At 38.4% G+C, this 57,671-nt stretch carries 46 protein-coding genes and 1 pseudogene (2 of these 47 running past the window's edge); 15 read left to right on the top strand and 32 right to left on the bottom strand.

Annotation, left to right across the window (positions count from 1 at the left end):
* From AC52J8_RS04720 to AC52J8_RS04710, 3 genes are all read right to left on the bottom strand, one after another.
* Positions 1-1,926, bottom strand: partial view of a DNA internalization-related competence protein ComEC/Rec2 gene (locus AC52J8_RS04720; RefSeq protein WP_086611516.1) — the 5' portion only. The gene continues 507 nt to the left of window position 1, outside the view; only the first 1,926 of its 2,433 coding nucleotides appear in the window; the start codon lies at positions 1,924-1,926; its stop codon lies off the left edge, out of view.
* A gap of 83 nt (positions 1,927-2,009) precedes the next feature.
* On the bottom strand, positions 2,010-2,696 hold the full coding sequence (lolD, locus tag AC52J8_RS04715) for a lipoprotein-releasing ABC transporter ATP-binding protein LolD (RefSeq protein WP_002118798.1): 687 nt from the start codon (positions 2,694-2,696) through the stop codon (positions 2,010-2,012).
* Entirely contained in the window at positions 2,689-3,924 is a 1,236-nt protein-coding gene (locus AC52J8_RS04710; RefSeq protein ID WP_004790618.1) for a lipoprotein-releasing ABC transporter permease subunit, read from the bottom strand. The genes lolD and AC52J8_RS04710 overlap by 8 nt, the downstream gene beginning before the upstream one ends.
* Before the next feature lie 128 nt (positions 3,925-4,052).
* On the opposite strand from AC52J8_RS04710, the pseudogene AC52J8_RS04705 reads away from it, so the two are divergent.
* A pseudogene (locus tag AC52J8_RS04705) lies at positions 4,053-4,154 on the top strand (PilZ domain-containing protein); the annotation flags it as partial.
* 29 nt (positions 4,155-4,183) lie between these two features.
* On the opposite strand, the gene AC52J8_RS04700 reads toward AC52J8_RS04705, so the two are convergent.
* Together AC52J8_RS04700 and AC52J8_RS04695 are read right to left on the bottom strand one after the other, a co-directional pair.
* Entirely contained in the window at positions 4,184-5,092 is a 909-nt protein-coding gene (locus AC52J8_RS04700; RefSeq protein ID WP_005067734.1) for a DMT family transporter, read from the bottom strand.
* Positions 5,093-5,099: 7 nt separating this feature from the next.
* A complete protein-coding gene (locus AC52J8_RS04695; protein WP_078210287.1) occupies positions 5,100-5,588 on the bottom strand; it encodes a YaiI/YqxD family protein in 489 nt (162 codons plus the stop codon).
* A gap of 246 nt (positions 5,589-5,834) precedes the next feature.
* Here AC52J8_RS04695 and AC52J8_RS04690 point away from each other — a divergent pair, with 246 nt between their 5' ends.
* The gene (locus AC52J8_RS04690) at positions 5,835-6,776 is read left to right on the top strand and encodes a hypothetical protein (RefSeq protein WP_086399766.1); all 942 of its coding nucleotides are present in this window, start codon (positions 5,835-5,837) and stop codon (positions 6,774-6,776) included.
* 238 nt (positions 6,777-7,014) lie between these two features.
* Here the strand turns inward: AC52J8_RS04690 and serC are convergent, their stop codons facing one another.
* Entirely contained in the window at positions 7,015-8,094 is a 1,080-nt protein-coding gene (serC, locus tag AC52J8_RS04685) for a 3-phosphoserine/phosphohydroxythreonine transaminase (protein ID WP_086399765.1), read from the bottom strand.
* 385 nt (positions 8,095-8,479) lie between these two features.
* On the opposite strand from serC, the gene AC52J8_RS04680 reads away from it, so the two are divergent.
* Genes AC52J8_RS04680 through AC52J8_RS04665 form a run of 4 tightly spaced genes read left to right on the top strand, consistent with a single transcriptional unit; the run spans position 8,480 to position 13,329 of the window.
* Positions 8,480-9,967: a TolC family protein gene (locus AC52J8_RS04680; RefSeq protein ID WP_086399764.1), complete on the top strand. Its 1,488-nt coding sequence runs from the start codon at positions 8,480-8,482 to the stop codon at positions 9,965-9,967.
* Between the two features lie 12 nt (positions 9,968-9,979).
* Positions 9,980-11,101 (top strand): HlyD family secretion protein, encoded by a 1,122-nt coding sequence (locus AC52J8_RS04675; RefSeq protein ID WP_086399763.1) that lies wholly within the window; start codon positions 9,980-9,982, stop codon positions 11,099-11,101.
* A 3-nt stretch (positions 11,102-11,104) separates the two neighbouring features.
* Positions 11,105-12,235 carry an ABC transporter permease gene (locus tag AC52J8_RS04670; RefSeq protein ID WP_197738973.1) on the top strand — a complete coding sequence of 377 codons (1,131 nt, stop codon included), beginning with the start codon at positions 11,105-11,107 and terminating at the stop codon, positions 12,233-12,235.
* The gene (locus AC52J8_RS04665; RefSeq protein WP_496538884.1) at positions 12,232-13,329 is read left to right on the top strand and encodes an A1S_2622 family ABC transporter permease subunit; all 1,098 of its coding nucleotides are present in this window, start codon (positions 12,232-12,234) and stop codon (positions 13,327-13,329) included. Before AC52J8_RS04670 ends, AC52J8_RS04665 begins: the two co-directional genes overlap by 4 nt.
* A 44-nt stretch (positions 13,330-13,373) precedes the next feature.
* On the opposite strand, the gene gyrA is transcribed toward AC52J8_RS04665, so the two are convergent.
* The 4 genes from gyrA to xerA form a co-directional block, all read right to left on the bottom strand.
* Positions 13,374-16,088, bottom strand: coding sequence for a DNA gyrase subunit A (gyrA, locus tag AC52J8_RS04660; RefSeq protein WP_086399760.1), 2,715 nt, complete (start codon positions 16,086-16,088; stop codon positions 13,374-13,376).
* A gap of 365 nt (positions 16,089-16,453) precedes the next feature.
* Positions 16,454-17,386: an electron transfer flavoprotein subunit alpha/FixB family protein gene (locus tag AC52J8_RS04655; RefSeq protein WP_002118921.1), complete on the bottom strand. Its 933-nt coding sequence runs from the start codon at positions 17,384-17,386 to the stop codon at positions 16,454-16,456.
* A 17-nt stretch (positions 17,387-17,403) separates the two neighbouring features.
* Positions 17,404-18,153, bottom strand: a complete 750-nt coding sequence (locus AC52J8_RS04650) for an electron transfer flavoprotein subunit beta/FixA family protein (RefSeq protein WP_002118903.1) — start codon at positions 18,151-18,153, stop codon at positions 17,404-17,406.
* Positions 18,154-18,614: 461 nt separating this feature from the next.
* Positions 18,615-19,502 (bottom strand): site-specific tyrosine recombinase/integron integrase, encoded by an 888-nt coding sequence (gene xerA, locus AC52J8_RS04645; protein WP_086399875.1) that lies wholly within the window; start codon positions 19,500-19,502, stop codon positions 18,615-18,617.
* Between the two features lie 165 nt (positions 19,503-19,667).
* Here xerA and AC52J8_RS04640 point away from each other — a divergent pair, with 165 nt between their 5' ends.
* Positions 19,668-20,291 (top strand): LysE family translocator, encoded by a 624-nt coding sequence (locus AC52J8_RS04640; RefSeq protein WP_017385803.1) that lies wholly within the window; start codon positions 19,668-19,670, stop codon positions 20,289-20,291.
* 86 nt (positions 20,292-20,377) lie between these two features.
* Here AC52J8_RS04640 and dapF read toward each other — a convergent pair whose 3' ends face one another.
* The 5 genes from dapF to AC52J8_RS04615 all read right to left on the bottom strand — a co-directional run bounded on the left by dapF (position 20,378) and on the right by AC52J8_RS04615 (position 26,078).
* Entirely contained in the window at positions 20,378-21,223 is an 846-nt protein-coding gene (dapF, locus tag AC52J8_RS04635; protein WP_496538883.1) for a diaminopimelate epimerase, read from the bottom strand.
* Positions 21,224-21,228: 5 nt separating this feature from the next.
* Positions 21,229-22,479, bottom strand: a complete 1,251-nt coding sequence (lysA, locus tag AC52J8_RS04630; RefSeq protein ID WP_086265485.1) for a diaminopimelate decarboxylase — start codon at positions 22,477-22,479, stop codon at positions 21,229-21,231.
* 22 nt (positions 22,480-22,501) lie between these two features.
* On the bottom strand, positions 22,502-22,723 hold the full coding sequence (lptM, locus tag AC52J8_RS04625) for an LPS translocon maturation chaperone LptM (RefSeq protein ID WP_016140224.1): 222 nt from the start codon (positions 22,721-22,723) through the stop codon (positions 22,502-22,504).
* A gap of 140 nt (positions 22,724-22,863) precedes the next feature.
* Positions 22,864-24,270, bottom strand: coding sequence for an amino acid permease (locus tag AC52J8_RS04620; RefSeq protein WP_057086327.1), 1,407 nt, complete (start codon positions 24,268-24,270; stop codon positions 22,864-22,866).
* Between the two features lie 314 nt (positions 24,271-24,584).
* A complete protein-coding gene (locus AC52J8_RS04615) occupies positions 24,585-26,078 on the bottom strand; it encodes an alanine/glycine:cation symporter family protein (protein ID WP_086399758.1) in 1,494 nt (497 codons plus the stop codon).
* A 343-nt stretch (positions 26,079-26,421) separates the two neighbouring features.
* Here AC52J8_RS04615 and radA point away from each other — a divergent pair, with 343 nt between their 5' ends.
* Both radA and AC52J8_RS04605 read left to right on the top strand, forming a co-directional pair.
* Entirely contained in the window at positions 26,422-27,810 is a 1,389-nt protein-coding gene (gene radA / locus AC52J8_RS04610) for a DNA repair protein RadA (RefSeq protein WP_005067703.1), read from the top strand.
* A gap of 82 nt (positions 27,811-27,892) precedes the next feature.
* Entirely contained in the window at positions 27,893-28,864 is a 972-nt protein-coding gene (locus AC52J8_RS04605) for a Tim44 domain-containing protein (RefSeq protein ID WP_086399757.1), read from the top strand.
* A 57-nt stretch (positions 28,865-28,921) separates the two neighbouring features.
* On the opposite strand, the gene epmA is transcribed toward AC52J8_RS04605, so the two are convergent.
* The 5 genes from epmA to AC52J8_RS04580 all read right to left on the bottom strand — a co-directional run bounded on the left by epmA (position 28,922) and on the right by AC52J8_RS04580 (position 34,854).
* Complete coding sequence (epmA, locus tag AC52J8_RS04600) at positions 28,922-29,896, bottom strand: EF-P lysine aminoacylase EpmA (protein ID WP_064784589.1); 975 nt, start codon at positions 29,894-29,896, stop codon at positions 28,922-28,924.
* Positions 29,893-30,960, bottom strand: a complete 1,068-nt coding sequence (locus AC52J8_RS04595) for a 4-phosphoerythronate dehydrogenase (RefSeq protein ID WP_086354747.1) — start codon at positions 30,958-30,960, stop codon at positions 29,893-29,895. The genes epmA and AC52J8_RS04595 overlap by 4 nt, the downstream gene beginning before the upstream one ends.
* A 103-nt stretch (positions 30,961-31,063) precedes the next feature.
* Positions 31,064-31,456, bottom strand: coding sequence for a YkvA family protein (locus AC52J8_RS04590; protein WP_016146188.1), 393 nt, complete (start codon positions 31,454-31,456; stop codon positions 31,064-31,066).
* Between the two features lie 119 nt (positions 31,457-31,575).
* On the bottom strand, positions 31,576-32,367 hold the full coding sequence (fdhD, locus tag AC52J8_RS04585) for a formate dehydrogenase accessory sulfurtransferase FdhD (RefSeq protein ID WP_086354748.1): 792 nt from the start codon (positions 32,365-32,367) through the stop codon (positions 31,576-31,578).
* Between the two features lie 78 nt (positions 32,368-32,445).
* Positions 32,446-34,854 carry an FdhF/YdeP family oxidoreductase gene (locus AC52J8_RS04580; protein WP_086399756.1) on the bottom strand — a complete coding sequence of 803 codons (2,409 nt, stop codon included), beginning with the start codon at positions 34,852-34,854 and terminating at the stop codon, positions 32,446-32,448.
* A gap of 400 nt (positions 34,855-35,254) precedes the next feature.
* On the opposite strand from AC52J8_RS04580, the gene AC52J8_RS04575 reads away from it, so the two are divergent.
* Positions 35,255-36,412: a glycerate kinase gene (locus AC52J8_RS04575; protein ID WP_086399755.1), complete on the top strand. Its 1,158-nt coding sequence runs from the start codon at positions 35,255-35,257 to the stop codon at positions 36,410-36,412.
* On the opposite strand, the gene AC52J8_RS04570 is transcribed toward AC52J8_RS04575, so the two are convergent.
* Positions 36,409-36,975: a TetR/AcrR family transcriptional regulator gene (locus AC52J8_RS04570; protein ID WP_032036034.1), complete on the bottom strand. Its 567-nt coding sequence runs from the start codon at positions 36,973-36,975 to the stop codon at positions 36,409-36,411. The two genes, AC52J8_RS04575 and AC52J8_RS04570, sit on opposite strands and share 4 nt — an antisense overlap.
* 123 nt (positions 36,976-37,098) lie before the next feature.
* Between AC52J8_RS04570 and AC52J8_RS04565 the strand changes: the two genes are divergently transcribed.
* Together AC52J8_RS04565 and AC52J8_RS04560 are read left to right on the top strand one after the other, a co-directional pair.
* Positions 37,099-37,881 (top strand): SDR family NAD(P)-dependent oxidoreductase, encoded by a 783-nt coding sequence (locus AC52J8_RS04565; RefSeq protein ID WP_068930097.1) that lies wholly within the window; start codon positions 37,099-37,101, stop codon positions 37,879-37,881.
* Between the two features lie 37 nt (positions 37,882-37,918).
* Positions 37,919-38,524, top strand: a complete 606-nt coding sequence (locus tag AC52J8_RS04560; protein WP_044101882.1) for a nitroreductase family protein — start codon at positions 37,919-37,921, stop codon at positions 38,522-38,524.
* 78 nt (positions 38,525-38,602) lie between these two features.
* Here the strand turns inward: AC52J8_RS04560 and adeE are convergent, their stop codons facing one another.
* Positions 38,603-41,716 carry a multidrug efflux RND transporter permease subunit AdeE gene (gene adeE / locus AC52J8_RS04555; protein ID WP_086399754.1) on the bottom strand — a complete coding sequence of 1,038 codons (3,114 nt, stop codon included), beginning with the start codon at positions 41,714-41,716 and terminating at the stop codon, positions 38,603-38,605.
* A gap of 9 nt (positions 41,717-41,725) precedes the next feature.
* Complete coding sequence (adeD, locus tag AC52J8_RS04550; protein ID WP_086399753.1) at positions 41,726-42,850, bottom strand: multidrug efflux RND transporter periplasmic adaptor subunit AdeD; 1,125 nt, start codon at positions 42,848-42,850, stop codon at positions 41,726-41,728.
* A gap of 77 nt (positions 42,851-42,927) precedes the next feature.
* On the opposite strand from adeD, the gene AC52J8_RS04545 reads away from it, so the two are divergent.
* Entirely contained in the window at positions 42,928-43,545 is a 618-nt protein-coding gene (locus AC52J8_RS04545; protein WP_208753382.1) for a TetR/AcrR family transcriptional regulator, read from the top strand.
* A 143-nt stretch (positions 43,546-43,688) separates the two neighbouring features.
* On the opposite strand, the gene AC52J8_RS04540 is transcribed toward AC52J8_RS04545, so the two are convergent.
* Positions 43,689-44,243 (bottom strand): TetR/AcrR family transcriptional regulator, encoded by a 555-nt coding sequence (locus AC52J8_RS04540; protein WP_208753383.1) that lies wholly within the window; start codon positions 44,241-44,243, stop codon positions 43,689-43,691.
* 771 nt (positions 44,244-45,014) lie between these two features.
* Here AC52J8_RS04540 and AC52J8_RS04535 point away from each other — a divergent pair.
* Both AC52J8_RS04535 and AC52J8_RS04530 read left to right on the top strand, forming a co-directional pair.
* The gene (locus tag AC52J8_RS04535) at positions 45,015-45,836 is read left to right on the top strand and encodes an ROK family protein (protein WP_208753384.1); all 822 of its coding nucleotides are present in this window, start codon (positions 45,015-45,017) and stop codon (positions 45,834-45,836) included.
* Positions 45,837-45,842: 6 nt separating this feature from the next.
* Complete coding sequence (locus AC52J8_RS04530; protein WP_014207433.1) at positions 45,843-45,995, top strand: phosphoglycerate mutase family protein; 153 nt, start codon at positions 45,843-45,845, stop codon at positions 45,993-45,995.
* Positions 45,996-46,035: 40 nt separating this feature from the next.
* Here AC52J8_RS04530 and AC52J8_RS04525 read toward each other — a convergent pair whose 3' ends face one another.
* The 8 genes from AC52J8_RS04525 to AC52J8_RS04490 all read right to left on the bottom strand — a co-directional run.
* Positions 46,036-46,779, bottom strand: a complete 744-nt coding sequence (locus AC52J8_RS04525; RefSeq protein WP_496538912.1) for a hypothetical protein — start codon at positions 46,777-46,779, stop codon at positions 46,036-46,038.
* A gap of 107 nt (positions 46,780-46,886) precedes the next feature.
* Positions 46,887-47,249 carry a hypothetical protein gene (locus AC52J8_RS04520; RefSeq protein WP_208753385.1) on the bottom strand — a complete coding sequence of 121 codons (363 nt, stop codon included), beginning with the start codon at positions 47,247-47,249 and terminating at the stop codon, positions 46,887-46,889.
* 454 nt (positions 47,250-47,703) lie between these two features.
* A complete protein-coding gene (locus AC52J8_RS04515; RefSeq protein ID WP_126646342.1) occupies positions 47,704-48,417 on the bottom strand; it encodes a DUF4882 family protein in 714 nt (237 codons plus the stop codon).
* A 241-nt stretch (positions 48,418-48,658) separates the two neighbouring features.
* On the bottom strand, positions 48,659-49,537 hold the full coding sequence (locus AC52J8_RS04510; RefSeq protein WP_002118503.1) for a MetQ/NlpA family ABC transporter substrate-binding protein: 879 nt from the start codon (positions 49,535-49,537) through the stop codon (positions 48,659-48,661).
* Between the two features lie 763 nt (positions 49,538-50,300).
* The gene (locus AC52J8_RS04505; RefSeq protein WP_161282562.1) at positions 50,301-51,491 is read right to left on the bottom strand and encodes an HlyD family type I secretion periplasmic adaptor subunit; all 1,191 of its coding nucleotides are present in this window, start codon (positions 51,489-51,491) and stop codon (positions 50,301-50,303) included.
* Positions 51,488-53,620: a type I secretion system permease/ATPase gene (locus AC52J8_RS04500; RefSeq protein WP_161282563.1), complete on the bottom strand. Its 2,133-nt coding sequence runs from the start codon at positions 53,618-53,620 to the stop codon at positions 51,488-51,490. Before AC52J8_RS04500 ends, AC52J8_RS04505 begins: the two co-directional genes overlap by 4 nt.
* Positions 53,617-55,143, bottom strand: a complete 1,527-nt coding sequence (locus tag AC52J8_RS04495; protein WP_208753386.1) for a TolC family outer membrane protein — start codon at positions 55,141-55,143, stop codon at positions 53,617-53,619. The genes AC52J8_RS04500 and AC52J8_RS04495 overlap by 4 nt, the downstream gene beginning before the upstream one ends.
* Before the next feature lie 133 nt (positions 55,144-55,276).
* Positions 55,277-57,671, bottom strand: the end of a protein-coding gene (locus AC52J8_RS04490; protein WP_496538882.1) for a type I secretion C-terminal target domain-containing protein. It continues 4,655 nt past the right edge of the window; the window shows 2,395 of its 7,050 coding nt (coding positions 4,656-7,050); its start codon lies beyond the right edge, outside the window; its stop codon occupies positions 55,277-55,279.

Here is a 57,671-nt window from a genome sequence, read left to right as displayed (position 1 = left end):
TTTAATTTGCTCTGCCCATAATTCATTTGATATGACTTGTTTAATAGGAAAAGTCTGAGCAATAGAAGGAAATGCTCCGCTATGATCTTGATCAAGATGAGATAGTACGACGTGATCCAGTTGCTTAATTCCCTTTTGACGTAAATATGGAATTACCACATTTTGACCAATACTAAAAGCCTTCTCATCATAAGAACCACCCGTATCAATTAACCATGTCTGCTGCGGGTATTGCAAGAAAATAGCTTGCCCCTGCCCCACATCTATAATATTTAATTGAATTTGCTGGGACGACTTATCTGGAATGATCAAGGGTAAACAGCATATTAGCCCCCAAGATTTGGGTAAAACCCCACGCGGTAAAAATAAGATAATAATAACGAAGCTAAGGCACACTAAATCAAGTGGTGTGAGGCTAAAACCTTGTAATGGTAGAGATAACTTCTCTAAAAAGCCAAAACATGTCAGTAGTATACTGATCAGAACATCATTAATTTGAAAAAGTAAACTTCCAATAGGATTAAAAATCAGCCATATACAAGCAGCAAAAATATTTAAAGGAACAATCACTCCTCCAAGTAAGGGAACTGCAATAATATTTGTAAAAGGCGCAACCCATGAAATCTGTTGAAAGAAAATCAGCATTAAAGGACCTAGGGCTATAAATATTTTGCCTTGAGATTCAATTAAAATTTTGCCGAAAAGAATGATTTTAGATAACAGACTAGTTGAAACAAGATTTGGAACCTGCTCTATAGTTTGATAAATCCGTAATAAAATAAAGCAAGAACCATAAGACAGCCAAAAGCCTGCTGATAAAACACTGAAGGGATCGAAAAGTAAAAGTAGACTTGCACTATAAACCAAGAGTGAAAATGGCTTAATAGGCACTTTAATCAATAACAAAGAAGCAAATAAAAATACTGAGAGTAAAGTTCTTAAGGCGGGAATTTCAAAACCAACAAATGCCGTATAAATTAAAACACCGAAACATAATGGAATCATGGCCCATATTTGTTTAGGTTGACGCAAATAAAGCTGCGGATAATAACGTCTTATTAATTGATGTAATACCCAAGACAACATGATGGCAAAAATGAGTACATGAGGCCCTGAAATGGCTAACAAATGAGAGATTCCTAATTCCTTAAATTGATTTTTAATCTCATCATTTAAGAGACTTTCATCCCCTGTTAACAAAGCTAATAACAGACCTTTATTTTGCAAAGGAGATTGTTTTAAGATTAATCTAAATGTTAGACGTAATTTTTCTATATTTAATTTTTGTCTGTTAAAGAATTTTTGTTGCTCTTTTAAATGATGTTGATAACCCAACTGATAAATTTCATCAGAGCTTAAAGCCTCAATATGCTGAACACTAAAACCAGACATTATATTTCTTTGAATGAACCATTGTTCTTGGTCAAAAACACCAGCCACTGCGTAACTATGAGCAGGTTTGGTTTTGCCAGAAATTCGATAATAATGACCTAATTTTAATTTTGGCTCATCTATGGCCGAGTTTACTTTTTGATTTTTTAAATATAATAGCCAATTGACGGGATGTAAGGACTGCCCTAATACCTGAACGGGTTGCTGTGTCTTATCTTCTTTTTCTTCACTTATACGGTCGACATACACAATAATATCTAAAGATTTAGGCTGCATTTGTCGCAGTTCTAATCTTTCATTTAAGGCATACTGAGCATATTGATGTCCTATAGTAAAAAAACTAATAGCGCAGACTAAACAGTAAATGGTTTTTAATATGGGGCGATTTAAGAAAATATTTCTCTTAAAAATATAAAAAATAAAGCCCATAACAAGCAAAACTTTACCTAACCACCCATATTGCATTATTAAAGGGATATCTATCCCCATAAATGCAATACCCCCAATCCACCCCATTAAAATAAGTTTTAACATGCAAAGTCATATCATTATCTTTTTAGGGGCAAAATTAAAGCCCAACTCAGTGGGCTTTAACAATGTGATTTAATGACAATTTTTTAAGAACCACTCACCCAGAGTCCATCTTGCATATGCAAAATAGAATCAGCAGCCTGAGCTAAATGCTCATCATGGGTCACAATTAACATTGCCATGTTGAGTTCTTTCTTAAGATCGGTAAGTAATTCAAAAATACCTAGAGCTGTTTTACGGTCTAAATTACCTGTAGGTTCATCAGCCAGAACAACCGCAGGTTTAGTGACTAAAGCACGCGCTAAAGCCACACGTTGGCGCTCACCACCCGAAAGCTCCCCTGGCTTATGATCCATACGATGAGATAACCCAACTCGATCAAGTAAATATTCAGCTTGCGCTTTTACAGATTTAAATTGGCTATCTGCACGAAGCATTAAAGGCATAGCCACATTTTCAAGCGCAGAAAACTCAGGTAATAGATGATGAAATTGATAAACAAAACCGAGGTATTGGTTACGCTGAAAACCACGTTCAGCTTCACCTAAATTATCAAAACGCTGACCATTTAAAAATACTTGCCCTTGAGTTGGCTGCTCTAAACCACCTAGCACATGAAGCAAAGTACTTTTACCTGAACCACTCGCACCGACAATCGAAACAAACTGCCCTGCTTCAACTTGTAAAGAAAGACCTTTAATGACTTCAACTTTAGATTTTCCGTCATCAAAATGTTTATATATTTCTTTCGCTTCTAAAACAATTTTACTCATAGCGCAGTGCCTCGGCAGGTTGAACTTTGGCAGCACGAAGTGCCGGATAAATAGTCGCCAAGAAGCTTAAAAGTAAAGAAACAATCACGATAATCGTCACATCTTGCCATCTTAAATAAGAAGGAAGGTAATGTACAAAGTAAGCATCAAATAGATTTAAGCCCAACACATTGTTAAACCATGAAATGATATCGCTAATGGTTAAAGCTAAAATTACACCTAAAACCGTACCTGCAACTGTACCAATCACCCCAATCACGGTACCTTGAACCATAAATATTTTAGTGATCATCGACGGCGAAGCGCCTAATGTACGCAAAATTGCGATATCAGATTTTTTATCAGTCACCACCATGACCAATGATGAAACAATATTAAATGCTGCAACCACAATAATAAGGACAAGCAATAAACCGACTAGAGTTTTTTCCATTTGAATGGCATTAAATAAATTACCATGTGTATAGGTCCAGTTCGTCGCATAGAAATTGCTTGGTAAACTTTTTACTAAGTCGTCAGCAACTTGCGGCGCTGCAAAAATATCATCTAGTTTTAAACGGACACCTTGGGCACCATCTGGTAAGCGTAATAAGGTTGAAGCATCGTATAGAGCGATATAACCCACCATAGAGTCGACTTCAGCGCCTACACTAAAAATACCAACCACTTTAAAACGCTTGAAACGAGGTACAACACCTGCTGGAGATGGCGTTGCTTCAGGTAAAACCAATGTCACGCTGTCATTTAGACGTAAGCCCAATGAATCAGCCATATCTTTACCAAGCACAATACCAAATTCACCCTTTTTAAGTGAATCTAAACTCCCGGCAACAATATGGTTTTGAATAATAGAGACATTCTTTTCATATTTTGGGTCAATACCCGTCACCATAATACCAGCGACTTGCCCTTGCGCAGTTAACATACCTTGCAATTGCGTAAAAGGTGCAACCCCTGTTACATGTGGATGATGTTCAACTCGCTTCACGAGTTCAGGCCAATCCGTGAGGATTTGTGTAGATGAAACTGTTGCTTGCGGCACCATTCCTAACACACGGTTTTTCAATTCGCGATCGAAACCGTTCATGACAGAAAGTACTGTAATCAGCACAGCGACACCTAGTGTCAAACCGACCATCGAAACCAATGCAATAAAAGAAATAAAATGATTACTGCGTCTTGCGCGAGTATATCTCAACCCTATATACAGTGAGATTGGTTTAAACATACCTTCTAAATCCAAGGTCATTGATGGAAAATATAAGATGTTGATAGCAAATTGCACCCACATCTACTATTTGGCCATACCGTTAGATGCTGTATTAAGGTTTAAAAATCAGTAAGTTCTGACTTATCCTTAACAATCCTAATATTATATTGCTGCGCTATTTTCTACTAGTTGAGTTGGGAGATCAATTTGATCGTGCATTTCGCTACGAATTAGAACAATTTAATGAATAAGCTCAACAAATTACCCAAATCTTCTCCTATTTAGACTTCATATGTTGAGCAAAGTTCCGGTTTGCCTGAATGTCTTTATAGAAATATAAAAAGAGTCCAGACAAGATAATGAAAGCGCCTACAAAAACCATAATTGAAAGTTGTTCATGGTTTAAAGCAGCCCCAATGATCATCGCTAACATAGGTGTAATGACCGTTGTTAAAGATAAAGTTGTTGCTTGAATATTTTGTATAAGTTTGAAATAACAGAACATGGCAACGAGTGAAGCCATGAGTACCGTATAAATTAAGGCAAATAAAGATTTGGCTTCAGGCAAATGTGTTGGTGCATATTGCCAAATAAATGGAATAAAACAACTAGCAAAAATAGAAGACACTAAAATAGAGCCTGTTGCCTGAGCCATCGGCTGGATCTGTGCATTAACTTTCTTGACCCAGAAAATTGAAAATGAATAAACAAACACACTGATCAGCATCAGAACAATACCAAACGGGTGTACATGCTGATTCGCACCGCTCAGACAAATAATAGCTAACCCACAGACCGCAATTGCCATACCCAACCATTGCAGCTTATAAAGTTGTTGGCCAAAAGCAAACCGACCAATAAGCCCCGCCATAATCGGTGCTAAGCCAAACATAAGTGCGATCATGCCTGAGCTTAAATATTGGGTTGCGGCATAAGTGAAAATTTGAGAACCAATTAAGCTAAAAGATCCGGCAATGTAGCTATGAACTGCTTGTCGATGCGTTGGAAAAGGTGTTCTCAAAATTAGCAATATGATGACAGCCAAAGGCAGTGCAATAAAAAAGCGTAATAACAATGCCCACATCAGATGTAGATCAGACACACTCCAGACAATTGCCAAAGGAGTTGTTGCCCAGATAAACACTAACAAGGCATAGGTTAGAGCCAAATTGGTTTGCGATGGCATGCGATGCTCACTTAGCTGTTTTACGTTTTTGCTTTAAAATCGTTTGATCTAATGAACTTGAAAATTCACGTTTATCTCGCTCGGAAATAGGAGGCGGTCCACCAGTTTGCACACCTGCACCACGAAGCGTATCCATAAAATCACGTAGATGTAAACGCGCTTTAACATTCGCCGTTGTATAGACTTCACCACGGGGATGAATAGCAACTCCACCTTTCTCGATCACCTGAGCTGCCAGTGGAATATCCTGCGTAATGACAATGTCATTTTCAACCATACGATCAACTATTTCTTTATCTGCTTGGTCGGCACCACTTAAAACCTGTATTGATTTAATACGAACAGAAGGCGTAATCCCAACATTTTGATTGGCTACAAAAATGACTTCTAATTGATAACGATCTGATGCACGTAAAATCACTTCACGTAAAATTTTCGGTAAGGCGTCTGCGTCTACCCATAGCTTAAATGGCAGCACGTTATTCTCTATTTCCACTAAAAATATTAGTCTAACAGATGCTTTTCTAAGGTGAGTAAAAATAACGATTAAACTGATTTTTAATTTCAACATTTAAATTTTTTATAAGTTAAACGTACTTTTAACTTATAAATAGAAACGTTGCTTCCCCTTAAATGACTAAATACGCGCTTTTACAAGAGAATTTACATATGGTGACTTGAAAAATAGCAAACACCCTCGATTTAATATAACAAGTAATGTGAACCCAACAGCATCGTGCTTATGAAAAATCAAAACAGTCCAGAAGTTATTAAAGTAAATGACCAAAATTTTGGTAGTCATGGAGAACATTGGAATCTATTGACCCCCCATCCCGAAACAGATGTACCAAAATGGTTAGGACTGGCACTTGATGCACCTGTAATGCCAATGGGTTTGTGTGAACATGAAGAAGACATGGATCAATCTTTTTGGCTCATTCAAGGTCCACAAGACCAAAAAGTTACGATCAATCAAATTATTGCTGTTGAAAACCAAAAACCTCGCGCGCTTAAAACAGCCTTCCCAAGTTTCGAAAGTCCATATCAATATAATGCGAAAATTGAACGCATCATTACTTGCGACTCTGCTACACAAGCTGTGTTAAGTTTAAGACTAAATAAAAATACAACTGTTTATGCATTTGATAATTTATTTAGTGTTAACTACTGTCAATATGATAAAAATCAAAACTATCAAGTCCAATTTAATGCATGGGCTTATGAATTAGAACCTGTTCCAGCAGGTGAAAAAATCATTGTTGATGACCCCGCTTCTATCAAACATCACCGTGCATTAAATGCAATTTTAACTGAACATAATGGTATCGCTCCTGAAAACTTACAGGAACTCATTAATGAATGGCAACCAAAAACTCCAGAAGATCAAGAACCTGTAACCGTTGATTTTTCTAAAATGGTTGCTTATTTATATGGTGAAAATCTTGGTCAAGAAGACGAAGCATGGTTCCAAGGTAATATTGTTGGTAAAACTTCTATGACATTTATGGGGGCAGAATATACCCTTTATGATGTCACTTTGGTTTTAGAAGATGATCTTCCTGCCATATTAGTGCGCATTGCGACCAAAAACGATTTGTATAAAAACTTTAATATTGGCGAATATATTCGCGGTAATATCTGGATTCAGGCGACTATTTGTGCTAAAAAGGGTGAAACTAATTGAATTTCACTAATATTTTAATAATTAGGTTATTGAATGAAGATTATACCCGAACAAACTACCAGCCTCATTCAATCCAGTAGCCTGCGCGTAAAGGTCGATACTGGTGCGTTTTGCTTTTTTGTCTTGGGTATGTTCTTAGCTGCCATATTCATGCACCAGTTTGGTTTAGTGCCTTTTTAATTTATAACTTATTCAATAAATAAAGCCCTCATTTGAGGGCTTTATTTATTTGATTTGCTTAACCATTACGCTTTGCAAAATCATCCATAAAGTTAATTAAAGCCTGTACGCCTTCTAATGGTACGGCATTATAAATACTTGCACGCATACCGCCGACAGAACGGTGGCCAGCTAAATTTAACAAGTGATTAGCTTCCGCTTCTTTTAAGAATTGCTTTTCTAAAGCTTCGTCTGCCAAGGTAAACGGTACATTCATAATTGAGCGGTTTGGAATTGCGATCGGGTTATTGTAGAAATCGCTTGAGTCGATATAACCATATAACAACTGAGCTTTTTCAAGGTTCACTTTATGAATAGCCTCTACCCCACCCTGCTCTAGCAACCATTCAAATACCAAACCAGACAAGTACCAAGCGTAAGTCGATGGTGTGTTTACCATAGAACCATTTTTGGCTTGGTCGCCATATTTTAAAATACTTGGAATTTCTGGTTTAGCCTGATCAAGTAAGTCATCACGAATAATGACAATTGTTAAACCAGCAGGACCAATATTTTTTTGTGCGCCAGCATAGATTAAACCAAACTTAGTCACATCTAATGGAGCAGATAAAATACTTGATGAATAGTCACAAACAAGTGGCGCTTTTACATCAGGAATTCCTGCGAACTGTAAGCCACCAATCGTTTCATTATCCGCATAATGTACATATGCTGCATCATCAGATAAATTCCATTCGCTTTGTTCAGAAATTGCGAACTTGCCATCTACTTTAATGCCAGCTTCTACAACATTAATATCGCCATAACGTTTTGCTTCTTTTAACGCTTTTTCAGACCAGATACCGGTGTGAATATAATCGGCTTTACTGTTCTTACCTAAAAGGTTTAAAGGAATCGCAGAAAATTGTAATGACGCACCGCCTTGTAAAAACAGTACTTTATAGTTTTCTGGAATATTCATTAACTTGCGTAAATCTACTTCAGCTTTTTCAGCCACAGCAACATAGTCAGCACTACGGTGACTCATTTCCATGATGGATAGACCTTTACCTTGCCAATCCAACAATTCTTGTTGAGCTTTTTCTAAAACGGCAGTAGGTAATGCAGCAGGACCAGCACAGAAATTGTACGCGCGCATGATTTTTCCCTTGTATAAAGTCAAACACAATAAAAATGGCATTTAACCACAGATTGCTTAAGCTTGCAGCAGCTTCTCAAGTAAATATTTCAATGCTGGACTGTATTTAGCTTTATTTTTTCAATTATTGTTGTCGTTATTTCTTTAGTTTTAATGACCAGCTTCCTCATTTAAAAAAATTTTTAAGCAAAAAGATCAACTTGACTTGTGATTATCATTTCACATACCTTGATAGCTATTACAAAAATATTGGCTTAGTAAATTCAATAATTAAAGGAGCTAAAAACCACCATGTTTTTATACAAATGTATAATAAACAAGATGATAATTGAATTTAATAACAAGAAATTTAAACTATAAGGGATGCCAAAAATTGTTATTTAAAATGCCAACATATCGATATAGACATTCTATTTTTCCCTTTTCATTTAAACCAAAACATCTTGCTTTGGCTATAGGCTTTTTTTTCACTAATCATTTATACGCCGGAAGCTTAAGTTATGCTGAAGCAGAACAACAAGCTTTGAAAAGTTCATATAGTACTCAAGCCAACCAAGCATTACAGCAAGCATCTCAATTAGAAGCTGAAGCAGTAAAGGGCCTGGGATTACCTAGAGTTGATTTAAATGTCAGAGCCTACGCTTTTCATAGTGAAACAGATGTACCTCTTGGCTCTTTTAAACAAAAACTTGAAAATGATTTAAGCCAAGGACTCAACGATAAACTTTCACAGTGGAACAATGTCATTCCATCAGATGTGCTGGGACAAGTTCAAGAAGGCGCAAACCAAACCATACATGATGGTATAAATCGCTTTCCTGATTATGCGAATCTGACTATCGAAGATCAGGTGGTACGCCCTTCGATTTCAGTCGTAATGCCACTCTATACAGGCGGCTTAACCAGTAGCGCTAAAAAAATAGCAAATATACAAGCACAGCGCTCTGAACTTTCAAGCCAACAACAGCAAGATATACAGCGATTTGAAGTAGTACAAAGTTACTTTAATGTGCAATTACAGCAGCAGCTGGTCGCAAGTAGCTTATTTAACTTTAATGCGATGCAAAAACATTACAGCAATGCCCTAAAGCTGGAACAACAAGGATTTATTAGTAAAGGGCAACGCATGCAGTTTGAAGTCGCTCGTAATAATGCAGAACGTACTTTACAAAATACTCAAGCTAACTTAAACGCCAGCCGCTTTAGCCTTAATAACCTTTTACATCAACAAAATAATGTAGATTTAAGTACACCTTTATTTGTAAATAACACTCCAAGCCAGTCTCTAGAATCACTTTTAACCAGTTATTCGCAAAAATCTAGCCTTGTACAAAAAATGCAGATGGATACTCAACTGGCTAACGTAAATATTCAAGCTCAACAAGCCGCAAAAAAACCAAGTCTATTTGCATTTGGTGAATATGCGCTTGATGAAAATGAAAACTGGATTGTCGGTGTAATGGCAAAATACAATCTATTTTCTGGGGTAGATAAAAATAAGAATATTCATGCCGCTGAATTAAAGCGTTACGCTTCAGAGCTCATGACTGAACGCACTAAACAAGAGATTGAAGCACTTTTGAATAAATCATATAACGAGCTTAACTCTGCTCAACAAAGTCATCAGCTTTTACAAAGAAACGTAAATGCTGCTCAAGAAAACCTACGTATTCAAGAACTTTCTTTTCGTGAAGGAATGGGTACAGCAACCCAAGTGATTGATGCACAAAATGCATTAAGTGCGTTAAAAACTGAAATGGCTTTAAATGCTTATAAATATGTCATGTCACTCGCAACTTTACTGCAAAGTCATGGCTCAATTGACCAGTTTAAAGCTTACGTTAATCAACCACATACCGACTATATTCGTTAATGGGAGTATAAAATGAATCAAGACTCAGCTCATTCAGAACAAGATTCTCCTGTTGCGGATACAGCAGAAACCACTCAAGTTAAAAAAGATGATCCTGTTAGTGACCATCAAGAATCAAGTACAAATAAAAATGACGCCAATCCTCCTAAAAACTCCAAAATTAAACTGATTATTGGTTTGATCATTATTGCCTTATTAGGTTTAATTATTTTTGGTTTGTGGAAAAGCTATCAGCCTAAACCTATTGAATTACAAGGCCGAGTTGAAGCCGAGACTATTCACGTAAGTACAAAAGTTCCAAGTCGTATTGAAGAAATTTATGTACAAGAAGGCCAGAAAATTTCCAAAGGCCAACCCCTTGTTCGTTTGGTTAGTCCGGAAATAGAAGCTAAAAAGCAACAAGCCTTGGCTACCTTACAATCGGCTTTAGCATTTCAATCTACGGTAGACCGCGGTTCTCAACAAGAAAATATCGATACTCTTTATGCCAACTGGCAAAGCACGAAAGCACAAGCAAACCTTGCAAAAACTACTTACCAACGTGGTGAAAATTTATATAGACAAGGCGTCATTTCACGTCAAAGACGAGATGAAATGCTCGCAGCACAGACCTCTACTCAAGAATTAAGTGAAGCCTCTTATCAACAATATGCTCGTGCAAAACGTGGAAGCACTAGCCAGCAAAAATCTACAGCAGATGCACAGGTTGAAATTGCAAAAGCAGCGGTAGCTGAAGCAAAAGCTTTAGAGGAAGAAACACGCTTACTCTCTCCGATTTCGGGTACAGTTTCAAAAACTTATGGTAAGCCTTCTGAATTAGTCGCTATGGGTGTGCCTGTTGTTAGCATTTTAGAAGATGATGATTTATGGGTAAGTTTAAACGTGGGTGAAAATCAATATGCCTCTGTTTATAAAAATAAAATCCTTGAAGGATTCATTCCAGCACTTAATCAGAATGTGAATTTTAAAATTAAGAATATAGATGCTGAAGGTGAATTTGCCACCATTAAAACGACTCGCCAAACTGGAGGCTATGATATTCGTAGCTTCAAATTACATCTGGTGCCTGAAAGTCCTGTCAAAGATTTAAAGGTTGGCATGAGCGTTCTATTTAAAATTAAAGAAGAAAAATAAAGCATGTTTGCCAGTATATTACGGGAACTAAACTATCTAAAAAGTAATAAATGGGATTTGTGTATGGTGACACTTATCCCTGCTTTTATCATTTTCATGTTTAGCAGCATGTTTTACGCAGGTAAAGCTGAACACTTACCAATTGCGATTATTGATCAAGACCAAAGTGAACTCAGCCGTAATATTGAAAAGTATCTTTCGTTGAATCATACAGTAGACATTAAAACAATTACGGCAAGCTCTGCTGAGGCTGAACAACTACTCAATGAAACTAAAATATGGGGTTACGTTTTTATTCCAGATGGTGCTGAAAAACGCTTTGTGAAAGCGCAAGATGCTCAAATCAGCATTGCATTTAACCAGTCTTTTTTTAGTGTTGGAAATACGATTTCTTCAGCAATGCTGGTCAGTACCCTCAATGCTTTAGCAGACTATGCTGGTCAAAGTTATCTTGCAAATAGTATTCCCTATTTAGATGTTCCTACCGCTCATGTAAAAATCTCAACGCTTTATAATCCAAGTATGAGCTATGAGTTTTATTTAGAACCTTTCATGGTTCCTGCTGTATTGCACTTATTGCTGTGTTGCTGTGTTGCCTTTGCTATTGGACAAGAGCTTAAACGTGGCACATTAACAGCATGGGTAAACCGAGAAAGTTTTATTCAAGGCTTACTGGCTAAAAATCTGCTTTATAGCCTTATATTTTGTGCATGGACATGGGTATGGATGTTTTGGCTAGTCGAAATCCGTGGCTGGTTCGTAGCAGGTTCTCTTAGTTTATTGTTATGCGCACAGTTTTTACTTTATTTTGCCTACGCTTTGATTAGTAGCACCGTCATTCTTGCAACCAAAAATTTAAGTAAAACTTTTGGCTTTATCGCGGTATATGGCGGCTCTTCTTTAAGTTTCGCAGGCGTTACGCTACCTTTAAATAATGCGCCTATTTTCACCAAATTTTGGTCACTCATTATTCCTTATACCCCTTATGCCAAGCTGCAAACTGAACAATGGGTGATCGGCAGTCCAATTTTCATTTCAATGATTCCTTTTTTAATACTCATCGGTTATTGCCTGATTTACTTCTTTTTAAGTTGTCTATTGCTTAAAAAATTAGTTCAAGGGGCAACACAATGAAAGAATTCTTTAAGGCTTATGGGCAAACATTTAAAGACATTGTAAGTAATAGCTCAGTTTTCACAACTCTGATTTTATCGGTCATTCTTTATAGCTTTTTTTATCCTACCGCCTATAAAGCTGAGCGTGCAGAATCTATTCCTATTGTCATTATTGATGAAGAACAAAGCCTCTTAACTTCTCAATTGATTGGCCAAAGTGCAAATAGCCCCCATGTTCATATCGTTACCGTTACCAGCAATTTTTTACAAGCTGAACAAATGGTACGTGAGCAAAAAGCCGATGGTATTTTACTTTTACCAAATAACTTAACCCAAAGCTTACGCAGAGGAGAAACAGGTGGAATCGGCTTATACTTAAGCACAACCAACTTTTTAAAAACTAAAGAAATTGGTTTAGGTCTAGCAACCTCGATAGAAGCTACATTAAAAGAATATATTGAAAAATTTGGACAGCGCACTCATTTCCAGCCAGCGCTTTCTATTCATCAAGTGCCGTTATTTAATCCACTTTCAGGATATGGAAGTTATATTTTTCCGGCTGTTGCATCTTTGATTATTCATCAAACGATTGTGCTAGGTTTGGCAATGTTAATAGCTAGCTATCGTGAGCAACGTGAAAAGATTACAGCTGTTCGCCTCGCTGGAGTTTTCGCAAGTATATTTACGATTGGTTGTTTAGGGTGTTTTTATCTTTTTGGTTTTACCTTGTGGTTAAATGACTATCCACACGGTGGAAATTTTATAGGTCTACTCATTGCCGTTCCAATTTTTATTAGTTGTGTGATTGGATTAGGCATGCTGATCGGTTCACTTTTAGATATGCCGGAACGTGCCGGACATATTATTGTGTTTAGCTCAGTACCTTTATTCTTATTAACCGGAGCTGCTTGGCCTCATCAAGCCATGCCTGAATGGTTACAATGGCTTGCGTGGTGTTTACCTTCCACACATGGGGTACAAATGTTTGTGCAACTTAACCAGATGGGTGTTCCATTAGCCACGGTTGTACCAAAGCTGATTTTTCTTGGGACCCTTGGATTAATATTGGTGAGTTTATCTTATTATCGGCTTGTTAAAAAAACTTCTTCATAAAATAAAAAAGGAAGCTTATGCTTCCTTTTTTATTTAAGTTTTACTTACTCTTCAGAAGCATCTTCATTATTTGATACAACTTCTTCGCTATCAGTTTCAGTAGTATCTACTTCGCCTTCGAGAAACTCTTCTTCATCTTCGACAGCTTCAATAGACACAACACCTACTAGAGTTTCTTCTTCGCTTAAGCGAATTAGGCGTACACCTTGTGCATTACGACCAGTCATCGCAACTTCTGCTGCACGGGTACGAACTAATGTACCGCCATCAGAAATAAGTAACAATTCTTTGGTTTCATCAATAGACACTGCACCAACAAGCTCACCGTTACGTTCGCTTGTCTTAATCGCAATGACGCCCTTACCGCCACGTTTCTTAGTCGGGAAGTCATTTACTGGAGTACGTTTACCATAACCGTTGGCACTTGCACACAGTACTTCACCTGTTTCAGGTACAACTACAAGCGATACGATACGGCTTACTAAATTTGAATCTGCTGAATCATCATTGTCATCTGATTCATCATTTTCAACATCTGCATCTTCTTCACTTAAAGTACTGCTTGCAAAGCTCACGCGCATACCACGAACACCTTTCGCAGTACGACCCATTGCACGTACGTCAGTTTCAGCAAAACGGATTGCCTTACCTTCGTTCGAGAACAACATGATTTGCTGATTACCATCAGTAATCGCAACACCAATTAAGGTATCTTCTTCATTGAGTTCAATTGCGCGTAAACCATTTGAACGGATATTAGCGAATTGCTCTAAATCAACACGTTTAACCGTACCTGATGCTGTCGCCATAAACACGTAATGGTTTTCTGGGAACTCAGTTAACGGCAAGATAGCTGTTACTGTTTCATTCGCATCTAAAGGTAACAAGTTCACAATCGGACGGCCTTTGGCACCACGTGATGCTTGAGGCACTTCAAACACACGAAGACGATATACTTTACCTACGTTGGTAAAGCACAGCACAGTCGCATGGTTTGAAGCTACAATGAGATGTTGAATAAAGTCATCATCTTTCATTGAAGTTGCAGACTTACCACGTCCACCACGGCGCTGAGCCTGATAGTCTGAAAGTGGTTGAGTTTTTGCATAACCTGTTTGTGAAACCGTTAATACAACTTGCTCTTCAGGAATTAAATCTTCACGGCTAAAATCAATACGTGATTCAATAATTTCAGTGCGACGTCCATCACCATACTGTTGTAGTACCAGTGCTAACTCTTCGCGAATTACAGCCATCAATAAGTTGAAATCATTCAAAATTGCAGTAAGTTCAGCGATTTGACCTAAGATTTCAGTATATTCTGCATGTAATTTGTCTTGTTCAAGACCTGTTAAACGGTGTAAACGTAATTCTAAAATTGCGCCTACTTGTGTTGGTGATAAACGGTAAATTGAATCGGTTAGACCAAATGGACGATTTGGATCTTCACCTTCGATTTCATCTGGACGAACAGAAATTGCACCAGCTTTTTCAAGCAATGAAACGACACCACCACCAGCCCACTCACCTGCAAGTAAACGCTCACGCGCTTCAGCAGGGTTAGCAGAAGTTTTAATCGTCTCGATAATTTCATCGATATTGGCTAAAGCAACTGTTAAGCCTTCTAAGATATGACCACGTTCACGTGCTTTACGCAGTTCGAACATGGTACGGCGTGTCACAACTTCTTGGCGGTGACGGATAAATGCCGCAATAATATCTTTCAGATTCATCAATTTTGGTTGTCCGTTATCAAGACAAACCATATTGATGCTGAATGAGTTTTCGAGCTGGGTATTTAAGAATAAGTTATTTACAACGACTTCAGCGTTTTCACCACGCTTTAAATCAATTGCAATACGCATACCTTCTTTGTCAGACTCATCACGAAGTTCTGAAATACCTTCAAGTTTTTTCTCTTTAACCAACTCAGCAATACGCTCAATAACTCTTGCTTTGTTTACTTGATATGGAATTTCAGTAAAGACGATAGTTGTACGGCCTGTCTTTTCATCTTCTTCGAAATGGTACTTACCACGAATATGTAAGCGGCCTTTACCTGTACGGTAGGCATCAACAATACCTGATTTACCATAAATAATACCGCCTGTAGGGAAGTCAGGACCCGTAATGTATTCCATCAATCCTTCAATCGAGATGTTCGGATTGTCAGCATAGGCTAAGCACGCATTCACAACTTCTGTCATGTTATGCGGTGCCATGTTGGTTGCCATACCTACGGCAATACCAGCAGCGCCATTAATTAACAAGTTAGGAACACGTGTCGGAAGTACTTCAGGAATACGCTCAGATCCGTCGTAGTTATCTTCCCAGTCAACCGTGTCTTTTTCTAGATCTGCAAGAAGCTCGTGTGCAAGCTTGGTCATACGGACTTCGGTATAACGCATTGCAGCTGCGCTATCACCATCAATCGAACCGAAGTTACCCTGACCATCTACCAATAAATAACGTAAGCTAAAGTCCTGAGCCATACGTACAATGGTTTCATAAACAGCTGAGTCACCGTGAGGGTGATATTTACCGATTACGTCCCCAACAACACGCGCAGATTTCTTGTAGGCTTTGTTATAGTCATTGCCCAATTCGTGCATGGCATAAAGCACACGACGGTGAACAGGTTTAAGACCGTCTCTCACATCCGGCAATGCACGAGATACGATTACACTCATCGCGTAATCTAAATATGAATGCTTGAGTTCGTCCTCAATGGCAATCGGTCGGATTTCCGATACGCTCATGCATACTCCTTCTTACAGATAGAAATTTCCATCTGCTTATATGTCTTGATCTTGCAAAAAATTTAGTTCCGGAAACTGAACTAAAATCGAAAAAAATATAGCTGTATACTATAGCATAAAAGCACTGTGTAATGTGCGGAATCTACACCGCCAATCTGGTGATATTTGTATAATTTAATTGCATATTATTCTTATCATATCGCTATAACGAGCACGTTCTATTCTTAATAAAACTATGTGATTTTTATTCTATAAAAATCAAACCTCAAATGAGATAAAAGTTTCAGTTATACATTTCAGGACACTATCCATAATAAAAAACCCCTAGTAAAAACTAAGGGTTTTTTAGCTTTAATCGGTAAAGATTAAAGTTTAGATACCAATTCTGGTACTACAGTGTTCAAATCACCAACTAACCAGTAGTCAGCAACACTGTTGATTGGCGCTTCTTCGTCTTTGTTGATTGCAACAATAACTTTAGAATCTTTCATACCAGCTAAATGCTGGATCGCACCAGAAATACCTACAGCAACATAAAGCTCAGGCGCAACGATTTTACCAGTTTGACCAACTTGGAAATCGTTAGGTACAAAGCCCGCATCAACTGCTGCACGTGAAGCACCTTGTGCTGCACCAAGCTTGTCAGCTAATGGATCAAGTACTTTATGGTAGTTCTCACCAGAACCTACACCACGACCACCAGAAACTACGATGCGAGCCGCAGTTAATTCTGGACGATCAAGCTTAACGATTTCTTCAGATACGAAGTGAGAAATACCCGCATCTTTTACTTCGCCAACTGTTTCAACAGCAGCTGAACCACCTTCCGCAGCAACTGGATCAAATGCTGTACCACGAACAGTACCAACAATGATTGCTTCGTCAGATTGAACAGTTGCAATCGCGTTACCAGCGTAGATAGGACGCTTGAATGTGTTCGCAGATTCAACAGAAATGATATCTGTGATCATGCTTACATCAAGAAGAGCAGCAACACGTGGAAGAATGTTCTTACCAGTCGTTGTAGAAGCAGCTAAAACGTATTTGTAACCTTTAGCCAAGTCAGCAACTAGGCCAGCTACGTTTTCAGCTAATTGGTTTGCATAAGCAGCGTTGTCAGCAAGTAAAACTTTGCTTACACCAGCAACTTTAGCAGCAGCATCAGCAACTGCTTGAGCACCAGAACCAGCAACTAATACAGTAATATCACCACCGATTTTTTGTGCTGCAGCAACAACGTTTAAAGTAGCACCGTTAAGTACTTGGTTGTTGTGGTCAGCGATAACTAAAATACTCATGATTTTATCCTTCCGTATTAGATCACTTTCGCTTCATTTTTCAATTTTTCAACAAGCTCATCTACAGATTTCACTTGTACGCCAGCTTTACGTTCTGCTGGAGCTTCAACTTTAACAGTTTTAAGCTTAGTACCAGCTGTAACGCCATAATCAGCAGGAGATTTAGTATCAAGTGGCTTCTTACGAGCTTTCATGATGTTAGGCAATGCTGCATAACGTGGCTCGTTCAGACGCAAGTCAGTCGTGATGATTGCAGGAAGTGTAAGTTCAACAGTTTGTAAACCACCGTCAACTTCACGAGTCACCTGTACTTTACCGCCATCAACTTTCACTTCAGAAGCGAATGTACCTTGACCAGCACCTAATAATGCACCAAGCATTTGACCTACTTGGTTAGAGTCATCATCAATTGCTTGTTTACCAAGAAGGATAAGTTCTGGTTTTTCAGCTTCAACAACACCTTTTAAAATTTTAGCAACTTCTAAAGCGCCAATTTCATCAGTAGTTTCAACCAAAATACCACGGTCTGCGCCTAGAGCCATTGCAGAACGGATTTGTTCTTGAGCTTCTTTAGGACCAACAGAAACAACAACGATTTCTGATACTGTTCCTTTTTCTTTTAAGCGAACCGCTTCTTCCACTGCGATTTCACAAAATGGGTTAATTGACATTTTTACGTTGGTAAGGTCAACCCCACTATTGTCCGGCTTAACACGAACTTTAACGTTGGCATCAACCACGCGTTTTACAGCAACAAGAGCCTTCATGTAATCCTCGGCTGTTCTAGCAAAAGTAAATGTTGAGAAAAGTATATTAACTCTTCAATTAAAATTTTTTAGGTACCCTATCTTGCAATGTGTTTGGCATTTCGGTCAAGTCACAATTTTCTGGAACAGCACAAAAAAAATGAAATCATCAGTTCATAAAAAAATTTTAGACTGCTATGAGGGCCTATTTTATTCTTTTTAAACTCTATTTTATACATTGATTTTTATTATCTTTTTATCTTATTTAGCATATTAGCTAGAAACATAAGATTACTTTTAAAAACCATAAATCCGACGTTTTTTAGACCCAGTCGTCCACAAAATACTCAAAGATCAAAATTGTCAATTTGGCTGTTTTGACTATTTCTCTTAAACAAATTTGTAAAAAAATACAAATGATCTCTGCATTCACCTAAAACTTCTCAATTTAATTATCTATTTATTGAGTTTATTTTTAAATTTTAGTTTTTATGTGCCCTTGGATGAGCTTGATCATACACTTGTGCCAAATGATCGAAATCAATATGCGTATAAATTTGTGTCGTAGATAAATTACTATGGCCTAGCATTTCTTGTACTGAACGCAAATCACCGCTACTCGATAGCATATGGCTAGCAAAACAATGTCTGAGTAAATGCGGATGTAAATCGACATTTACACCTGCTCGTTGTGCTTGAAGCTTCACACGTTTTTCAATTTGCCTTGGAGTGAGCGCTCCTCCTCGCAAGGAAATAAAGACAGAATCGTTTTGATCGAAATTTCCTTTCCAAATTTTGTAAACTTTCAACCAGTTCAATAGGCTTTCTTTTGCTTTTTTCCCAAACGGTACAATACGAGTTTTATTTCCTTTACCAGTAATACGAACAAGTTGGCGATTAAAATCTACATCCTTAACTGTTAAACCCTGTAATTCAGCCAAACGTAAACCACTTGAGTAAAGTAACTCGAGCATCGCTTTATCTCTTAGCCACAATTGCTGATCAACCGGTTTTTCCGGCATAGGTTGATCTAAAATTTGATTAACCGTTTCTATGTCGATCATACCTGGCAAAGGTCTAGGTTGGCGTTTTAACTTAAAATCGTCGGTAGGATTAATTTCTAGATATTTACCTTGTTCAGCCCACTTCATAAATTGACGAATTGAGGTGAGATGACGTTGCATGCTACTTGAACTTAACTGGTCCTGTTCGACACGCTGCGCTAAGTACTCTCTTAAATCTGAAGCTTCAAGATTTCTCAAATCTAGTTGTTTGTGCTCGCAGAACTCAAGAAAGCTTTTAACATCTCGTTCATAAGCAGTAATCGTGTGCTCAGATTGATTCTGTATTTTTCTTTCTTTTAACCACATTGAGAGCAGTTGTAATGCAAAATCCAAATTGCTCTCCATTTATTTGCTCATTTTTTTGAGTGTACCAAAAACTATGTGATCATGAAAATTTGATATCGCACAACCTAATGCTGATCTAATTTATATATTACAATTTAAACCAAGTATTCATTGGACCATGCCGCCATGACCACCATACTCATTCCTTATTTAATTGCGATTACCTTACTTACACTGACCCCGGGTCTGGATACGACTTTAATTATTCGTACAGCAACACTTGAAGGTAAATCGAAAGCGTTTCAAGCAGCAGTAGGTATTTGTCTTGGCTGTATTGTATGGGGAATTGTGGTTGCCTGTGGTCTAGGTGCCTTGCTCATGGCATCTGATCTCGCTTTTAATATTCTAAAATGGATGGGAGCAGCTTATCTAGCATGGTTAGGTTTAAATATGATTTTAAAACCACGTACCCAGCTTGCAGATATGCAAGAGAATAGTTCAAATACCTCTCCTTCACAAAATTGGTTTATTAAGGGTTTTTTGGGTAATTTACTTAATCCCAAAGTTGGTATTTTTTATATTTCATTTCTTCCACAGTTTATTCCACCACAAGCATCGGCAGTTACTTGGGTGATGGGACTGGTAATGATTCATGTGGTAATTGGAATGCTATGGTCAACTTTATTAATTTTGGCTATGCAGCCACTGTCACGTTATCTTAAGCAACCTAAATTTGTGAAATATATGGACCGAATTACTGGCAGTATTTTTGTGTTATTTGCTTTGAAATTAGCTTTGAGTAAAAGATAATTAAATCAAATATTATTGTACATATAAAAGAAAGCCTCTTTTATCACTTTAGCTGATGAAAAGAGGCTTCAATTTAGATAATGCGATTAACCTTGGAAATAACGTAAATCCAAACGCCCATCATATACATGAGTTGTTGGACCATTCATCCAGACCACATCACCTTCTTGCCATTCAATTTGTAGCTTACCACCAGCAAGTTCAACTTCAACTGAGTTCGCAAGTAGACCACGGCGCATACCACTTACCGCAGCAGCACATGCCCCTGTACCACAAGCTAATGTTTCACCAACACCACGTTCAAATACTCGTAAGCGAACATGTTTTTCATCAATCACTTGCATAAAGCCAGCATTAACACGTTCAGGGAAACGTTTATGTGACTCGACTTGTGGACCAATGCCAGCAACATCTGCAGTTAATACATCTGGAACAATAGTGACAGCGTGAGGATTGCCCATATTAACCACATCAATATTAATGTTCTGGTCGTTAGCTAACTCAAGTGTATATAAAGCTTCTGGTTGTTCTGCAATGAATGGAATTTCATTCGGCAAGAACTTTGGGTAGCCCATATTGACGCGAACCCAACCATTTTGTCCCAATTCAGGTTTTACAATACCTGCTTTGGTTTGGACAGTAATACTAGTTTTGGTTGTTAAATGGCGCTCATGTACAAAACGAGCAAAACAGCGTACACCATTACCACATTGTTCAACTTCAGAACCATCAGCATTAAAAATACGATATTTAAAATCTGCTTCTGGTAAATCTGGTGGTTCAACAATTAAAAGCTGATCAAAACCAATGCCAAAATGGCGATCGGCTAAGCGTTGAATTGTTTCTGTATCCAAATAGGCACGTTGGCTGATCAGATCAACCACCATAAAGTCATTGCCTAGCCCATGCATTTTAGTAAATTCTAACAACATTTCATTTACTCCTCAGGCAACAATCTTTCTTTTTCCCAAAGCGACTCAACCGTTTCACGCTCACGAATTAAATGAGCTTTATCACCTGACACCATCACTTCTGCGGCACGTCCACGTGTATTGTAATTTGAACTCATTACAAAACCATAAGCGCCAGCACCGAGAACAGCTAACAAGTCATTTTCTTTTAAAGCCAATGAACGATCTTTACCAATGAAGTCACCTGTTTCACAGATTGCACCAACAAGATCCCAAGTTTTTTCTTCAGTATCTGAACTTGGCACTACAGGTTGGATATCCATCCATGCTTCATATAAAGCAGGGCGAATTAAATCATTCATTGCAGCATCAATAATGGCAAAGTTACGGTGGCTCGTTGGCTTGAGCAAATCCACTTTGGTTAAAAGCACACCTGCATTTGCACTAATGCTACGGCCCGGCTCCATATAAACCTTGAGACCTAGCTTTTCTAAAGCAGGTTTCATTGAGTTAGCATATTCTTCAACACTTGGCGGTGTTTCATCTTTATAACAAACACCTAAACCGCCACCGATATCAATGTGTTTAAGAGTAATACCAAGTTTTTTTAGTTCCTCAATCATTACCATGACACGATCTAAAGCATCAACAAACGGTTTAGTCTCGGTCAATTGCGAACCAATGTGGCAGTCAATGCCAATGATTTCAAGGTTTGGCAAAGATGCAGCATATTGATAGGTTTCATAAACGGTATCACTTGGAATACCAAATTTATTTTCTTTTAAACCTGTTGAAATATAAGGATGAGTTTTTGCATCTACGTCTGGATTTACACGTAAAGAAATCGGCGCTTTTTTGCCTAGACGAGCTGCGACTTTTTGCAGACGGTCTAGTTCGGCATAAGATTCTACGTTAAAGCAAGCAATGCCTACATTTAACGATGTTTCAATATCAGCTTCAGTTTTACCCAAGCCAGAAAAAACAACTTTAGATGCATCTCCACCCGCTTTTAAAACGCGTGCAAGTTCACCACCTGATACGATATCAAAACCAGCACCAAGTTTTGCCAAGACATTAAGAACAGCTATATTTGAGTTAGATTTCACCGCAAAACAGATTTGATGATCAATAAAATCAAAAGCACGGTCCATATCTAAGTAATGTTTTTCAAAAGCTGCTTTTGAATAAACATACAAAGGTGTGCCAAATTGCTGCGCAAGCTGCTCCATAGAACATTGCTCTGCATGCAATACTCCATTAATGCGAGTGAAACTCATGAATGTGTCCTTATTTCAAAGCTTAAGGTGAAGTTGTTTGGGTTGGGGCTGATGCTTCAACTGACTGTTCAGCTTGTTCATCCTGTTGCACAACTTGTTTCTGTTCTTTATTACGATAGAGCAAGTATTTCGCACGTTTGTCATAATTCGGATCAGAAGGTAGCTGTAATGCTCCTGACTGACCACAAGCGCTAAGCAAAATACTGCTGCTCAATAAACTGATGAGGCAAATGACACGACGCATCTGAGCACCTGATTTAAACAATTCGATGCAGTATACCGTGATCATGCAGGCGGCTAAAGAGTAAACTTAAAGAGAAAAACAATATGCATAAAAAACGCCAGCTTTTCAGCCAGCGTTTGATCATAACCAAATAAATTTAATTACTTTTTATGACGTGGTTTATAGAAGAAGAAATAACCAATGATCAAGATAACAAACCAAATTGGGCTGACTTTAAGCGCTTTGAACGTATCTGGTTCTAAAGACAGCACATAAATCATGCCAATAAAGAAAATAATCGTGATCCAACATGTAAATAGACCACCCGGTAATTTAAATGTTGATTTGGCATGTAGCTCAGGACGCGTAGTGTAGTAACGGATATAACTCCAGATAATGAGTAACCACACGCAAATGAACAGAATCGTTGAAAGCGTTGTTGCAAGTGTAAATGCCTCAACTGTATTTGGAACAAAATACTGTAATGCCGCACCTAACAATAAACATGCCGCAGAGAAATACAATGCATTTGCCGGTACCGCACGTCTGTTCAATTTACCAAAAGCTTTTGGACCCTGATCTTCACGAGATAAACCAAATAACATACGGCTTGTTGAGAAGACACCACTGTTCATTGATGACATCACTGATGACAATACCACCAAGTTCATCAAGATCGCTGCTGCTGCCACACCAGCTTGGCTGAACAAGTTTACAAATGGACTGATCGATGGATCAATTTTATTCCAAGGTGTTACAGACATCACAATCAACAATGCCAATACATAGAAAATAATGATACGGATTGGAATTGAGTTAATTGCTTTTGGTAAGTTACGTGCTGGGTCTTTCGTTTCCGCAGCCGTTGTTCCCACAAGTTCTACACCAACAAAAGCAAAGATTGCAATCTGGAAGCCTGCCAAGAAACCATGTACACCTGTTGGGAAGAAGCCACCGTTAGCCCAGAGATGAGTAAATGAAGCAACTTCACCCGTACTTGAGGTAAAGCCTGTAAAGATCATCCATAGACCCACAGCGATTAAAATAATAATCGCAAGAATCTTAATGAGCGCAAACCAGAACTCTAATTCACCAAACAAGCGAACTGTTAACAGGTTTAAACCCATAATAAATACAATCGCGGCAACACTGATCATCGCCCCTTCGACAGGCGAGAAAGGTAGACCATTATTGAAGAATTGTAAGTAGTAGATAATTGCAGAAAGGTCAGCGATACCAATCGTGATCCAACATAACCAGTATGTCCACCCTACAAAGTAACCCGCCCATGGACCGATTAAATCTGTTGTGAAGTCAATAAATGATTTATAGGCAAGGTTTGAAAGAAGTAATTCGCCAAGCGCACGCATGACAAAAAACACCATCACACCAATAATCAAATAAATGAATAAGATTGATGGACCAGCAAGGCTAATTGTTTTGCCTGATCCCATAAATAATCCGGTCCCAATTGCACCACCAATCGCGATCAGCTGTAAATGCCGATTGGAGAGGCTTCGATGGAGCTCACCTTGTTCATGAGGCTCGCTCAGATTTTGATTCGACATTTGATAAATACACTCCAGTAATTTTTTTAGTCCGTTAGCTAAATTCAAATCAAAAAGACGATATCGCACCATTTGCAGGTATCTTTTAAATGTATATTTTTTGACAACTTTTCAGCTAACCAATTTTGTCTGTATTGCTGATGATTCCAAGCTACATACAATTAGGGCCGATAATACGCACAAGCCCCCTGCAATACAACGGACTCTCAAGTCAACTTTTGTCGTACTTGCTTAACTTTCGCATATATAAAAAGGCTACCAGTGAGGTAGCCTTTTCAATTAAGGATCAAGAAATAAATTTATGTTTTGAAAATTTACTTTTGGTTATTCTTCAGTTTTTCTTCCCAGAATGTCGCATTTTTAATTCCTAATTTAACAGGGTCAAATGTGTACTCTGTTACTCCAGCTTTTTGCTGCGCTTCATAATCTTTAAGAGCTTTAATTGTTGGCTTCCATACAAAATAAGTCACAATAATTCCGACAATATTAATCCATGCCATTAAACCGACACCAATATCACCAATACCCCATATATAACCGGTTGCACTTAAAACCCCATAAGATACAGAGAGAATAATAAAGCACTTCGTCACAAATAATAACGATGGAGATTTAGTAATATAGCTTAGATAAGTAATGTTAGTTTCAGCAATATAGTAATACGCAACAATCGTTGTAAAAGCGAAGAAGAACACAGCCAACGCCACGAAGATTTGGCCAAAATTACCAAACATTGTACTCACTGCCATTTGGGTAAAAGCAGGAGAACCTATTTCTACAGTAGCTCCAACATTTTGTACAATAAATTGACCAGCTTCTAATGTACCTTGTACGTTATACATACCTGTAATTAAAATCATAAATGCTGTTGCAGAGCAGACGAATAATGTATCGACATAAATCGAGAATGCCTGTACAAAACCTTGTTGAGCTGGATGTTGCACTTCCGCTGCGGCTGCTGCGTGTGGCCCCGTTCCTTGCCCTGCCTCATTTGAATAAACACCACGTTTTACCCCCCAGCCAATCGCAGCACCAAGACCTGCCATAGGAGAAAAAGCATCTTCAAAAATTAATTTGATTACACCAGGTAGCTCGTGAATATTCGCAATAACAATAACAACAGCCATTAGAATATAACCAGCTGCCATAAAAGGAACAACGAATTCAGCAAAACGTGCAATCCGTTTAATCCCACCAAAAATAATGATAGCGAGTAAACCAACAATCACCACAAGTGCTACAATTTTAAACAGACCAATATCACCAAAAATAATTGCCCCTTCACCTGTAATTTGTGTAAATGCCTTACCTACTGCATTTGCTTGAATTCCCGGTAAGAACAAACCACAAGAAATAATTGCTGCTATAGCAAATACGATGCCTAACCAACGCTGTCCTAGCCCTCTGTCAAAATAAAAAGCAGGGCCACCACGATATTGCCCTTGATATTCGACTTTATAGATTTGACCTAAAGTTGATTCCACATATGCCGTGCTTGCTCCTAAAAATGCAACCAACCACATCCAAAAGACAGCACCCGGCCCACCAAAGCCAATTGCTGCCGCTACACCCGCAATATTACCTACACCTACTCGTCCCGATAATGAAACAGCTAAGGCTTGAAATGATGAAATCCCCTGTTCTGAAGAAGTACCTTTTATTAATAGTCTGGCCATTTCCTTCATTTGACGTACTTGCACAAATCTTGTCAAAATAGAAAAAAATAACCCCGCGCCTAAGCACAGGTAAATAAGTGCCTTACTCCAAATAATGCCATTAATCCAATCAACAATTTCTGCTGCACTCATAGATATCAACCTTTTGTATTTTTAAAATACAATACTCATATTATTTTGTTCGTTTTCACTTCAGCAATATCCATGCCATATCTATAATAAACAGCTAGATACATACTCCAGTAAAAACACCGTCCTTGGGGAATAGATTAGATTTTTTATATCCACTGAAAACAAACTTTATCTGACTTGTAAAAATCCAATATCGTGTTATTTTTGGTGTCTTTCCCTTATTAGTTCCTTAGAAGATCCCTTCAAATTTCCTCAATATCTTTTATGATAATTTTTGGAAACAAGAACGAAGAACTTCCTAAGAACTATATTTATATAATATCGAGCAAAATTTCAATTTTTTATGAGCAAAGTCAAAACTGTTTACCGTTGCGAGCAATGTGGTACCGATCATCTTAAATGGGCTGGTCAATGCTCAGAGTGTGGTGAATGGAATTCTCTGACTGAAGTTAAACTTGAGCCAACCACTGCTCACCGCGCACGTCCTAAAATCGGGGGCTATGCGGGTCAAGTTGCTAACATTACAACGCTAAATAAAGTTTCCGTTTCTCATGAAACCCGATTACCTACAGGCATTAGCGAATTTGACCGAGTGCTTGGCGGCGGTTTGGTGACAGGTTCTGTGGTGCTGATTGGTGGTGACCCCGGTATTGGTAAATCAACCATTCTTTTGCAAACTGCGACCCATATGGCAAGCGAAAAAAGCTCTGCACTTTATATTACGGGTGAGGAATCTTTATCTCAGGTGGCGCTTCGTGCGCAACGTCTTGACCTGCCAACCGACCAATTAAAAGTCATGGCTGAAACCTGTGTAGAACGCATTTGTGAAGTTTTAGAACAAGAAAAACCTGTAGTCGCTATTCTAGATTCGATTCAAACACTTTATACAGAAACCCTCCAATCTGCTCCGGGTGGTGTTTCACAAATTCGTGAATCTGCTGCTTTATTAACCCGTTATGCAAAAAATAGTGGCACAGCACTATTCATTGTTGGTCACGTGACCAAAGAAGGTGCACTGGCAGGTCCACGTGTTTTAGAGCATATGGTGGACTGCGTACTTTACTTTGAAGGTCAATCAGACTCTCGCTATCGCATGATTCGTGCTGTTAAAAACCGTTTTGGTGCAGTGAATGAGCTTGGCGTATTTGGCATGACTGATAAAGGCTTACGTGAAGTGGCCAATCCTTCTGCTATTTTCTTAAGTCGTTATGATGAAGCGATTCCCGGTTCAATTGTCATGATTAGCCGTGAAGGAACTCGCCCTCTTTTGGTCGAAGTGCAAGCTTTAGTTGATGATGCTCAAGGACAACCACGACGTGTTGCACTTGGTCTTGAACAAAACCGTTTGAACATGTTGCTTGCTGTAATGCATCGTCATGGCGGCGTGCAAACCACTGGACAAGATGTATATGTCAACATTGTAGGTGGCTTAAAAATTACCGAAACAGGTTCTGATTTGGCTGTTTTACTCGCATGTGCTTCAAGTTTACGTACTAAAGCCTTGCCCCAACAACTTGCAGTTTTTGGGGAAGTTGGTCTTTCTGGTGAAATTCGCCCTGTTCCTAACGGTCAGGAGCGCTTAAAAGAAGCAGCAAAACATGGCTTTAAATATGTCATTTTACCAAGAGGAAACGCCCCTCAAAAGGCAATTCCGGGCGTACAAGTTATTGCTGTTGCGCGCTTGCATGAAGCATTGACAGAAGCTATGCAGCTCAGTGATGAATTGACATAAAAAAACATACTTTTATAGTTGAAATTTAGAGTAAAAGCCTGCATAAATACTATTACAAATTAACTCTAAACAGGAATTTCCTATGGAAGTACACCAGCGTGGCTTGATTACCGGTATTTTAATGGCTGCTTTAGCAATTTCGCCTCTTGCTGAAGCTAAACGTGCAGGTGGTGGTAAAAGCCACGGTATGGCACGTTCGACTACTTCAAGCCAGTCTTATCAACAACCTCGTCAAGTGACTCCAGTTCAACAAACCACTACAGCGCCTCAGAAATCTGGTCCAGGTGTTGGTTCAATGGTTGCAGCTGGTGTGGCTGGTGCTGCCGTAGGTGCTGTTGCAGCAAATGCTTTAGCTGATGACAAACCGACATCAACTGAACAGCAAGCCACTCAGGCTCAAGCTCAAGAAGAGAAAAAAGGTGGAATCCCAGGTTGGATTTGGGTATTGCTTACCGCAGCTCTTGCTTTCTTTGTATTCCGTAAATTGGGATCAAAAAAAAAATTAGCGGGTAACAACCCTTACGCACCAAATAGTAACGGTCAAAACCCATTTGGCCGTTCTGCTGCACCACAAGCAGCTCCACGTAATGCTGGCGATAATACAAATATCTTTGGTCAATCTGTGGGTGGCGGTGCAGCAACGCAAGCGCCTTTTGGTGGTGTAACCACGAGCAATGGCAATCAACTTCCAGATGGTAGTGAACCAGCTGCGTTCTTACGTATTGCACGTCAACGTTTTAATCACATCCAATCGATGAATACTGCAAGTAATATTGAAGAAATTCGCCGTTACTTAACACCAGAACTTTATAGTTCTATGTATAACGACATCATGGAAAACCAAGATCAAGACGTTGCTGAATTTAGTAACTTGAATGCGATGGTTGTAGACAGTGCAACTGAAAATGGTCAATACGTAGTAAGCGTACGTTTCACTGGTACAGTAAGTGAAGATCTAAATAGCTTGCCACAACCGTTTACTGAAATCTGGCACTTTGTTAAGCCTGCTGGCTCTCAGCAAGACTGGGTTGTTGCAGGTATTCAACAAGCTTAAGCTAAATAAATCCTAAATAAAAAAGCCACAATATTGTGGCTTTTTTATTTGTCAGTTTTAAGCAATTTCTGCTGGAAAGGTCACTACTTTTTCAATTTTGACCTGATCTGTTGCAACCATGAGTAAACGGTCTACACCTAAAGCGATACCTGAGCATTCCGGCATATGAGGCAATGCAGCTAACAGATGCTCATCTAAAGGCATAACATGAAGACCCTGCTTAGCCCGCTCTGCATTATCTGCTTCAAAGCGTGAACGTAACACATCTGCATCGAGTAATTCATCGTAGGCATTGGCTAGCTCTAAGCCTTCAATATAAACCTCGAAACGCGCCGCAACCTCTTCCCCATCTTCATCTATTTTCACTTTTGCCAAAGAGGCCATTTCTGGTGGAAAGTCAGTTAAAAAAACTGGAGCATCAAAACCTAAACTTGGTTCAACAAAATGAGAAAATAACAAATCCATATAAGCTAGGCGATCATCGCCCAAGTCGAGATTTAATCCCACACGATTTGCGGTATCTTTGAGTTGTTTCAAAGTTGCCTGCAAAGGGTTAATATCAAGACGATCTTGAAAGGCATGTTTATAACTTAAAATAAACGGACGAACTTCACCAAAACGATGTTGCAAACAGGTTTGCAATAAATCGGCTGTTTCATGCATTAACGCTTTTAAGTCTAGACCGGGGCGATACCATTCAAGCATGGTAAATTCACTGTTGTGTTTACGCCCGTGTTCATCATCTCGGAACACCTTACAAATCTGGTAAATCGGTCCACTACCGCTCGCCAATAAACGCTTCATGGCAAACTCAGGTGAAGTCTGTAAATATTGAGTTTGCAATTTGCCATTAATATGACGCAAAGCCTGAACTGAAGCTAAATGTACATCGGTGACGCCTGCTTGCGAAACAATCGGTGTTTCAACTTCCATGACATCACGTTCAGCAAAAAACTGACGAATTTGGGTATAGAGCTTGGCACGTGCTTTTAAGGCATCAATTGAACAAGTAGGTTGATAACTTAAACTCATGCCTGTGGTCCCCCATGTGCTGCCCATTCACGACGCAGCGGATAATTCTTACGTAATAAATCAAATGCTTTTTGCTCTACTTTGCCATCTTTAATACAAGCACGGATGTTGGCATCATCTTGAGCAATATCATAAATCTGAGCTAACTTTTGCTTTAACACCGCTTTTAAATCATGTCCCGAAAAATAGTCTTCACATGCAGGTAACTGAGTTTCGAAACGCTTATTAATGTCGTATCCAAACTTTTGACAAAAAGCTTCATAAATCATTTGTGTACCGCGGGCTTTTCCTTCAAGGCTATAACCAGCAATATGCGGTGTTGCTAAAGCCAACATGTCTATGAGTTCTTCTGATATGACTGGTTCATGCTCAAATACATCAAGCACCACTTTACGCTGGGTACGTTGAATGTCTTCCATTAAAGCGGCTTCTTTCACGACTGGACCACGTGCACTATTAATTAAAATTGTGTCTGGTTGAAGCGCTGCGAAAGCTTTTTCATCAAACAAATGATATGTGGGATGTTCACCGTTTTTGGTCAGCGGCACATGAATTGAAATGGCATTGGCTTGTTGCAACAAAGTTTCTAAGCTTACATTTTCAATTGTGTCTAGTTTCACATATGGGTCAAAGCCAATTACATTCCAACCAAGTAACTGAGCCATATAGACCAAACGCTTACCGACATTGCCAAGGCCAACAATGCCTAGGGTAAATTTTTCTTGTTGTTCTAAAAGGTTCGCATCTAAATGCAGTAAAGCAGTAATGACATATTCAGCAACCGCTTGTGCATTACAACCAGCCGCATTTGCCCATGTAATTCCTTGTTTTTCTAACGCTGCAATATCTAAATGATCGGTCCCAATTGTGGCACTGCCCACATATTTTAATGCTGTGTTTTCAATTAAACTTGCGTTAACCGTAGTAACCGAGCGGACTAACAATGCTTGAGCATCTTTTACATCTGCATGGGTTAAAGTACGCCCTGCTTTGTGTTGAATATCGCCAAACTCAGAAAAAAAGTAATCGGTAAACGCCAAATTTTCATCTGCGACGATTTTCATTGTCTGCAACCCATAGCTTATAAAAACGTTATTATCCTTTGAGTTGTAGCAAAGCACAATGTTAAGGGTATAAATTAGTACAGGATCTAAAGACTCAGTTTAGTTACAACCCACCACCAAAATAAAAGTAAGCCATGACAGCGAGTGTGAGCCAAATTAAAATAATGAGTACGGCAACCAAATAGTTTTTTGGTCGTTTTTCATGTTCATCCAACCATTCTTCAGCTTGTTGTTCTGCATCGAAAATGACTTGTTGAGGCGTAAAACGAACTGCTAACCAAATCAGTATTGGTAAAATGATGGCATCATCAATAAAGCCCAAAATAGGAATAAAATCTGGAATTAAGTCGATGGGGCTAAACGCGTAAGCCACAGCCACCACAGCAATAATTTTGGGTAACCACGGCATTTGAGGATGCCTTGAGGCAAACCAAAGCATAATAATTTGCTTCTTTAGACCTTTTGCCCATTCTTTTATTGATTGTAACCAAGACATTTGGACAGACTCTGAACCTTTAGAGTTTTATAATAATCCATAAAACCTATCCTTAGCTTAAAAGCCAAAGAAATGTCAGATGAGCTTTATTTTAGGTCCATCACCTTGAACAATATATTTTAAATTTCTGTATATAAAACAAATCTGTCCCCCCTACAAAAACTTGCCAAAGTCAGGCCAGATTGCTTGGCTAACTGAATGGCCATACTGGTCGGTGCTGAAATTGAAGCCAGTAGACTTATATTCAGCTGGGCACATTTTCGTATCAGTTCATAACTTGCACGACTGGTCATCACCACAAAACCTAAACTGGTGTCGTAGTTTTCTTGTGCTAAATAACCTATTAATTTATCTAAAGCATTATGGCGGCCGACATCTTCAAATAAAGCGACGATGTGACCATCAACCACCCATGCTGCGGCATGTGCGCCACCCGTTAAAGCGGTAATTTCTTGCTGGGCTTTTAAGTGGGAAATGGCACTCGGAATTTGCTCAAGCCATATTTTTGATGCATGTGTTGTAATTTTTGGAACATCTAACTGAAACTGCTCTAAGCTTTCAATTCCACATAAACCACAGCCTGTACGGCCTACCATCATGCGGCGGTGTTCTTTTAAGGCAGCAAATGCTCTCGATGAAATGGTCATTTCCACCGTAATACCCAATTCATTTTGATGTACATCAAGCGCATATAGCTCTTTTAAGCTAGTTAAAATGCCTTCTGAGAGACTAAAACCTTTGGCAAATAAATCAACATCGGTCGGTGTCGCCATCATCACCGCATGCGAAATGCCGTTATACACCAAGGCAATTGGGTACTCTTGCACAATATGATCTAAAACATTTTCAGAGTCGGTTTTGTTAAACCGCTGTACTGGTAATGTTTCAACCCCATAAGAATGTGGTGTCAAAATTATTTCCTTTATTTCAAAATGGCGCTTGTTTAGAGCGCCATTTGTTTGGATGACATTTTTTAATATTGCCTTTGATTAAAGGTTGCTTACTTTCTTATCGGCATCTTCAGGGGCTACTGCGGTTGCCAAGTTAAAATGCTCTGGCGCATTTCCGGGATGCAAAATCACAGGAACGCTTTTTGAAGCAGGAATCTTGGCATATTTATCATGACTACTTAATGCCACCAAAGGATTAGTTTCTGGATAGTAAGCGGCTAAACTGCCTCGCGGAATGTTGTACGGCACAATACGGAAACTATGCACGATACGTTTCACACCGTCCGAGAAAACACTTTCAATATCGACCCATTGGTTTGCTTCGAAACCAGCTTCATCAATATCAGCTTGGTTCATAAACAACACACGGCGCTGACCAAACACTCCGCGGTAACGGTCATCTAGACCATAAAGTGTCGTGTTGTATTGGTCATGAGAACGCGTGGTCATTAAGGTATAAACTTTACTGTCGGTATATGCGGCAGCGTACTGATTTTCTTTATCGGCATAGACTTCACTCAGCGGTGTAATCATAAACTGCGCTTTACCACTTTTTGTATTCCAGATGTGCTGATTGGCTGGATGCTCTAAGTGGAATCCACCTGGTTCATAGACACGTAAATTAAAATCATGGAATTCATCAAAGACATCGGCAATTGAATCACGAATACGGTCATAGCTTTCGATGTACCATTTCCATTTAATTTGGCTATCTGGTAACACCGCCTCTGCCATTCTTGCCACAATGTCTGGCTCAGATAAAATATTTTCAGAAATTGGAGTATTACGCCCTGCCGACAAATGGATATTACTCATTGAATCTTCGACTGAAATTGCCTGCGGGCCATGAAGTTGTTCATCAATTTCAGTACGGCCTAAACATGGCAAAATGAGTGCCTCTTTACCACATACCAAATGACTACGGTTTAACTTGGTTGCGACATGAACAGTTAAATTACACTTTCTAAGTGCTTCTTGGGTATACGGTGTATCAGGGGTTGCAACTGCAAAGTTTCCGCCTAGACCAATAAAGACTTTGACCTCGCCTTCAGCCATCGCTTTAATGGTTTCGACGACACCATGCCCATTTTTTCTCGGTGATTTAATTCCAAACACGCGGTCAATGTTGTCTAGTAATTTAGGGCTAGGGAGTTCATTAATGCCCATGGTTCGGTCACCTTGCACATTACTGTGCCCACGAACTGGACAAAGCCCTGCACCTGGCCTGCCAATTTGCCCACGAGCCAACAATAAATTCGCTAACATATGTACATTGGCAGTTCCGTGGCGATGCTGGGTAATTCCCATACCCCAACAAAAAATTGAACGTTCAGAATCTAAAAAGAGTTTGGCTAGTTTTTCTAAATGTTCAGCAGACAAACCTGAATGTTTATAGATATCTGCCCATTCAGTTTTTTCAACCTCAGCAATCATTTCATCAAAACCAATGGTATTGACCGCAATAAAGTTTCGGTCAAAAACACTTGGTTTTCCTGAGCCAAGGGCTTTTTTATCCCACTCATTTAAGTGCTTTAAAATTCCTAACATCAGTGCGTAGTCACCACCAATTTTAGGTTGGAAATAATAACGGCTAATAGGTGTACTGCCATTGGTCATCATTTCAAGTGGTGCTTGTGGGTCTTGGAAACGTTCAAGTCCTCGTTCTTTAATTGGGTTAATCGCAACAATGTTACCGCCACGTTTAGACACTTCACGCAAAGTACCTAACATACGCGGGTGATTGGTTCCGGGATTATGCCCAAAACTAAAAATCGCATCGGCTAAATCAAAGTCTTCTAGGGTGACTGTGCCCTTTCCTAAACCAATCGAATCAAGCAAACCAACACTTGTCGTTTCATGGCACATGTTCGAACAATCTGGAAAGTTATTTGTACCAAAGCTTCGCACAAACAGTTGATATAAAAATGCTGCTTCGTTACTGGCACGGCCAGAGGTATAAAATGCCGCTTGGTCTGGGTTGTCTAGCACATGTAAATGTTGAGCAATGAGTTTAAATGCATCGTCCCATGAAATAGACAAATATTTATCGGTTGCAGCATCATAGCGAACTGGGTCTGTTAAGCGGCCTAAGTCTTCGAGGAAAAAGTCACTTTGTTCTGATAACCAACTGACGGTATGCCCTGCGAAATATTCAGGAGTCACTGTTTTACTGGTTGCTTCAAAGGCAACTGCTTTTGCACCATTTTCACAGAAGTTAAAGGCATGAGCATCTTTCTTTTCTGGCCATGCACAGCCGGGACAGTCAAAACCTGTAGGTTGGTTAATGTTGAGTAAGGTAATTGAACCTTTACCTAAAATATCTTGTCGCTTTAAGTTTCGAGCAACACTTAGCAGTGCGCCCCACCCGCCAGCAGGATGAGTATATGGCTCAATTCGCGCAAAACCGTTATTTTCCTGTATCTGCTTTTGTTCTTCTGAATTATCCACTTTGTCATCCTCTTAATTCTTCTTAGGCATTCAACAGATCCAATAAAACCACAAATTTAATTATGCTTATATTAAGAATCGCTGCTGTCTAGCTTGGGGGTAGAGTCCACTTGGTATGTTATTCACCATATTTTAAAAAGCTGGCTCAACTGTTCTTATAATATGTGCCATATTTTTTACAATTACAATAATTCAAGCCAACCACGCTATTTATAGAAAAATATATAAAACAATGAGTTAAAAAGATAGAAACTCCGCCTTTTACAGATCAAAACATTATTAGTTTTCATTCTTAACAGAAGAGAAACTCTTTAAAATTGATGCTTACATGTCTTTATGTATGGTTTTTTGGGACTAAGCAGTATAAAACAATTAAAAATCTATCCACATTAGAGCACTTATGAAGGTTGTGATCGCCCCTGATTCATTTAAAGACAGCTTATCTGCTTTAAACGTAGCTCAGGCCATTGCCAAAGGATGGCAAGAAGTTTTTCCTCATGCAGAAACGATTTTATGCCCTATGGCCGATGGCGGCGAAGGAACCATTGAAGCTGTTTTAGAAGTCTGCGAGGGGCAATGGCGTGAAAAAACTGTGGTTGGGCCATTAAGTCAGCCTGTTCAGGCAAAATGGGGCTGGTTAGAAAAACAAAAAATCGCCATCATTGAAATGGCTCAAGCGAGCGGCATACAGTTAATCCCACCGTCAGAACGTGATGCCTGCCACAGCACAACGTTTGGAACAGGCCAACTCATTCTTGATGCTTTAGACGCAGGTGCAAAAGACATTATTTTAACTGTGGGCGGTAGTGCGACCAACGATGGCGGCACAGGATTACTGAGTGCTTTGGGTGCTGTTTTGCTCGATGCCAACCAAAAGGCTTTACCCGCAGGTGGTCTCGCTTTAAGCAACCTATCAAAAATTGATTTAACACACTTTGACACACGTATTCAGCACACGCGGTTTTTACTAGCTGCCGATGTGACCAATCCACTTTGCGGTCCAAACGGCGCATCACATATTTTTGGCCCACAAAAAGGGGCTTCTCCTGCTCAAGTACAACTGCTTGATGCAGCGCTTGCTCATTTTGCCGATGTCTCTGCGCAAATTTTAGGTTTCGACAAACGAAATGAAGCAGGTTCTGGTGCTGCTGGTGGTTTGGGCTTTGCAGCCAAAAGTTATTTAAATGCCGACTTTAAAGCTGGAGTTAAAGTCGTAGGTGAACTGAATCAACTTGAACATAAAATTGCTCATACAAATTGGGTTATTACAGGGGAAGGTAAATTTGACCAGCAAACACTAAGTGGTAAAACAGTTTTTGGGGTGAGTCAAATTGCTAAAGCACATAACGTTCCGGTCATTGTGATTGCAGGAACTTTAGGCCAAGGCTACCAAGAGCTTTATGAGCAGGGCGTTACGGCTGCTTTCTCATTAGCAAATGGTCCCATCACATTAGAACAAGCCTGCGAACATGCAGCAGAACTCATTTATGAAAGAACAGTCGATATTGCGAGGTTAATTCAGTTTAGCCAAACCAGCTTGAAAGATAAAAAAGTTTAATCGGTTAACTTTAAAAGACTCTCTTTACAGCTTTCCAATATTTCATCGCTAAGGATTGATTGGTCTGGGCATGCGCGAGACAAGGCAATTGCCCCTACGGATTGAGCAAGAATATTAATAGCTTGCTTTCTCAACTCTGGCGCTTCCAAAGAAACTTGTTTTGCACGTTCATTCATAATGAACTGGATAAGTTGCTCAATGCCCTCTTCAAATTCGACTTTTACTTCGTCTGGCTGTCTTGCTGCATCACAAGATAAGGCTGTTAGTGTGCAGCCCAAATCTCGGTTATCTCGATGAGTTCGAGACACATAAAGCTGAATAAATTGAGCTAAATTTAAACCTTCTATTCTTTTTAAAACCTGCTCAAGCCCATGTTTAACAGTAATTGAGACAAGGTCTGTTTTCGAACTGAAATGTTTATAAAACCCACCATGAGTAAAGCCTGCGCTAGACATTAATTCAGCAATGCCGACACCATCGTAGCCTTTGTTACGAAACAGTTGAGTCGCCTTTTCAACAATTTTTTCTCGGTTTTCTTTTACCTGAGTTTTACTGACTTTCATGTTGGCCTACCCACTTTTACTCACCTTACTCGTCATAATTATACATTGATTATGATTGACATCAAAAATTATATATTTTAGATTATGATCATCATCTAAAAAATTAAAGCGTGGAGACATCACATGTCAGCTCAATCAAAAGTACTTATTACAGGAGCTTCGTCAGGAATTGGTTCTGTCTATGCAGACCGATTTGCTCAACGTGGCCATAACTTAATCTTGGTTGCACGAGACACAAACCGCCTAGATAAAATCTCAAAAGATCTTCAAGAAAAATACGGCGTACAAGTCGAGTTCATTCAAGCCGATCTATCAAATGATCAAGACATTAGTAAGATTGAAGATGTACTCAAAAACGATGCTGATATTGAAATTTTGGTAAATAACGCTGGCATTGCACTAAACGGAACCTTTTTAACTCAAGATATTAAAGATATTGAAAAACTCATTACTTTAAATATGACTGCAGTTGTTCGTTTGTCTCATGCAATTTCGCAATCACTTATACATAAAGGTAAAGGTGCCATTATTAATTTAGGCTCTGTGCTTGGATTAGCCCCTGAATTAGGTTCTACCATTTATGGTGCAAGTAAATCTTTCATCCAATTTTTTAGCCAAGGCTTATATTTAGAATTAAAAGATCATGGCGTGCATGTTCAAGCCGTATTGCCTTCTGCTACTAAAACCGAAATTTGGGAACGTTCTGGCATCGACTTAAGCCAAGTCCCACCATTAATGGATGTCAATGATTTGGTCGATGCGGCTCTGATTGGTTTTGACCGCAAAGAAACGATTACAATTCCTGTGCTGAAAGACGAAAATCAATGGAATAATTTTGAAAAATCACGTATCACATTACTACCAAACTTTTCTTCGGCTGATGTAGCCCAACGTTATAAAAACTAACGAGTACAGCTACCCAACTCTTAAGTAGGAAAATCTTATGAATGTTATTGATGCCATCCGTAACCGCCGCGCAGTTAAACGCTTCGACCCTGCTTTTCAACTTTCTGAAGATAACAAAAAGCAGTTATTACAAGAGGTTTTAGCCAATGCGCCAAGCGCTTTTAACTTACAACATTGGCGTCCAGTCATCATTGAAGATACTGAGTTAAGACAAAAAATTCGCACCATTGCTTGGGATCAACCACAAGTTACAGAATCATCATTACTGATTGTGTTGTGTGCAAAAGTAAATACATGGGAAGTTGATGCTAAGCGTGTATGGGATGGAGCTTCTCCGGAAGTTCAAAATATTATGGTTGGCGCAATCGACCAATATTACCGTGACCGTCCACAAACCCAACGTGACGAAGTGATGCGTAGTGCGGGTATTTTTGCTCAAACTTTAATGTTACTTGCTCAAGAGCATGGTTTAGACAGTTGTCCTATGGATGGTTTTGACTTTGACGCAATGGCGAAGCTCATTAACTTACCTGAAGACCATGTGGTGTGTTTAATGATTGCTGTTGGTAAGTCAGCTTCCGAGCCTTACCCACGCGTGGGCAAACTTCCTTACGACGATGTCATTATTCAAAATACATTCTAAGTTTTTAGTCAGATTTTAGGCCCTCATGCTATTTATAGCATGAGGGCCTAATTGTTAATGACATTCTGTTTTGTAAAATCATTTTGCCTTTTTGGTGTTTAACTTATTGGTTAAACGACGAACTAAAAGAAAAAATAAAGGCACAAAGAAAATAGAAAGTAGAGTTCCCGAAATCATCCCACCAGTTACGGCGATACCAATTTCTTTTCGGCTAACAGCCCCTGCTCCTGTAGATACAGCCAATGGAAGAACACCTGCAACAAAAGCCAGAGATGTCATAATAATTGGCCGTAATCGCTGACCCGCACCTTCAATAATGGCATCCATTAATGCCTGACCAGCCTCTAACTTAGCTGCCGCAAATTCAACAATCAAAATAGCATTTTTGGCAGAAAGCCCAATGGTGGTAAGCATAGCGACCTGAAAGTAAATATCGTTAACAAAACCTGCCAGACTTGCAGCAACTACAGCGCCAATAAGACCTAAAGGAATCACTAGCATGACAGAGACAGGAATAGACCAACTTTCATAAAGTGCTGCCAAACATAAAAAGATAAAGATGATTGAAGCCAAATATAACCAGATCGTTTGGCCACCCGCTAGTTTCTCTTGATAAGACAACCCACTCCACTGAAGATTAAAACCTTGTTGCTGGTCAACTAACTGCTGCATCTTATCCATAGCCCCACCAGAACTCTCACCTGCCGCCGCAGAGCCTTGTATTTGAACGGCTGAAAGACCGTTAAAGCGTTGCAGCATTTGAGGGCCCATCTGCCATTTCACAGAAGAGAAGCTAGAAAATGGCGTCATCTCACCAGTAGCACCGCGAACATACCATTGCCCAAGATCTTGGGGTAAGGAACGATAGATTGCCTCTCCTTGCAAATAAACTCGCTTAACACGTCCCTGATCTATGAAATCGTTAATATAAGATCCGCCCCACGCCGATGACAGCGTATTACTAATATCTGCTTGGGCTAATCCAAGAGCACTGGCTTTTCTTTGATCGATATCGACTTGTAACTGGGCTTTATCTTCTAAGCTATTTAAACGTACTGCAGCTAGGCCAGAATCAGCATTTGCTACTTTTAACACATTATTTTGTGCTGCGAGTAAAGCATCTCGTCCTTTATTTTCAGCATCTTGCAACCAAAATTCAAAGCCACTAGATTGCCCAAGGCCTCTTACAGCAGCGGGTGAAAGTATCTGAACACGTGCGTTACGCAGTGACTTAAAATGTGCATTTGCACGAGCAATCACAGCTTCGGCTGTATTTTCACTACCTTCTCGGTCATCCCAATGTTTGAGTCCGGCAAATGCCATTCCCACATTTTGCCCACTGCCTGCGTTATTTCTACCCATCACCATGAAAATCACATTGAGATTATTCTTTTCTTTCGTCAAAAAGTAATCTGCAATCTGATTACCAACCCGCTCTGTTTCAGCTAGTGTCGTGCCTACAGGCGTACTAAATTGAACCATAACCGAGCCTTGGTCTTCTTGTGGTAAAAACCCCGTATTCATACGCGTATATTGCCAACCTAACAAAGCTGTAATACCTACGAATATGATCATAAAGACTTTGGGTTTACCTAAAACAGCAACTAGCTTTGTGCGGTAGCCTGACTGCCCTTGTTCGACTTTACGATTGAACCAAGTAAAGAATTTTCTCTGCTTATGTTTTTCATTTGCAGGTTTGAGTAATGTTGCACATAACGCAGGTGAAAGTGTTAAAGCAACAATTGCAGAAAGTACCATTGCCGATACGAGCGTTACCGAGAACTGGCGATAGATAATCCCGACGGAACCACCAAAAAATGCCATAGGTAAAAATACTGCTGCGAGTACCATGGCAATACCCACGAGCGCACCCGATATCTCCTGCATTGAAATTAGGGTGGCTTGCCGAGCATCAAGATTTTGCTCATGCATAACCCGCTCGACATTTTCTACAACGACAATCGCGTCATCTACCAGTAAACCAATTGCGAGTACCATCGCAAACAAAGTCAGTGTATTAATGCTATAGCCAAGTACGCTCAACACACCAAATGTTCCTAACAATACAACTGGAACAGCAATTGCCGGAATTAAAGTCGCACGCCAGCTCTGCAAAAATAAGAACATGACAATAATAACGAGAACAATCGCTTCAGCTAAAGTTTTAATCACCCCATTTACCGAAGCTTCTACAAATGGCGTACTGTCGCGTGGGTATGCAACTTTTAAACCCGCTGGCATAGAGGCAGTTAACCGTGTGACTTCAGCTTTAACTCGTTCAGCCGTTTCTAATGCATTGGCACCAGATGCAAGCTGAATAGACATACCCGAAGCTGGCTTTCCATTCAAACGTGTAGAAGTCTGATAACTCTCTGCACCACGCTCGACTCGAGCAACATCTTTAAGTAATACAACCGCACCATTGGTTTGTGTGCGCAAAATAATATTTTCAAATTGGCTCACGGTTTGTAACCGAGATAATGCTGTTACTGTTGCATTTAAAGCCTGCCCATCACGCGTGGGTAATGCGCCCAATTCTCCTGCTGTAATTTGAGTGTTTTGTGCTTCAATTGCAGTTCTAACGTCTGATGGCATTAATCCATAACTGTTCAATTTATGAGGATCAAGCCAGATGCGCATTGCATATTGAGCACCAAATACGGTGATTTCACCCACTCCATCGACCCGACTTAATGGGTCTTGCAGTGTACTCACCATATAGTCAGATATGTCGACAGAAGATCTAGTCCCACTTTCATCGTAAAGCGCAAAGACCAGTAAACTATCGCCTTGTGACTTTGTCACAGTGATCCCTTGCTGCTGAACCTCTTGCGGCAATCGACTCAGCGCCTGATTCACAGCATTTTGCACCTGCACCTGCGCAGTGTCAGGATTGGTATTCTGATCAAAACTAAGACTTATTCGTGCTTGCCCCGCCGAACTACTACTCGATGAAAAATAAAGTAGACCATCAATCCCTTTAATTTGTTGCTCCAAAATCTGGGTAACACTGTCTTCAACAGTTTTGGCAGATGCTCCCGGATAGTTTGCAGTAACATTTACACCCGGTGGTGCAATGTCAGGATATTGTTCAATGGGTAACGTTAAAATCGAAATCGTCCCCAATGCCATAATACAAATAGAGAGGACCCAAGCAAAAATAGGTCGTGCAATAAAAAAACTCGACAACATACGCAATCCTCAACTCATTGGGGTAGGTTCAATCGTCATGCCGGCACTTAAGCCTTGCAGACCCTCAACAATGACTTGATCTCCTGCTTTCAAGCCAGAGGTCACTAACCAACGATTATCAATTGCATCGCCTAGAGTAATTTTTCGTTGCTCGGCTTTATTCTCTTTTCCAACAATCCAAACAAGTGGATTTCCTTCTGCGTCTCGGAACAGCGCACCTTGAGGAATTAAGACGCTGTTAGGACGTGTTCCCGTTCCAAGTTCTGCCCGCACATACAGGCCGGGCAATAACGCATTATTGGGGTTGGGAAATGCTGCACGTAAGGTGACACTTCCTGTCGCCTCATCTACAGCAACATCACTAAACTTAAAAGTCCCCTGTACTGCATAGGCAGTGCCATTCTCAAGCTTCAAACGTACTGAAAGTTCAGTCGGTTTTATTCCATTTTCAGTAAGCTGTTTACGCAGTGCCATGTATTCATCACTCGACTGAGTCAAATCGACATACATGGGGTCCAGTTTTTGAATCGTTGCTAAAGGATCTGTTTGAGCAGAGGTGACTAAAGCCCCACGTGTAATGGATGAACGTCCTATTCGTCCTGAAATTGGCGCACTAACTTGTGTGTAACGTAAATTGGTTCGTGCTGTTTTCAGTACAGCTTCATTTACGGCAACAGTCGCTTTCGCTTGCTCATATGCACTTTGAGCATTATCAAGCTCTTGCTGACTCACCCCATTTACTTTAATTAATTCTTTATAACGCTCGGCTTGAAGGCGAGTCGAATTTACAGTGGCTTTTGCTAATGCAAGATTACCAGCGGCTTCATCCACACTATCCCGATAGAGTGATGAATCAATTTTATAAAGTGGCTGCCCTTTATTTACTTGCGTACCTTCCTTAAATAATTGCTCTATTACTACTCCATTGACTTGTGGACGGACCTGAGAAATTTCAGAGGCCACCGTTCTACCAGCCAATTGATAGGTAGATTCAATCGTCTCTGGTTTTATAGTGATCGTACTCACCTGCTGAATATTTTTAGGGGCAGGCTGATCAGAATCACATCCATTTAAAAAAACAAATAAAGGCAATAAATATATAAACTTACGGTAATTAAAACTTAGATCAAGCATATCTGGGACCCCAGACTTATAGACAATTTATTTACTTTACTGTAAAGTAAATAAATAAGATGTGCAAGAAAACCGATATGTTAAAAAAATCTCCAGGTCGTCCCTCTCGAATTCGCCCTACTATCATTGCTGCAGCACGCGAACTATTTCTAGAACATGGGTTAGAAGTCCGCTTAGAGACTGTTGCTGCAAAAGCCGGTACAAATCGACAAACTTTATATAACCACTTCCCGACCAAGACAGCGTTACTCATCGAAGTCTTTGATCATTTAAAAGCAGAAATGGAAGCACCTTTCATTGAGCAGCATGAATTGAAAAATAAGCGTCTAGATCAATTATTGTTAGAAATTGGACAGTCTGTACAAAATCATTTTTATCATATTGACGTCATTCGCCTGCAAAGATTGCTGATTATTGCCTTAGTTGAAATGAAAGAAATTCTTCCTAAAATTCAGCAACGTACTCAAGGGAATATTAAAAGATCTTTAACCGATATTCTTGCAACTGCACACAATGCTGGTATTGTTAAAATTGATCAGCCAGAGGAAGCAACAAAGGCTTTCCTCGGTGCGGTAATGGGCTATACCTATCCCGCTACGTTGATTAGTGGAAACATTCCAACTCCAGAAGAACTAAAACAGTTAAATGAAGAAGTGTGTCGTACCTTTTTAAAAGCATGGCAATATAAAGAATAGCCCCACAACAAAAGCCCTTATGACAAAAAGGGCTTTTTTAAATTAGACATTTAAACGTCGTATCAATTATTAATGGCTTGAAGAAACATCCAGCAAACTCATTTAAGCAGATTTAGCATGGATATTTTCATGCTTCATTCATCCTATTTAAACTGCTTCAAAAAACATTCTAATATCATCTCTCTATCCCCTACTTGAGCCGAGCTTAAAAGCTGAATAATGGTTCCCTCAATCATATATAAAAATAATTTGGCGTCCTGAAAGGAAACATCGGTTTTTAGTTTTATTAACTGACTATAGATTTCATTAAGCAACCATGTTCTATATCTCATTGCGGTTATATAGGCTTTTGGATAGGTCAGTTTGATCTCAAAAGTTGCTTTAAATAATAGATAATAAAACCCCTCCAAATCGGTGTGTAAGACATAAAGTTTCTTAAGTTTATCCATCACACTTGTTTGACTGGTGTACTCAACCATTGAAACTACTTTTTCTTTTAAACGTTCTTTTTGCACAATCATGCAGATTTCAATGAACCGTTCTTTAGAGTGAAAATAATGATAAAAAGTCGCTTTTGGAATTTGAGACTCTTTCACAATTCTGTCGACTCCAACCGTATGAAATCCGTGATGGTGAAACAGATCAATTGATTTATTTACAACTTGGATGGCACGTGGGGAGATCACTAAATTTGGCATAGTTTTACCGTTATGAAAATTCTTGTTGTATGTAAACGAGATACTTTTTTGGGAGAAAAAAAGGCATAGCAAAGCCGTTAAGACTGTGCATGGCACATCTCAAGTTTTATTGTTGATTAAGTTTTTGGTCGCGACGAATTAAAACCTGAAAGCGCTAATCGCTATCAAGCTGCTTATAAATTTAAGTCGTGTCGATATAGACTTTGGCAAAGGCTGCCAAGAAATAGTGGATGTACAAAGCCAACTCCTTTTTATTGGGAGTTCTGCCAGACATGAATAGGAATTATGGTGGCAGAACGAAAGGGGGTTAGCAGACTGGCTCAAGACCCAGCACACCCGAAGGTGTCCCCCTTCCGTCCTACCGCTACAAAAAGGGAGACGAACGGGTCTACATCAAAAAAATGAATTTTTTCAATGTTCTTGAGCACGGTCTGCTAAAACCGGCTGGCAATGTGGCCAGCAGGCAAAGAATAGTGCCCTGTCCTTTTACAGTCAAGCACACAAAATGACATTTGTTTTAAAATAGATCATTAAAAAGTAAGGATAAATAATGAGAGAGTTATTGTTTAAGTGGGGTTTATAAAGGCATAAAAACAGAAAAATTAGTAAACAACTATTTGTTATGTTTACACGAATATTCAGTGTAAGGAAAATGATAGATCTTCATTTGAATTAAATTTAAAAGTTATTACACAAACACTGATAATTATAAAAACACTATTCTGTAGACGCGATAAAATTTAAAAAAATGATTTTTACATAAGGCATCGGATGAACAGACAGAAAATTGGTGTAGATCTTGGAGGTACTAAATTATTAATATTATGTGATGAAATTGAGGAGATATTTAGTACAGGAATTTCATTCACCCCAGAAGAATTAATATCACACCTACAATCTTTTATTTTAAAACATGGAGTTAAACCCGAAAGCATAAGCCTAGCAGTGCCGGGTTTAGTTAACGAATATGGGCACATTGTTAATTGTGATGTCCTCCCTGCATTTATAGGTTGGCAGGGAAATGAAGCATTAAAATTACTATGTAGTAAAACAATTATCTTAAATGATGTAAAAGCTGCCATGCATGCGGAACTAAATGATTCCTCGGTTCATGCTGCAAGCGGTATTATTATGATTGGGACAGGTATTGGGGCTGCATTCATAACAAATGGAAAACCCCTACTAGGAGCTAGTGGTTGGGCTGGTGAGCTAGGTTACTTACCAATAAAAAGTAATGAAGGAATTAAGCGTTTAGATGAAGTTGCAAGTGGCTCAGCAATTACCAAGCAATGTGCACTCAGCCCATCTAATCTAGCATTAATGGCTAACAATGGAGATCAAGCAACTTTAACTGTTATAAAAGAGGCAGGTACTGCTTTAGGTCTTGGAATAGCAACTGTTATTAATCTTTTAAACCCATCGCAATTAGTAATAGGAGGAGGAGCAATAGAATTACCCGGTTATTTAGACGCGGCTTTAAAGTCTGCTAAAGAAAACTGCCTTCCTGAGCTTTGGCAAGATTGCGACATATCAAAAGTAAAAGCGGGAAGAAAAGTAGCCGCTTTAGGTGCTATACGTGCAATTGAACAATAAAATAATATGAGTATCTTTCTGATCCGACATGCTGAGAGTGAAGCCAATATTAATGGAAAAACCCTTTCGCATGCTTCAATTGCTTTAAGTGAATTTGGACATAAACAAGCTCAAGCACTCTGTTCACAACTACCTAAAATTGATCATGTAAATGCATAAGATTACTGACCTAATCTTTAAAGAGGTCGAATAGAGCTTTTCAGTAAGGTTGAAACCAAGGTTTCTTTGGTGCAGTACCAGTATATGCAGGACTAACTTTAATTGGCCCCTGACCTTTTTCGCATTGTTGAACACCCCATTCACTCGGGCGAAAACGTGCATTGGGTCCATCGGGTTCAGGTTTACCAAATTCTTTTGCAATATCATAATGAATGGATGGAATTTCAAGTAACACGATCTCTCCACGAGAACAGGTGATGGTGGGACGCTTCGTATCGTAAACCCATTTACCATAACCATTTTCCTCATTAGGGTCAAAGCGCATAACTGGACCTATTTGCTGATCCCATGCCAATTCCATTCGAGGAGGTTCCATCGCAGTTACCCACATTCCAGCGACTTGTACAGGATGAGGAAAACGTACAGCTTGTAATCCCCGTAAACTCAAGGGTAATTGAGGCTCACCGTTGTCAAAAGCATCATAACGACTGATTAAGCTCCCTTTGGGAATCAACAGTTCTCCATATGGCGCATCTTGAGATAAAATGAAATGGCTGCGACTTTCTTTATAATGCTCTTTAAGTGCAAACTCATACCCTACCGATGCAATCATATAAAATAAATAACCTGCCCATAGGTCACATATTAGTGCCAATACGGTAATGAATAATGTCTTTCGAGAAAAAAACCTAACAGGCTTTTGAGCCTTATTTCGCCAAAAGAATAGTGCTTTCACCAACAAGCCTAGTGTTAGTACAACACCAATTAATGGAACAATAAACAACAGAAAAATTGTGAAAAAAGAGAATGGCTGTACCGGTATCATAATTTTTAAATCTTTAACTTCATATATTTTTATATGCACCCATTATTATAGATACTTAATTCATTTCATACGAGGTGTATTGATTTTTTAGGAAAATTCAAAAAAATATTTAGGCCCAAGATAGATTCTCTAAAGGGATCAAAAAGAATTTTTTCATTACACTCAATAGCTTTTTCTAAAAAGCTTATTATTTTAGAAATTTCATCTATAAAAGCTGTATAAATTTCAATTAGTTTTTTAAATTCGTTAATTAATTGATAAAGCTGTCTGTCACTATATAAATCGTAATCTACATATGAAAGATCAGAAATAAATGGAAGTGTTTCCTGATCAAAAATTGAAACTAAAATATCTGCAAATTCTTTTTGTATTTGGTAGGCGAATAAAGATTCGCCTTCTTTCATAGACTTAAATGTCCAAATATGCATTAAATACATTCTTAAAATTTTTCCTAAAGCTTTCCAATTTTCATAATATTATAAAAATATCTTATTATGTATTTAATATATTAGATATTAATGAATGTATAAATTATTATAGTTTAGCTATAAAAAGCCCCTGTTCTATAGAAGCATTTTCAATTAAATTATTTATAAACCCAAGGCACGACCAGTGAACCAATCCAAGTAGATTTAGCCGAGATATTTTCAGATTTACGAACACAGCAGACATCAGCACCACTACTCTAAAAATATAATCTCACTCCTGAAATCTATGAATATTTGCAAGAGTTTAACTATTTATTGAGTATAAATGGTAATACCAATATGGATGACCGTAGAGTTTGAATGGATGCTTATTGAAAAAAAATAGATTACTCAATAGACCCTTAAAACTGCCTAACTAAAGTAGTGAGGCAGCGTATTTGATATGTAATTTATTTTAAAGAGGCGTTCCACAAATATCTGTGGTGCCTGTTGGATAAGTAAATTGTAGTTTTGAATGATCAGAAACTATTTCATATGATATTTCTTTACCAAGGGCACTAGAGTTAGAAGCATAAAATCCCTCTTCAATTGCAATAGCAAACTTCATTTTGCTTAATGGAGTTGTATAACTCCATGTGTATCCCCTATCTACACCATTTACAATATAACCAATTTTCTTGCTGATTTGATTGTAATAAATTCCCACTCTAACTGTTTCGTTTGCTAAAACTTCTTTTTGTGTCTGATTTGGGGTTATGTTTCCAGAAATAGAACTCATGAACAAATTTTGCTGTGAACCATACGCACTTCCAAAACTTGGTGCGGCAAAAACAATACCGTCATAATTACTTGTTCCTGTGATAAATCCTGAAGCTAGTTCATTTGAGTTTAGATTTATTGGTTTCTTGAAAATATATTCAAAAGCAATCACATTAGACTGAGCAATATTGGTATCAGTTTTAGTTTTTATCAGTGTTCCTATGTTTATATTAGCCAAAGCCTTAGTTAACACTTTCTGTCCAGTTATTGTTATATAGTTGCTTGGATTTGGTGTCCCTTCTGGTGTTTGTGAAGCGCTTGGATCAATCTCTAAATCACCAATTTTACATTCGGCCCAACTCTGTACACTGATAATTAATAAGCTAAGAATCAATATATTTTTTTTCATTATTTCACCTTAATTTTATTGTGATTTTTGATTGTATGGTAAAAATTTAAGGTTTAGAAATTTTTCAGATAAAGAGACAATAAGTTAAGTATGCTAAGAATTATTTGATAGCTAGTCTTCTAAAATTAATATAAATCTAGTTCCGATAACTTTGGATTTCCTTTAAAAATAAATGAAACAAAAGCTAAGCCCCTATTACCGAGACTTAGCTTTTAAAAATAATTTTAAATTAAAAAATTACTTATTTGATGTCTGCAAATTCAGAAACAGGTTTGTTCACTTCAACTTTTGTTCCACCGAATTTTTCGCTCACAAACTTTTGAACTTTAGGTAAGTGGTAAAGTTCACCAAGTTTTGTATAGATCGGGTCGTTTTTGTTCGCTTCAGCAACACCCAACAAATTCACATAAAGCTTTGTAGACTGGTCAATAGGCTCACGGAAGATAGAATCTTTCATTACATTGAGACCACCCTCAAGTGCCAACGTATTACCTAACACAATCGCGTCTACATCGTTTTTAACACGAACGGCTGTAGTCATTTGAATTGGTTTTAATTGTAAGTTTTTAGGGTTTTCAACGACGTCATTGGTCGTCCCTTTTACAGGGTCAAAGTCTGGTTTGAGTTTAATCAGTTTAGCAGACTGTAATAATGTTAAAGCGCGCGCTTCATTGGCAGTATCGTTTGGAATCGCGATAGTCGCGCCTTGTGGGAACTCTTCAACAGATTTAACTTTATTTGCATAAATACCCATTGGCTCTAGGTAAGTTGTCGCAACAGCAGCAACTTTAGCTGTATTTGAAGAGTTATAAGCTGCCAAATAGTTAAATGACTGGAATGCATTTACGTCTTGTTCGCCACTTGCTACAGATGTATTCAATACAACATAGTCAGTCAGGTTAGTCACTTCGAGTTTAATGCCCGCTTGAGCAGTTTCAGGAAGCGTTGCAACGTATTTCCATACGTCAGTGTCTGAACCTGTTGATACCAGTTTAATAGTTCGAACTGATTCAGTTTTGTCTTTAGCTGATGCTGTATTTTCAGTTTTTGCAGGTTCTTTATTACATGCGGTCAGTGTTAGAACAGATGCGCTGAACAGAACACTAAATAATTTTTTCATAGATACATCCTAAAATAGGAAACGCCTATCTTACAAAAGAGTTAGGCATTGCCAACCAATGGGTCAAAATACAATTTTGGGGCGGAAATAATTTCCAGATATCGGGTTTAGAAAACTGAATTCAGCATCATTCCTTCCTTGAACTTGCTCGCTGAACAATAGAATTATGTTTTGAAACAGTTTCTAAATATTGGCTCATCATATATCAATAAATGAATATTCTACAAATAACTTGTTCAATTCTGATATATAGAAGCTTAATTGGTAAGATATTGAAAATAAAAAACATATTATATAAATATAGTAATTTTGATTAAAATATATACTTATTTGATTTATATGAAATTTTCAGGATTTATTAGCAGTATTTAAGCTAAATCTTACTGTAATGTAGACACTAGGCGTAAAAAAAGCCCTTGTCGTTAACAATGGCTTTTTTAAGAATCTGGTGGAAGCGGTGAGATTCGGACTCAAGAAATTACTTTTGAATAGATTCCATTAAAATTCAGCCTAATAACCATCGACTAAACCCCAAATTTATTTTATAAAAACTATAAAATGTAATAAAACATACACTTTAAACTTAATAAAGAGCCCACTTTAAGGTGGGCCTTTATTACTTCTTTTTCTTTGCGCTGATCAAGAAGGTTAATATAAAAAACAATAATCGAATTACAATATTAAATTACACCTCCTTACAAAAAATTAAAAAACAAAGGTACTTAATAAATCCACTTAAAAATTCTTATTATTAAGAGATTTACTATCTTTCCCTTAAAGCTTCTTTTGCTTTATTAAAAGGTTTAATCAAATAATCTAATATAGTTTTCTCACCTGTTTTAATATCTACAGTAGCTACCATACCCGGTGTAATATTAAAGGATTTTCCATTTTTATTAGTTAATTTATCTGAATCTGTACGAATATAGACTCTATAGTAAAACTGATCCTGTTTAACTTCATCACGTAAAGTATCTGGTGAAATAACTGTAACTGTCCCCTTTAAGCCGCCATAAATAGAATAATCATAAGCAGTGATTTTAACTAAGGCTTCTTGACCTGGTCGAATAAATGCAATATCTCTTGGCGATATACGAGCTTCAACTAGAAGTTTTTCATCTAAAGGTACAATTGTCATTAATTTCCCATTTTGAGAGATAACCCCTCCTATAGTCATAACATCAATTTCTTTAACAATTCCACGAACTGGTGATTTAAAAATTGCTCGTTTAAGCGTATCAGATTTACCTTTTACGATTTGGGATTGGGTTTCCACATCAGTATTTGCTTTTGCTAATTCTTCACGAGATTTAACTAAATATTGATTTTGAATATCATTCATTTGGTTTATTAAGTCCGTTGCTTGTCGTTTCAAACGTAATACTTCAACGTCACTGGCAGCCCCTTTAGCAACAAGCGGTTCAGTCATTGCCAATTCTTGTTGTACTAAAACTAAAGCTTTTTTTAATCCAGCTAATGACTCTTCTAAATTTGAACGTCGAGAGTGATAAAGGGCCGTTTCCTCATTCACAAGTGATTGAACTTCTAATACTTCTTTTGGAAATACTAAAGCTGTTCCATTTACTTCAGCATTTAAACGTGCAGCGGTTGCCTTAGAAGAAAGAAGCAATGATTTTGTCTCCCCAACATTTGATGCAAATCGAGTTGGATCAAGTTGTGCAAGATTTTGCCCCTTTTCAACAATTTCGCCTTCTTTGACATTAAGTTTAGTCAGAATCCCACCTTCTAAAGATTGAATAGTTTGTTCTTTTGATGAAGGGATAACTTTTCCAGTGCCTGTAGAGACCTCTTCTAATTTAAATGACCAAGCCCAAATTAGTAGAAATAGAACTCCAAAACAGATAATCCATATAAATAGACTAACTTTAGGTAAGGGTTGTCCTAATTGTTTATTCTTATTAGGAAGAGAAAAATTTAACTGTTTATAACTCATGATTTGGCTCCTATTTGTTGCTTAGGTTGAGATAATTTCAAAACCTGCTCTTTAGGACCATCCATTACAATTTTTCCATTATTAATAACAATTACACGGTCAACTAATTCCAATATTGCCTGTCGATGAGTAGCAACAATTAGTGTTTTATTGCCTAACCAACTCTGAAGTTGTTCAATAAATTGCTTTTCTGAAACATCATCAAGAGCAGCTGTAGGTTCATCTAGTAATAAGATATTAGGCTTTCTAATTAACAGCCGAGCCAGTAATAAAGCTTGTTTTTGTCCACCAGAGAGACCAACTCCACCCTCTAAAATTTGATAATCTAAACCTTCCTTTTTCTCTTGTAGAAAATCTAATGCTCCTGAGAGATTTAATGCTTTTAAAATATCTAAATCAGTAGCTAGTGGCGCTCCTAATTTTAAGTTCTCTCGAATTGAGCCAAAGAATAAATGAGAATTTTGGTTCAAAAGCCCTACGTCTCGACGTATATCTAATGGATCAATTAAACCTAAAACGATATCATCAAGCTTAATCTGACCTTGTATAGGCTCTTGCATACCAGCTAATAACTGTAATAAAGAGGATTTTCCTGCACCATTACGTCCTAAAATTGCAATCCTCTCCCCAGCTTTAATAGTAAGCTTCGGAATTACTAATATTGGTTTTCCATCAGTTTGGCTATATCTAAATTCAACCTGATTTAACTCATAATTTCCGAATAATGCAGGCCTATGAATGAGATGTGTGTGAGGAGGTTGATCAACTGGCTTTTTCATAAGTTCATCTAAACCAGTTTTAGCAACTTTAGCTTGCTGTAAACGCCCTAATACTCCCGAGATTTGTGCAATAGGCCCTAACATTCTAGATGAAAGGATTGAACAAGCTACCAACGCACCAGTTGTCATTTCACCTTTCATAACAGTAAAACAACCGACAAGTACAACAATTGCAAAAGCTAAACCTTGTATTTTTTGAGTCCATGCCATCATAATGCCAACTAACTTACGTTGGCGCATTGAAATATCAGCTGCAACCTCATTCATATGATTCCATTGATTTTGGAATCGTGATTCAGCCCTTAATAACTTTATATCTTCAATTCCTTGAACAGATTCAACCAACAAAGCATTTCGTATTGCACTTTCTCGCATTCCTTCTGAAGCTAATTTCGCCAATGGTTTTTGAATTAAAATACCAGGAATAATCATGAGTGGGACTACAACTAACATTACCCAAAACAAGTTCCCGCCAATCAACCAAAAAATAATAAGAAACAAGAAGAAAAATGGTAAATCAGCAATTGCTGATATTGTTGTTGATGTTACTAAGTCTCTAACACCTTCTAACTCTCTAATTTGTGAAATGAACGTGCCTGTTGATTTAGAACGCTCTTTATTTTTTATTCTTAACGCATGTCCAAATACCAAATCTGAAATACTTAAATCAGCGCGTTTTCCTAAAATATCAGATAAATAAATACGGGCTACACGCAAACTAAACTCAAATATCGCTGCTATTAATACTCCTCCTGCTAATACCCACAAGGTTGGTACAGATTGAGCAGGAATAACTCGGTCATACACATTCATAGAAAAAACTATAGTTGCTAATGCCAAAATATTTGCAACCAAAGAAGCAAACATAATATCTATATATCTTTTCCAATCACGTAAAATGATTGCCCAGAACCAGCTTGCTTCATATGGTTTTATATATTCATCGATACGGGCATCTGGCACAGATTTTTCGGGTCGTAAAATATAAATATTAATTACATGCGATTTAAGAACATCCAATGTAAATACTTGCGCTAAACCTTGATCTCCACTTAACTGAACACTTAAATTTTGATTCGCATCAATTTTATCTAGTACACCCACTTGGCCATCTTTCATTTCAACAATAACAGGCAAATGCCATGGGCTAATTTCGTCTAAGTTTAACTGGGCCTTACGATAATTCATTCCAATTTGGCGTGACGCCAATGTTAAAATTTCATCTATTGTTTGGTTCTGATGCCAGTCAAATTGAAGTCTGAGCTTCTCTTCCGATGGATCAATAAGATAATGTTTGGCAACAACTAAAATGGCTTGAAGCCATGGCTGATAATTAATTACATTGCTCATGGCTGAATTTGGAATCCTTGAATAGAAGTATTATTTAAACGATATAAATCTCGAGAACGGCCAGTTATTTTAATGAATTGTACTAAGTCGGAATAAATATCATATCGTGCAGCTTCTATTTCTTGAGCTGCGCTATGAATGGCTTGTTCAGCATTTAAAAGATCAACAACGGATCGTGTACCTAACTTATATTGCTCTTGATATAGCTCTTTTGTACGAATCGTAGAATTTTGGCGTTCTCTAAGAACCTGAATTTGTCTCTGTTTATTTTCTATTTCTTGACGAATAAGCTGTACTTGATCTGATACATCTAAATATACGGAGTCTAACTCTGCTTTTGCCGCTTCTTCAGCATAACTTGCAGCGCGCTCCTTGGAACGTGTAGCCCCACCTTGAAAAAAATCACTCGTTGTTTCTAGCATTATAGAATTATAAAAACCATCATCTTTATTATTATTTGGATTTCTACCATTTAATGCCTGACTTAAACTTCCTTTAATATTTATAGTAGGATAATTACTTAACTTCGTTTGTTCTTTTTTATATTTAGCAACTTGTATTGCAGCTTGTGCAGCCATCATTTCTGGAATTAATGTAAATTCTGTTTCATCATAAAGACCTGCATTTTCCACTAGATATTCAGGAATATTTATTTCTAAATTTGAAACGTTATATCCCAATAAATTACGTAATTTTTGTTGATACTGTTTAAGTTGAGTTTCTTGAACAATTTTATTCGACTCAGCAGCTTCTAAGTTCGACTGTGCTTGTACAGGATCTGCTTGACTACTAATACCCGCATTTGCACGTAGATTTGCAATTTCAGCAATACGTGCTATACCATTAATTTGTTGATCGGCTATACGTAAAATTTCTTGATAGCGTTTAATATTAACAATGGCATTTGCTGTTTGATAAGCAATATCATCAATATTTGCTAAAGTGTTTGCTTGTTCTTGAATTAATTTAGCTTTTTCAATATCAACAGAGCTTTTAACTTTTCCAAAATCATATAACATTTGAGATGCTGAAATCGTAAAAAGTTGTCTTCCTCGCTCTCCTGAAGTTAAATCAGCTGTCGTAAGTCCGCCCGATATTTGAGGATAATATGCAGCTTTAGCCACATCAATACTCGCGCTTTGTCCAGCCATAGTAGCTATGCTCTGAGTAATTTCTGGACGACGTTGTAAAGCCTGATGTATGGCCTTAGTAAAATCCAGCTCTTGTTGTTCCCATCTTAAATTTTCGCTTGGAATTTCTCTCATGAAATTCTTCTCTGATATATTTGAAGAAGTCACTAATGGTAAAGCTTCGAGACCTGATCTTTCTTCTAAGCTAAAATCACTCAAATTTTGGATACTTACTTTTAGAAAATTATTTTCTGTTTCTTTTCCAGAATATTGGCTCAAGTGATTTTTCGCAGCATTTAAATAACTCTTAAATGTATCTGCATGAGCCTCTGCTATAAATAAAAAGAAAGGAGAAAATAAAATCCACCCTAATCTTAATTTCATGAGTGTCATTTTAAAAAAACTATATTAAATCTAAGACTTACGGACTATTAGATTAAAAAACATTCAAATAAATAATCTTTTAATCAACATAAAATAGAAATAAAAAAGGTTATAGATCTATGACCTATAACCTTTTCATTAATTAACCAATAATAATCTGATTATTATTGAGTAAATCTTGTAGGGTTAAGCCAGCTTGATTCTCAATAATTAATAGATCAGACATATTATGTGTCCCAGCACTACCATCACGGTCTACCTGAACTGTGGCATTACCATTACCATCATCGACAACAGTTATATAATCACCTAAATTACTTTTATCTGCTAATAAACCCTCAAAAAAATCTGAACCAAATTCAATTTTGTCATTAGCTTCGTAATCTACCCAAGTATCAGTACCATTCCCTCCAGTAGCATCTGCTGCATTTAATAAATCATATATAATGGTATCATCACCTCGACCAGTCGAAATAATGTCATTTCCTGAACCACCATAAATAACGTCATTACCTGCACCAGCAATGATAATGTCATTTCCAGCACCACCATAAATCGTGTCATTCCCTCCTTTAGTCGCTGGATCAGCAGCATCAGCAGCAATAAAATCGCGGAAATTCTCTTTTATATAGTCATAGATATCTTGCTGGCTTGGTTCAGCACCACTAGTAACTTCAGCTTTTAAATATGCGATTAATTTTGAATAACCCGAATATTTAGGATACTGAAGAGGATCATATCCGGTCCATGTCAACTGATCCGTATTTATAGCATCACCAAATAAAATATCATCTCCAGCACCTCCTTTAACTGTATCACCGCCAACATCAGCAGGTGTAAAGTTTTCGGAGCCACCTATTAAGTAAGCTATCAGTTTATCTGCATCAGCAATAGCTTTGGCTTCACCATGGTTAGTACCACTCCAATCCCCTGGGAGTTTATTTCCATTGACATCGGTATTGTCATAACGAGAGACCGTAGCATCACTAATTGAACTACTCACACCTACTGCGAAAACTTTACTCTGCTCCGCTAATGGAGCAAATGCGTTGTCCAAAGTTGATTGAGAACTGTTTGGTTCTCCATCTGTAAGATAATAAGTTTGATTTTCAAAATCAGCAGTAGAGATATCGTCAAACCAATCTACAGCTTTATTAAATCCTTGTTCTGGATAGGTACCACCGCCAGCTTTTAAGCTATCAAGATAAGTGAATATTTCATTAATATTATCTTTACTTACATTTAGGAAAACTTGGTTATAACCATTTCCAACACTACCATTTGCTGAGAATGAAGCGATTTGTAGATTAATCACGCCATCATGATCAACCATTTGCTGAATAAAGGCTTTAAGACCTTTAATGGCAATTGCTAAGCGAGATTCACCAGCTGGTGGATTACCCGTACCATTCATTGCATATAACATACTGCCTGATAGATCTAAAACGATAGAAATATTATAGTCTTGACCAGCAACGAAATTAGTTTTTAATCCGCCAACATCCCCTGCAAGTACATCATTACCTGAGGAACCAACTACATTATTATCACCATTATTAACATCTGCAGTTGGCTCTGCTTTAATGACAGCCTCTAACTGATCATTATCTTGAAGTTCAGTACCATTACGATCCTCAACTGTGGCAACAATCTCCGTAGCATTTCCTTGTGCGATAGTTAAAGTGTAACTATATTCACCGTCAGCATTCGTAAATACTTCTTCAGTAAATGTTAATGTTTCACCATTTTCATCAATACTAGTAATTTCTAAAGTTACTTTACTATTTGGAGCAACATCTTCTGTCGAACCAGTAATTTTGGTGCTATCTGCGTCATTAATATCAACAGAAATCGATCCGTCAACTCGGTCTAATCCACCTTGATCCGGTGTAGATGGATCATTGTCATGATCGGTCTTCACAAGGCTGTCTTCAGCATTGACTGGTGTACCGTTACGATCCACTGTTTCTGCTTCAACTGTTAACTCGCCATCAGCAAAGCCTGCCGGTACTTCTGCTGTATAGCTGCCATCCGGTTGAACTGTTGCCGTCACTTGTTGCTCAAGTGGATTACCTGCCTGGTCTTGACCGGTAATCGTCAAGATCACTTCACTACCCGGTGCAACATCTGTGGTACCGCCTGTGATATGACCCGTGTTGTCTACATCAACAGAAATCGTGCCATCAACCCGGTCTAATCCACCTTGATCCGGTGTAGATGGATCATTGTCATGATCGGTCTTCACAAGGCTGTCTTCAGCATTAAGCGGTGTACCGTTACGATCCACTGTTTCTGCTTCAACTGTTAACTCGCCATCAGCAAAGCCTGCCGGTACTTCTGCTGTATAGCTACCATCCGGTTGAACTGTTGCCGTCACTTGTTGCTCAAGTGGATTACCTGCCTGGTCTTGACCGGTAATCGTCAAGATCACTTCACTACCCGGTGCAACATCTGTGGTACCGCCTGTGATATGACCCGTGTTGTCTACATCAACTGTAATGGTGCCATCAACTCGATCTAGACCACCTTGATCCGGT

The sequence above is a fragment of the Acinetobacter sp. S-1 genome, from assembly GCF_059579785.1.
The sequence above is the reverse complement of the archived record's forward strand: the minus strand, read 5'-3'. Positions and strand labels throughout refer to the sequence as shown.

Excerpts from the sequence above, each read along its gene's own strand:
- AC52J8_RS04690 (WP_086399766.1), top strand. The coding sequence starts at position 5,835 with ATGAAAAATCAAAACAGTCCAGAAGTTATTAAAGTAAATGACCAAAAT.
- lysA (WP_086265485.1), bottom strand. The coding sequence starts at position 22,479 with ATGAGTTTCACTCGCATTAATGGAGTATTGCATGCAGAGCAATGTTCT.
- AC52J8_RS04560 (WP_044101882.1), top strand. The coding sequence starts at position 37,919 with ATGAATGTTATTGATGCCATCCGTAACCGCCGCGCAGTTAAACGCTTC.
- AC52J8_RS04515 (WP_126646342.1), bottom strand. The coding sequence starts at position 48,417 with ATGAAAAAAAATATATTGATTCTTAGCTTATTAATTATCAGTGTACAG.
- AC52J8_RS04505 (WP_161282562.1), bottom strand. The coding sequence starts at position 51,491 with ATGAGTTATAAACAGTTAAATTTTTCTCTTCCTAATAAGAATAAACAA.
- AC52J8_RS04620 (WP_057086327.1), bottom strand. The coding sequence starts at position 24,270 with ATGTCGAATCAAAATCTGAGCGAGCCTCATGAACAAGGTGAGCTCCAT.
- radA (WP_005067703.1), top strand. The coding sequence starts at position 26,422 with ATGAGCAAAGTCAAAACTGTTTACCGTTGCGAGCAATGTGGTACCGAT.
- AC52J8_RS04670 (WP_197738973.1), top strand. The coding sequence starts at position 11,105 with ATGTTTGCCAGTATATTACGGGAACTAAACTATCTAAAAAGTAATAAA.
- AC52J8_RS04495 (WP_208753386.1), bottom strand. The coding sequence starts at position 55,143 with ATGACACTCATGAAATTAAGATTAGGGTGGATTTTATTTTCTCCTTTC.
- AC52J8_RS04615 (WP_086399758.1), bottom strand. The coding sequence starts at position 26,078 with ATGAGTGCAGCAGAAATTGTTGATTGGATTAATGGCATTATTTGGAGT.
- AC52J8_RS04540 (WP_208753383.1), bottom strand. The coding sequence starts at position 44,243 with ATGCCAAATTTAGTGATCTCCCCACGTGCCATCCAAGTTGTAAATAAA.
- AC52J8_RS04650 (WP_002118903.1), bottom strand. The coding sequence starts at position 18,153 with ATGAAGGCTCTTGTTGCTGTAAAACGCGTGGTTGATGCCAACGTTAAA.
- AC52J8_RS04575 (WP_086399755.1), top strand. The coding sequence starts at position 35,255 with ATGAAGGTTGTGATCGCCCCTGATTCATTTAAAGACAGCTTATCTGCT.
- AC52J8_RS04510 (WP_002118503.1), bottom strand. The coding sequence starts at position 49,537 with ATGAAAAAATTATTTAGTGTTCTGTTCAGCGCATCTGTTCTAACACTG.
- AC52J8_RS04570 (WP_032036034.1), bottom strand. The coding sequence starts at position 36,975 with ATGAAAGTCAGTAAAACTCAGGTAAAAGAAAACCGAGAAAAAATTGTT.
- AC52J8_RS04675 (WP_086399763.1), top strand. The coding sequence starts at position 9,980 with ATGAATCAAGACTCAGCTCATTCAGAACAAGATTCTCCTGTTGCGGAT.
- AC52J8_RS04680 (WP_086399764.1), top strand. The coding sequence starts at position 8,480 with ATGCCAACATATCGATATAGACATTCTATTTTTCCCTTTTCATTTAAA.
- AC52J8_RS04520 (WP_208753385.1), bottom strand. The coding sequence starts at position 47,249 with ATGCATATTTGGACATTTAAGTCTATGAAAGAAGGCGAATCTTTATTC.
- AC52J8_RS04665 (WP_496538884.1), top strand. The coding sequence starts at position 12,232 with ATGAAAGAATTCTTTAAGGCTTATGGGCAAACATTTAAAGACATTGTA.
- adeE (WP_086399754.1), bottom strand. The coding sequence starts at position 41,716 with ATGTTGTCGAGTTTTTTTATTGCACGACCTATTTTTGCTTGGGTCCTC.
- xerA (WP_086399875.1), bottom strand. The coding sequence starts at position 19,502 with ATGTGGTTAAAAGAAAGAAAAATACAGAATCAATCTGAGCACACGATT.
- AC52J8_RS04565 (WP_068930097.1), top strand. The coding sequence starts at position 37,099 with ATGTCAGCTCAATCAAAAGTACTTATTACAGGAGCTTCGTCAGGAATT.
- serC (WP_086399765.1), bottom strand. The coding sequence starts at position 8,094 with ATGCGCGCGTACAATTTCTGTGCTGGTCCTGCTGCATTACCTACTGCC.
- AC52J8_RS04545 (WP_208753382.1), top strand. The coding sequence starts at position 42,928 with ATGTTAAAAAAATCTCCAGGTCGTCCCTCTCGAATTCGCCCTACTATC.
- AC52J8_RS04640 (WP_017385803.1), top strand. The coding sequence starts at position 19,668 with ATGACCACCATACTCATTCCTTATTTAATTGCGATTACCTTACTTACA.
- AC52J8_RS04500 (WP_161282563.1), bottom strand. The coding sequence starts at position 53,620 with ATGAGCAATGTAATTAATTATCAGCCATGGCTTCAAGCCATTTTAGTT.
- lolD (WP_002118798.1), bottom strand. The coding sequence starts at position 2,696 with ATGAGTAAAATTGTTTTAGAAGCGAAAGAAATATATAAACATTTTGAT.
- AC52J8_RS04710 (WP_004790618.1), bottom strand. The coding sequence starts at position 3,924 with ATGTTTAAACCAATCTCACTGTATATAGGGTTGAGATATACTCGCGCA.
- epmA (WP_064784589.1), bottom strand. The coding sequence starts at position 29,896 with ATGAGTTTAAGTTATCAACCTACTTGTTCAATTGATGCCTTAAAAGCA.
- AC52J8_RS04530 (WP_014207433.1), top strand. The coding sequence starts at position 45,843 with ATGAGTATCTTTCTGATCCGACATGCTGAGAGTGAAGCCAATATTAAT.
- lptM (WP_016140224.1), bottom strand. The coding sequence starts at position 22,723 with ATGCGTCGTGTCATTTGCCTCATCAGTTTATTGAGCAGCAGTATTTTG.
- AC52J8_RS04605 (WP_086399757.1), top strand. The coding sequence starts at position 27,893 with ATGGAAGTACACCAGCGTGGCTTGATTACCGGTATTTTAATGGCTGCT.
- dapF (WP_496538883.1), bottom strand. The coding sequence starts at position 21,223 with ATGTTGTTAGAATTTACTAAAATGCATGGGCTAGGCAATGACTTTATG.
- AC52J8_RS04700 (WP_005067734.1), bottom strand. The coding sequence starts at position 5,092 with ATGCCATCGCAAACCAATTTGGCTCTAACCTATGCCTTGTTAGTGTTT.
- AC52J8_RS04595 (WP_086354747.1), bottom strand. The coding sequence starts at position 30,960 with ATGAAAATCGTCGCAGATGAAAATTTGGCGTTTACCGATTACTTTTTT.
- AC52J8_RS04590 (WP_016146188.1), bottom strand. The coding sequence starts at position 31,456 with ATGTCTTGGTTACAATCAATAAAAGAATGGGCAAAAGGTCTAAAGAAG.
- AC52J8_RS04535 (WP_208753384.1), top strand. The coding sequence starts at position 45,015 with ATGAACAGACAGAAAATTGGTGTAGATCTTGGAGGTACTAAATTATTA.
- AC52J8_RS04655 (WP_002118921.1), bottom strand. The coding sequence starts at position 17,386 with ATGAGTATTTTAGTTATCGCTGACCACAACAACCAAGTACTTAACGGT.
- gyrA (WP_086399760.1), bottom strand. The coding sequence starts at position 16,088 with ATGAGCGTATCGGAAATCCGACCGATTGCCATTGAGGACGAACTCAAG.
- adeD (WP_086399753.1), bottom strand. The coding sequence starts at position 42,850 with ATGCTTGATCTAAGTTTTAATTACCGTAAGTTTATATATTTATTGCCT.